Genomic DNA, 57,671 nt, shown 5'->3' with positions numbered 1-57,671 from the left:
CCCAGGACCCCTACGTCCAGCAGGGGTTGATCCTGCGGACCAGGATCCGGGAGCTGGAGAACATCCTGGAGGCGGCCAGGGCGCTGCGCCCCGGACCGGGGCGCGAGGCCGCCGGGCCCCAGCCCGTCACCGAGCCGCTCAGCGCCCATGAGCGGCGCCTGGCCCGGATGATCCTGGATGGTCTGACGAATCGTCAGATCGCCGCGCGGCTGGGCGTCTCGCCGCGTGCCGTCGAGCAGCACATCACGCGGATCTACCGCAAGCTCGCGATCAGCCGGCGGGCCCAGCTGGCGGTGGCCCTGGACCGCTCGGCCGAGCCGGTCGGCACCGGGGCGGCCCGGGCGCCGTACCGGGAGGGTGGCTGAATCCTCCCGGCAGGAGCACCGGGCCTGGGCCCGGGGACCCGGCGGCCGGGTCCGGTCCGGCACGGTCAGACCAGTTCCGGCACGGTCAGACCAGTTCCGGCAGCGCCGCGCCGCTGCGCAGCGCCTGCAGTCGGCTCAGGACCTCGCCCTCGCCGAGGAGTTGCGCCACCCGGTACAGGTCGGGGCTGTTGCGCGAGCCGGTCAGGCAGACCCGCAGCACGTTGGCGACCTCCTTGAGCGAGCCGCGGAAGTCCTGCGGCGCGGCGCGGTAGGAGCGGGAGTCGGTGGCGAAGCCGTAGTCGGTGGCCACCGACCGCAGCCGGTCCAGCCACTGCTCGTCGGGCCCCGCGTGCCGGTACCCGCGCAGTAGCGCGTCGGCGAGGTCGGCGACGCAGCCGGGCTCCAGCGGCGCGAACCGCTCGTCGTCGGCGCGGGTCACCGGGGTGTGCAGCCCCGGGAAGGCGAAGCCGAACTTGGCCCGGAACTCGCTCCAGCACGCCAGGTCCTTGCGTCCGCCGCCCGCCCCGGCCAGCTCCAGCGCGCCCAGCGCGAGGACCCGGTTGGCACTCAACTCCCGGGCCAGCTCGGGGTCGTGCTCGCAGGCCCAGGACTCCAGCAGCTCCAGGGACCGTTCGGAGGGCAGCGAGGCGATGTGGTCGCGGCTGACCGAGCGCAGCTTGGCCAGGTCCACCATGGCGCCGGACAGCCCGGCTTCGTCCAGGGCGAGCGCCTGCTGGGCGGCCTTGTCCACCGGCAGGTCGGCCAGCCGGCTGTTGGCCAGCCCCCGCAGGTAGTGCCGCACCGCCGCCGCCGGGTAGCCCGCGGCCATGTAGTACGCGACGCCGGCCTCCGGGTCCTTGCGCTTGCTGAGCTTGCGGCGGCTGGAGCCCTCCACCTTCATCAGCGGCGCGATGTGCGCGTACCGCGGGGGCTTGAAGCCCAGCGCCTTGTGGAGCTGGTGGTGCAGCGGCAGTGAGGAGATCCACTCCTCGCCGCGCACCACCAGCGTCACCCGCATCAGGTGGTCGTCGACGACGTGCGCGAAGTGGTAGGTCGGCAGACTGCGGCCCTGCTGGGGCGACTTGAGGATGACGACGTCGTTGCCGTTGTCCAGCATCGTCAGCGAGCCGCGCAGCCGGTCCTGGAAGCGCACCCGGCCGGGGATCCCCACCGGGCAGCGGAAGCGCACCGTGAACGGCTCGCCGGCCCGGATCCGCCGGTCCGCCTCCTCGGGGCCCAGCCCGCGGCAGCGCGCCCACTTGCCGTAGTAGCCCAGCGGGGAGCGCGACTGCTGCTGCCCGGCGGCGTTGGCGGCCAGCACCTCGGACGAGCAGAAGCACGGGTACGCCAGGCCCTGGCGCACCAGCTCCCGTACGTAGCTGAGGTACACGTCCTCCCGCTCGGACTGCCGGTACGGCCCCCAGGCCCCGGCCCCCTGCGCCCCGTCCGAGGAGTCCGCCTCGTCGGGCACCAGGTCGAAGTAGCGGAACGCCTCGGCGAAGGCCTGCGCCGCCCCGGCGACCTCACGGCCGGTGTCGGTGTCCTCCACCCGTACCAGGTACGTCCCGAAGGTCTGCCGGGCCAACTCCTTGGACAGCAGGGCCACATAGAGCCCGCCCAGGTGGAGCGAACCGGTCGGGCTGGGGGCGAAGCGGGTCACCTCTGCCCCCGTCGGGAGGCCACGCTCCGGGTAACGTTCCTCCCATTCCTGCACCTCAGGCAGGCCCGAGGGGAACCACGAGTCTGCGAGCGCGCGGTCGAGCATTGCGGGTCCTTCCGTAGCCGAGTGTGTGTCCGCGGTCGGGCGCGGCGTCGACAGCGAGCTCCACTGCCTTCGGTTTCGAAGCTAGGACAGCTTCCGGCGCCGGGAGCCGGCCCGGCCGCCCGGCGGTGCGGGATCCCGAACCGCCGACCCGTCCCGGTGCGGCTGCGCGGGCCCGGCTGGGACAGGCTGATCACCGAAGCCCGGCACCGGTCCGCACGAACCGGCGGCGGCCGGGCGGCACCGAACCAAGGAGGTCGCGTGTTCCGCGCGTTACTACTCGGCCTGGGAGCGCTGTCCATCGGCACGGACGCCTACCTGACGGCCGGCCTGCTGCCCGACATCTCCCACGACCTGCACGGGTCGATGGCGCAGACCGGCCAGCTCGTCACGGCCTTCACCCTCTGCTACGCGCTCCTCGCGCCACTGCTGGGAGCCGCACTGGGCCGCTGGAACGTGCGCACCGTCCTGCTGGCCGCCCTGAGCGTCTTCACCCTCGCCAACGCGGCCAGCGCCCTGGCGCCCTCCCCGCTCGTCCTGCTGGTGCTGCGCGGCGTGGCCGGCGCCGGAGCGGGCGTCTTCATGCCGGTGGCCGCCACCGCCGCCTCAGCCCTGGCCGGCCCCGAACGCCGGGCCCGCGCCCTGGCCATCGTGCTCGGCGGCCTCAGCTCCGGCACCGTCCTGGGCGTGCCCGCCGGACTCCTGCTCGCCGGACACCTCGGCTGGCGCGTCGCGTTCTGGCTGGTCACCGCCCTCGGCGCAGTCGCCTGGGCCGGCACCGCCCGGTGGCTGCCCCCCGTCGACGGCGCCGCCATGCCCGGACTGCGCGCCCGCGCGGAACAACTGCGCGACGCCCGCGTCGGCCTGGCCGTCGCCGCCACCTTCGGACAGACCATCGCCAGCCTGGGCCTGTACACCTACCTGGTGCCCCTGCTGAACGCCCACCACGCCGGCTCGCCCACCCTCGGCCTGTGGCTGTGGGGCCTGGGCGGCGTCGTGGGCAGCTTCGGCATCGGCCCGCTGCTCGACCGCGTCGGGCGCCCCGGCCGGGTGGCCGCGATCCTGCTGGTCGTCCTCGCCCTGACCCTGCTGTGCCTGGCCGCGGCACCCGGCCCCGCCACCCTGCCGCTGCTGTTCCTGTGGGGAGCGGCCGGCTGGGCCTTCGTGGTCCCCCAGCAGCACCGCCTGCTGGGCTTCGGGCCCAGCGCCGGGGCCGGCGCCCTGGCCCTCAACAGCTCCGCCACCTACCTCGGCGGCGCCGTGGGCGCGGCCGCCGGCGGAGCCGTCCTGGCCGCCGGCACCGACGTCCGCCTGCTCCCGGTCCTGGCAGCCGCCGGCGCACTGGGCTCCCTGCTCCTCCACACGGCCGCGCTACGGCTGCGCCCCGCCGGCCCGGAGACGAGCGCGGAGACGATCCACCCCATCCAGTCCATCTCCCGGAGGCCGCGGTGAAGTTCGGCGTCAACGTTCCCAACTACGGTGAATCGGCCACCCCCCAGGGGATGAGCCGCTGGGCGGCCCGGCTGGAGGAGCTCGGCTACCACCAGCTGATGGTCTCCGACCACGTCGCCCTGACCCCCGAGGTCCAGCGGCTGTTCGCCGCCCCCTTCTACGACCCGTTCACCGTGCTGGCCTGGCTGGCCGGCACCACCAGCCGCATCGGCCTGGGCACCACCGTGGCGATCCTGCCCTACCGCCACCCCCTCCTGGTCGCCCGCACCGTCGCCAACATCGACCAGCTCAGCGGCGGCCGCTTCACCCTGGGCGTCGCGGCCGGCTGGGCGCCGGGGGAGTTCGCCGCCCTCGGCGTCCCGTACAACCAGCGCGGCGCCCGCAGCGACGAGTACCTCGCCGCCATCAAGGCCTGTTGGGCGGGCGAGCGGGCCTCCTTCCAGGGCCGCTACGTCTCCTTCACCGACCTGAGCACCGGCCCGCTGCCCGTCCAGCCCGCCGGCCCGCCGGTGTGGGTCGGCGGCCACAGCCGCGGCGCGCTGCGCCGCGCGGTGCGCTACGGCGACGCCTGGCACCCCACCTCCGTCACCGCCGAATGGCTGGTCAACATCGGCCTGCCGGCGCTGCGCGCCACCGCCAAGGAACTCGACCTGCCGGTGCCCGCCCTGGCCCCGCGGATCAAACTGCGCCTCACCGACCGCCCGCTGGGCCGCGAGCGGGTGATGGGCATCGGCACCCCCCAGGAGATCCGCTCCGACCTGAACCTGCTGGCGGACCTCGGCGTCGAGAACGTCGTCCTGGACCCCACCATGCCCGGCGAGGCCCGCACCCGCCGCCGCGAGGAGCAGGACCTCGCCGCCCTGGAGACCCTCGCCCGCGACGTCGTCGACCTCGCCACCGGCACCGTCGCCTGACCCCGCACCCCCGCCGCTGTTCCGTACGGGCAGGCAACCCCCCTCCCCGCACGGAACAGCGGCCCCACCACCGGACGTTGTGCCCTGACATGGAATCAGCCCCCGGACGCCTGCGGCACCCCAGCGAACTGGACCTGCGCAAACTCCAGCTCCTCGCCGAACTCGAACAGCACGGCACGGTCAGCGCCGTCGCCGCCGCCCTGCATCTGACCCCCTCCGCGATCTCCCAGCAACTCGCCGCCCTCAGCAAGGACTTGGGCGTACGACTGACCGAACCGGTGGGCCGAAGGCTGCGCCTGACCGCCCAGGCCCGACTCGTCCTGCAGCACACCACCCGCATCTTCGACACCATCGAGGGCCTCTTCGACGACCTCGCCGCCCAGCGCGACGGCGAGGCCGGCCAGGTCTCGGTGGCCGGATTCGCCACCACCCTGGCCCCGCTGATCCTCCCCGCCGCCGGCCTGCTCAAGCAGACCCACCCCCGGCTGCGCACCGCGCTGGCCGAGGTCGACCCGCCCGACAGCTTCGAGCGCCTCTCCCGCGGCGAGACGGACGTCGCCATCGCCGTGGAGGCCCCCGACGCCCCCGCCCACGACGCCCGCTTCGACAAGGTCCCGCTGATGCGCGAGATCTTCGACGTCGCCCTGCCCACCGGCCACCACCTCATCGACGCCCCCACCCTGGGCCTGCCCGACCTCGCCGACGAGGCCTGGATCTTCGCCACCGTCGGGATGTGCCAGGAGATCCCGCTGGCCGCCTGCGCGGCCGCCGGCTTCGTGCCCCAGGCCACCCACGCCATCGGCGACTGGGAGGCCACCTTCGCCGCCGTGCGCGCGGGCCTGGGCATCAGCCTGGTCCCGCGCCTGGCCCGCCCGGTGGCCCGCGACGGCGTGGTGGTGCGGGAGTTCACCGACGCGCCCAGCCGCCGGGTGTTCGCGGCCGTACGCCGCGGCGAACAGCGCGTCCCGCAGATCGCCGCCGTCCTGGACGCCCTGCGCGAGACCGCCGCCGCCGAGGAGTCGAACGCCCTGCGCGCCGCCGACCAGGACGCTTAAGCTCCCGCTTCAAGATCATCGGTAGCAGAGTTTGATGGACGCCGCAGGGACGCGGATGTGACGCTCTTACTCACAAGGGCCCGCGACCACGTCCCCGCGGAACCCCTCCCAACACGGCAAGTCCGGGAGCAGCCACGGCTGCCCTCCCGCGATCCGCCGTGCCCGGAACGGATCCCCGTCCGGATCCCCACCATGCCGGGGCGTGCGTGAGAAGAGGGAATGTCATGTCGAAGGCCGCATTGATCCGTCTGAGCGTACTCAGCCTCGTCTGGGGATCCGTCTTCCTCTGGATCAAGCTCGCCGGTGACGGCTTCTCGCCCGTGGAGATGGTCTTCGCCCGGCTCGTCCTGGGCGCCGTCGTCGTCCTGGGCATCGGCTTCGCCAAGCGCCAGAGCCTGCCCAAGGGCCGCAGCACCTGGGGCCACATCGTGGTCGCCGCCCTGCTCGGCAACGTCCTGCCCTGGCTGCTCTTCGCCTACGGCGAGCAGACCGGATCCAGCAGCATCGCCGGCATCCTCAGCGGCACCGCACCCGTGTGGACCATGACCGCCGCCGTCGCCCTCGGCTCCGAGAAGCGCCTGGGCCTGGGCCGCATCGGCGGCATCGCCCTCGGCGTGCTCGGCGTCGTCCTGGTCTCCGCCCCCTGGAGCCACGACACCCACGTCACCACCGAGAGCCTCGTCTGCTGCGTCGTCGGCGCCATCAGCTTCGGTTCCAGCTTCGCCTACGTGGGCCGCTTCCTGGCCCCCCGCAAGATGCCGGTGTTCATGCTCGCCGGCAGCCAGCTGTCCACCGCCGCCGTCCTGAGCGCCATCGCCGCCCCGTTCCTGGGCCTGCCCGCCATCCACGCCACCGCCAAGGCCACCATCGCCCTGATCGTCCTCGGCATCGTGTGCACCGGCTTCGCCGTCCTGCTCAACACCATGATCATCACCAAGGACGGCGCCGCCGCCTCCGCCACCGTCGTCTACCTGATGACCGTCGTCTCCGTCATCCTCGGCGGCGTCGTCCTCGGCGAGCCCCTGGGCTGGACCGTCATCGCCGGCACCGCCGCCGTCCTGGGCGCCACCGTCCTGCTGCGCCGCAAGCCCCAGCCGGCCGCCACCCCCGCCGCCCCCGCCGCCACGGCCACGCCCGTCCCCGCCGCCGTCCCGGCCGAATAACCACCCACCCCCACCCGGGCCCGGGGAAGGCCACCACCTTCCCCGGGCCCGACCCATGACCCCGCACCCCGACCCGCCCCGCCAGCACACCCGGAGACCCCGATGCCGTACATCGCCGAACGCACCTTCCGCGACGGAACCAGCAACCACCAGGCCTGGACCCAGCACCGCTCCTTCCTGCAGGGCCTGGAGAACCGCGGCCTGCTCATCGGCGGCGGCACCTGGGAGGGCGACGGCGGCGAACTCCTCGTCCTCAACGTCTCCGACGAGGTCTCCCTGCACCGCCTGCTGCGCACCGACCCGCTGGCCCGCCACAGCCTGGTCGCCCGCTCCCAGGTGCGCCAGTGGCACCTGGCCTTCGGCCACCCCGCCCTGACCGGCCGCCCCGAGACCGAGGACAAGGCCGCCGGCCACGGCCCGCTGACCCCCCACGAGGGCCGCATCGCCCGGCTGATGCTCGACGGGTACACCAACCAGGCCATCGCCGAGCGCCTGGGCGTGGGCTGCCGCGCCGTCGAGCAGCACATCACCCGCATCTACCGCAAGCTGTCCATCCAGCGCCGCGCCCAACTGGCCAACGCCCTGCACGGCGCCACCGTGCACCGCTTGCCGACCCGCCCCGAACTGCTCACCGCCTGAGCGCCCACCGCGGAACCACTCACTGCGTGATTCCGTAGTGCCTCCCCAGCGGAGCGTTCCTAGTGTTGCACCGGCCGCCCAGGAAGGGCGCGGACACCTCCCGCGCCAGGGCCCGAGCCCTACGGACGCATCTCCCACCGCTGAATGAGGTCCCGTCATGTCCCTGCACTCCGCCGCGCGCGTCGGCGTCATCGTCCCCTCCGGCAACGCCGCGGCCGAGCCCGAGATCGCCGAGCTGATGCGCCCCACCGCCAACGTGCACACGGCCCGGTTCCCGCAACTGCCGGGCCAGGGGCTGCGCGAGCGCCTCGACACCTACAACGAGATCCTCCCGCAGGTCCTCAGCACCTTCGGCAAGCTCGCCCTCGACGCCGCCGTGGTGGCCTGCAGCGGATCGCACTACCTGCTCGACCCCCAGGGCGACCGCCGCCTGTGCGACCAGCTCGGCGACAGCGCCGGCTACCCGGTGACCTCCTCCACCCTGGCCACCCTGGACACCTGCGCCGACCTCGGCATCACCGACCTCGTCCTGGTCTCCCCGTACGAGCCGTGGCTGACCGAACTCTCCCGCAGCTACTGGGAGCAGGCCGGCCTCAAGGTCGCCCGGGTGCTGCCGATCCAGGCGGGGGAGCGGTTCTCCCCCTACGACGTCACCACCGAGGACCTGGTCCGCCAGGTCGAGGCCGCGAACATCGCCGACGACGCCGCCCTGCTGTTCACCGGCACCGGCATGTTCACCTTCGACGCCCTGCAGACCCTGGGCACCGGCAACGACCGCGTCCTGCTGACGTCCAACATCTGCTCCGCCCGCTGGGCGTACAAGCACACCGGTGCCCCGGCCGGCGTCACCTCGCAGCCCTGGCAGCTGAACCGCCTCGCGGTCCAGGCCGCCGGCCGCACCGCATGAGCGTCGCCCGCCGGCCCGTCGTCATCGTCGGCGCCGGCCCGGTCGGCCTCACCACCGCCCTCGTCCTGGCCCGCGCCGGCGTCCCGGTCACCGTCCTGGAACAGGGCCCCGCCCTCTCCACCGCCTCCAAGGCCTCCACCTTCCACCCCGCCACCCTCGACCTCCTGGAGGAACTCGGCGTCGCCGACGACCTCATCGCGGCCGGCCGCCGGGTGGAACACATCCAGTGGCGCGCCCTCGACCAGCGGGTCATCCACCAACTGCCCTACGCCCCCCTGGCCGGCCACACCCGCCACCCCTACCGCGTCCACGTCGAGCAGTCCCGCCTCACCCCCCTGCTCCTGGACGCCCTCACCACCCACCCCCACGCCGAGGTCCACTTCGACACCACCGTCCTGGACGTGCGCCCCCACGGCGACACGGTCCGGCTGTGGACCCAGGGCCCCGGCGGCCTGCGCCTGCCCCTGGACGCCGACCACCTGGTCGCCGCCGACGGCAGCCGCAGCCTGGTGCGCACCGCCCTCCACCTGCCCTCCGAGGCCCGCCCCTACCCCTCCTACGCCCTGCGGGTGGTCACCGACACCCCGCTGGACGCCCTCATCCCCGGCCTGGCACCCCTGGCCTACGTCCGCGACCCGGCCCAGTCCTTCAGCATCCTCGGCATGCCCGACCACTGGCGCCTGATCTTCCGGATGCCCCAGGCCACCGACCGCGACCACGCCGCCGACCCCGCCCACGTCCGCGACCTGCTGCGCCGCGCCCTGCCCGGCGTCGCCGACCAGGTCGGCGTCACCGACGCCCACACCTACCGGCTGGCCCGCTTCGTCCTGCCCGACTACCGCGCCGGCCGGGTGCTGTTCGCCGGCGACGCCGCCCACCTGACCTCCACCGCCGGCGGCATGAACATGAACTGCGGCCTGCACGACGCCGTCGCCTTCGGCCGCGCCCTCGCGGGCGTCCACGGCGGCTGGCTGCCCGACACCGCCCTGACCACCACCGCCGCCCAGCGCCGCGCCGCCGTCCTGGACGCCGTCCTGCCCCGCAGCGAGGCCCGCACCGCCGGCCTCGACGACACCAGCGCCCTGCAGCGCGCCCTGGACGACATCGGCCGCACCGCCGCCGACCCCGAGCGCACCACCGAATACCTGATCAAGGCGTCCCTGCTCGACTGCGCCCCCCGTCCGCAGCTGAGCCACTGACCCGCCGGCACCACCCGCCCGCCGTCCCCACCGTCCCCGCCGTCCTTGCGACCCCAGGAGATGAGACACGTGCGCATCTGGTTCCACAAACACACCGTCGAGGGGCGCCTGCCCCTCCTGGACACCTGGTACCGCGAGCACCTCGACGCGATCAAGGGCCCCGACACCGAGATCGACATCAAGACCCTGCCCGCCCAGACCTACCCCTCCAACACCCCCTTCGGCCTGGTCGGCCACCACGCCGCCCAGGTCCTGTTCAGCGAGCACTTCGCCCACAGCGCCGTGGCCGCCGAACGGGCCGGCTACGACGCCTGGGTGGTCGCCGCCGGCCAGGACCCGGGCCTGCGCGACGCCCGCCACCTGGCCGGCATCCCCACCCTCGGCTACGGCGAGACCGCCTTCCACCTCTCCGCCATGGCCGGCTACCGCTTCGGCCTGCTCGGCTTCATGCCGCCGCTCCAGGAGCCGATCCAGGCCAACGTGACCCGCTACGGCCTGGACTCCTCCCTCGCCAGCTACGAGGTGGTCCCCGGCGGCTGGGACGGCGTCCACCGCGCCCTGGAAGGCGACGACGACCTGTTCCTCACCACCTACACCGAGGCCGCCGAACGCGCCGCCAAGGCCGGCGCCGAGGTCATCATCCCGGCCGAGGGCATCCCCAACGAGATCCTCTGGAACCGCGGCATCCGCGAACTGCACGGCCTGCCCGTCATCGACCCGGCCGGCCTGGCCGTCAAGTTCGCCGAACTGTCCGTCACCCTCCAGCGCCTGGGCATCTTCAACCGCTCCACGGCCGGCTACTGGTTCCACCGGCCGGACCCGGAGATCACCCGCCACCTGGAGAAGGTCTTCCTCGGCGCCACCCTCTGAGACCTGCCCGCACCCCGCCCCACCCCGTCCCACCCGGAGCCCGCCCCCCACCGAGGCCCCGCCCGTACCACCCCAGCCCCGTCAAGGAACAGCCCGTCAAGCACGAGCCCCGCTAAGGAGCACCGACCCGTCATGAGCAACCACCAGTCGATCCTCGGCCCCTCCCCGTTCAGCACCCCGGCCGGCGCCCCGCTGCACCGCCCCCGCCGACTGCGCCGCACCCCCCACCTGCGCCGCCTCGCCGCCGAGACCCAGGTCAACGCCAGCAACCTGATCCAGCCGCTGTTCCTGCGCGAGGGCCTCACCGAGCCGCGCGAGATCCCCTCCATGCCGGGCGTCTTCCAGCACACCCGCGACTCCCTGCGCAAGGCCGCCACCGAGGCCGTGCGGGCCGGCGTCGGCGGCGTCATGCTCTTCGGCATCCCCGAGCACAAGGACCCCCAGGGCACCGGCGCCCTCGACCCCGAGGGCATCCTGCAGGTCGCCCTGCGCGACGTCACCGCCGAGGTCGGCGCGGACACCGTCGTCATCGGCGACATCAACCTCGACGAGTACACCACCCACGGCCACACCGGCGTCCTGGGCCCGGACGGCGACGTCGACAACGACGCCAGCGTCCAGCTCTACGCCCAGGCGGCCGTCGTCCAGGCCGAGGCCGGCGCCCAGATCGTCGCCCCCAGCGGCATGATGGACGGCCAGGTCCGCCACATCCGCGCCGCCCTGGACGCCGCCGGCCACGGCAGCGTCGCCATCCTCGGCTACTCCGCCAAGTACGCCTCCGCCTTCTACGGCCCGTTCCGCGACGCCGTCGAGTCCAGCCTGGAAGGCAACCGGCGCAGCTACCAGCAGCACCCCGGCAACATCCGCGAGTCCCTGCGCGAGGTCGCCCTCGACCTCGCCGAGGGCGCCGACATGGTGATGGTCAAGCCCGCCATGGCCTACCTGGACATCGTCCGCATGATCGCCGACCGCGTCGACGTCCCCGTCTCCGCCTACCAGGTCTCCGGCGAGTACTCCATGATCGAGGCCGCCGCCGCCAACGGCTGGCTCGACCGCGACGCGTCCGTCCTGGAGAGCCTGCTGTCCATCCACCGCGCCGGCGCCGACCAGATCATCACCTACTGGGCCACCGAGTTCGCGCCGCGCCTGGGCGCCTGAGGCCCCGCACCGAGACGACACCCGTCGGCCGCGCCCCGGCCGGCCGACGGGCCGTCACCGCCCCCGGCCGGGCCCCGCCCCGGCCGGGCCCCGTCGGACTACTGAGGTGTGAAATACCGTGCAACGACCGACTCCCGAGAGCAGCACCCTCGTCGCGGTGGGGCTCAGCCACGCCACCGCCCCCCTGGAACTGCTCGAACAGCTCTACGAGACCCCCAACCCCCTGGACGACCTCGTCAGCGAGATCAACACCCAGGGCCTGGGCAACGCCGTCGTCCTGTCCACCTGCAACCGGCTCGAGGTCTACCTCGAAGCCGCCCCCGGCGACGACCCCGCCCCCGCCCTCAGCGACCTGATCGCCCGTCACACCGGCGTCGACGCCGACGACATCGCCCCCTACCAGTACGTGCGCACCGCCGACGACGCGCTGCGCCACCTCTTCCAGGTCGCCTCCGGCCTCGACTCCGTCGTCCTGGGCGAGGACCAGATCCTCGGCCAGATCAAGGAGGCCCTCGACCGCTCCCAGCGCGCCGGCGCCACCAGCGCCAGCCTCAACAAGGCCGTCCAGGCCGCCCTGCGCACCGGCAAGCGCGCCCGCAACGAGACCGGCCTCAACGAGGCCGGCCGCTCCCTGGCCACCGCCGGCCTGGCCTTCTTCGAACGCACCGTCGGCTCCCTCGACGGCAAGACCGCCCTGGTCATCGGCGCCGGCTCGTTCGGCGGCGTCGTCCTGGCCGCCCTGCGCCGCTCCGGCCTGACCACCATCCACATGGCCAACCGCACCCCGGAGAAGGCCCAGCGCCTGGCCGAGACCGCCGACGGCCAGGGCTACCCGCTCGAGGAGATCCCCCGGCTGCTCGCCGACGTCGACGTCGTCGTCAGCTGCACCGCCGCCACCGAACCCCTGGTCACCCACGACCAGGTCGCCCACGCGATGACCCAGCGCGCCGGACGCGAGCTCTACCTGCTCGACCTCGCCCTGCCGCGCAACATCGACCCCCGGGCCGGCGAGGTGCCCGGCACCGTCCTGGTCGACCTCCAGCGCATCGCCCGCGACGGCGGAGACGACGAACTGTCCGTCTCCAGCGTCCAGGAGGCCCACCGCATCGTCGACGCCGAGGTCGACACCTTCAAGGCCGCCCAGCGCGCCGCCCGCGCCACCCCGATCCTCGCCGCCCTGCGCACCAGCGCCGCCGAGGCCACCACCGCCGAACTCGACCGGCTGGCCCGCCGCCTGGACGCCCTGGACGAAGAGGCCCGAGAGGCCGTCGCCCAGAGCATCCGCCGCATCGTCGACAAGATGCTCCACCAGCCCACCGTCCGCGCCCGCGAACTGGCCGCCGCCCCCGACGGCGACGTCTACGTCCAGGCCCTGCACGCCCTGTTCACCCCCGAAACCCGCGCCCCCGCAGGCGCCCAGGAGGCTTTGGTATGAGCGCGATATCAGCGCTGTGGAACGCCGACTCGATCGCCGTCATCGGCGCCACCGAACGCAAGGGCGCCCTGGGCCGCAAGCCCATGGACTACCTCCTGCGCTACGGCTACCAGGGCCGCATCCTGCCCATCAACCCCCGCGGCGGCGAGATCCTCGGCGTGCCCGCCTACCCGAGCCTGCGTGAGGTGCCCGGCACCGTCGACCTGGCCCTGATCATGGTCTCCGCCGACCGCGTCGCCGGCGCCGTCGACGACTGCGTGGCCGCCGGCGTCCCGCTGGCCGTCATCGCCTCCTCCGGCTTCGCCGAGACCGGCCCCGAGGGCGCCGCCCTCCAGGAGCGGATCGTCGCCACCGCCCGGGCCGGCGGACTGCGCCTGATCGGCCCCAACTGCATCGGCGCCGTCAGCTACAACACCCGTGTCCTGGCCACCTTCAGCCCCCTGTTCGGCGCCGACGACGTCCCCTTCGAGCCCGGCACCCTCGGCTTCGTCAGCCAGAGCGGCGCCCTGGGCTTCGGCGCCGCCAGCCTCGCCCTCCAGCGCGGACTGCGCCCCGGCTGGGTGGTCAGCACCGGCAACGACGCCGACGTCACCGCCCTGGAGGTGCTGCGCGAACTCGCCGACGAGCCCGCGTGCACCGGCCTGGTCGGCTACCTCGAGGACATCCCCGACATCGCCACCCTGAAGGCCCTCAGCGCCTCCGGCAAGCCCGTCGCCCTCCTCAAGTCCGGCCGCACCGAGGCCGGCAGCCGCGCTGCCGCCTCCCACACCGGCGCCCTGTCCACCGACGACCGCGTCCTGGACGCCGCGCTCAAGCAGCTCGGCATCGCCCGCGTCGACGACATCGACGAACTCCTCGACACCGCCCAGGCGTTCGAGTTCCCGCTGCGCCCCAAGGGCCCGAAGGTCGCGGTGGTCACCACCTCCGGCGGCTCGGGCATCCTGGCCGCCGACGCCATCGACGCCGGCCTGGAGCTCAGCCGCCTCTCCCCGGAGAGCACCGCCGCGCTGGCCGAGATCGTCCCGGCGTTCGGCTCGGTCGACAACCCGGTCGACATCACCGCCACCGTGCTCAGCGACCCGACGCTGTTCGACCGCTCGCTGGACGTGCTGATCGCCGACGACGAGGTCGACATCATCCTGGCCTGCTTCTGCGTCATGGCCGGCCCCGACGTCGAGAAGGCCGTCACCGCGCTGTCCAAGGCCGCCCGCAAGGGCGGCAAGCCGGTGTTCGTGGCCCGCACCGCCGCCGACTTCCTGGCCCCCGACGCGGCGCAGCAGATGCGCGCCGCCCAGCTGCCCGACTTCCCCACCCCGGCCCGGGCGCTGCGCGCGGCCGCCAACCTGTGGCAGGTCAGCCGCCCGCGGGCCGAGGCCCAGGCCCCGGCCGCGGCCACCGCGGCCCCCGCCGAGGGCGCGAGCGAGCCGCAGCTCAAGCAGCTGCTCGCCCAGGCCGGCATCGCGGTGCCGCGCGGACGCACCGTCACCACCGCCGAGGAGGCCGTCGAGGCGGTGCGCGAGGTCGGCGGCCGGGCCGTGGCCAAGGCCGTCGTCCCGGGCCTGCTGCACAAGAGCGAGGCCGGCGGCGTGAAGGTCGGCGTCACCACCGAGCAGGCCGCGCAGGCCTTCCAGGACCTCGCCGCGCTGGGCGGGGACGTGCTGGTCGAGGAACTCGTCGCCGAGGGCGTGGAGTTGCTGGTCGGCGCGCGCAGCACCCCGCTGGGCACCGTGCTGACCGTGGGCCTGGGCGGCATCTTCGCCGAGATCCTCGACGACGTCAGCCACCGCCTGCTGCCGCTCGCCCCGGGCGAGGCGGCGCGGATGCTGGCCGAACTGCGCGGCGCCCCGCTGCTGGACGGCGCCCGCGGCACCGAGCCGGCCGACAAGGACGCCATGGCCGAGCTGCTGCAGAGCGTCGCCGACCTGGTCGCCGCCTGGCCGGACGGCTTCGAGCTGGACCTCAACCCGGTGCGCGTCCTGCCCAAGGGCGCCGTCGTCCTGGACGCCGCCTACACCGTCACCGCGCCCGCCCAGGACTGACCCCCTCCCCGGCGCGGTGGGGCCGCCGCCCCCAGGCCCCACCGCGCCCCCCTTCCCGACCCACCCATCACCCCTTCCGAAAGGCACCACGATGACCACGACGTCCCGGACCATCGGCCCGGCCGGCGCCACCCAGCACTCCCAGACCCTGTTCGACCGTGCCAACACGGTGACCCCCGGCGGCGTCAACTCCCCGGTGCGGGCCTTCGGATCGGTGGGCGGCAACCCGGTGTTCATGGCCTCCGCCGACGGCCCCTACCTCACCGACGTCGACGGCAACGAGTACGTCGACCTGATCTGCTCCTGGGGCCCGATGATCCTGGGCCACCGCCACCCCGCCGTCCTGGAGGCCGTCCAGGAGGCCCTGGCCCACGGCACCTCCTTCGGCACCGCCACCGAGGGCGAGATCGCCCTCGCCGAGGAGATCACCCGCCGGGTCGCGCCGGTCCAGAGCGTGCGCCTGGTCACCTCCGGCACCGAGGCGACCATGTCCGCCATCCGGCTGGCCCGCGGCTTCACCGGCCGCTCCAAGATCGTCAAGTTCGCCGGCTGCTACCACGGCCACGTCGACGCCCTGCTGGTGGCCGCCGGCTCCGGCCTGGCCACCCTCGGCCTGCCCGACACCCCCGGCGTCACCGGCGCCCAGGCCGGCGACACCATCGTCCTGCCCTACAACGACCTGGCCGCCGTCGAGAAGCTCTTCGCCGAGCGGGGCCAGGAGATCGCCTGCGTCATCACCGAGGCAGCCCCCGGCAACATGGGCGCCGTGCCGCCGCTGCCCGGCTTCAACGCCGGCCTGAAGGACCTGTGCCACCGCCACGGCGCCCTCTACATCTCCGACGAGGTGATGACCGGCTTCCGCGCCAGCCGGGCCGGCTGGTACGGCCGCGACAACGTCGCCCCGGACCTGCTGACCTTCGGCAAGGTCATGGGCGGCGGCTTCCCGGCCGCGGCCTTCGGCGGCCGCGCCGACGTGATGGCCCAACTCGCCCCCCAGGGCCCGGTCTACCAGGCCGGCACGCTGGCCGGGAACCCGGTCGCCACCGCCGCGGGCCTGGCGACCCTGCGCAACTGCACCGACGAGGTCTACGCCCGGCTGAACCACGTCTCCGAGACCATCGGCGCCGCGGTCTCCGCCGCCCTGGACACCGAGGGCGTGGCCCACCGGCTCCAGTACTCCGGCACCATGTTCTCGGTCTTCTTCGCCGACCAGCCGGTCACCGACTACGACCAGGTCAAGGCCAGCCAGGCGTACCGCTACCGGGCCTTCTTCCACGAGATGCTGCGCCGGGGCGTCTACCTGCCGCCGTCGCCGTTCGAGGCCTGGTTCGTCTCCGCCTCGCACGACGACCGGGCGATCGAGCGGGTGGTCGAGGCGCTGCCCTACGCGGCCCGGGCCGCGGCGGCCGCCACGGCCTGAGCCACGGCCTGAGGTTCGCCTGAGCCGCCGCCCGGGCCTTCGCCGACTGAGCCGGCGCAGGCCGGGCCGGCGGCCGGGCGAGGGTCCTCGGACTCCCGCCCGGCGCGCCTCAGGCCCCGGGGGCCAGGGCGATCTCCACCCGCACGTTCCCGCTGATCGCCCGCGAGTACGGGCACCGGGCGTGGGCCTGGTCCAGCAACCGCCGGGCGGCGTCCGGCTCCACGCCGGGCAGCGCCACCCGCAGCTGGACGCCGATCCGGTACCCCGACTCGTCCCGCTCCAGGTCCACCAGGGCGGTCACCGTGTCACCGTCCAGCCGCACCCGGGCCTCGCGCGCGGCCATCCGCATGGCGCTGTGGAAGCACGCCGAGTAGCCGGCCGCGAACAGCTGCTCCGGGTTGGTGGCGGTCCCCGGACCGCCGACCTCCTTCGGCGCGGCGAGCGCGAGGTCCACGATCCCGTCCGACGAGCGGACGGTGCCGTTGCGACCGTCTCCGGACGACGTCACCTCGGCGGTGTAAATGACAGCCATCACCCAACTCCCTTTCAAATCGGCGTAAATCTCCGGCGGAAAGCCTCGATGACCATAGGCCCGCCGGAAAAGCACCAGGAATACGGAAACCCGAATACGGGCGCCGAAATACCGGCGCCGGACAGGGGCCTCGAAGTGGGGCGCCGACATACCAAGGTCCGTGACGACCGCCCGCAGCCGTACCAGAAGGAGAAAACCACCGTGGGACCCTTGGCCGGAATCCGCGTCATCGAACTCGCCAGCACCGCCCCGTGCGCCTTCGCCGCCACCCTGCTCGCCGACCTGGGCGCGGACGTCGTGCGCATCGAGCGCCCGGCCCGCCCCGGCGCCGCACCCGCGCCCGACAGCGACCCGCTGGGCCGCAGCCGCCGCTCCCTGACCGCCGACCTCAAGGACCCGGCCGACCTCGCCACCGTGCGCGCCCTGGCCGCCGGCGCCGACGTCCTGCTGGAGGGCTTCCGCCCCGGCGTCTGCGAACGCCTGGGCCTGGACCCGCAGGGCCTGCTCGCCGACAACCCCCGCCTGGTCATCGGCCGGATCTCCGGCTGGGGGCAGATCGGCCCCTGGGCGCAGCGCCCCGCCCACGACATCGCGCTGCTGGCCGCCTCCGGCGCCCTGGACGCCGACCGCGCCGAGGGGGCGGCGCCCGCCCCGCCGTCCACCTACCTGTCCAGCTTCGCCGGCGGGGGCATGCTCCAGGCCCTGGGCGTGCTGGCGGCGCTGCACGAGCGGGCCGGTTCCGGGCGCGGCCAGGTCGTCGACGCGGCCATGCTGGACGGTGCCGCCGTGCTGGACGTGATGATCCGCCAGTGGCGCCAGGTGCCCGGCCACGTGACCGTCACCGACGCCCCGCACTACACCACCTACCGCTGCCAGGACGGCCAGTACCTGGCGGTCGGCGCCATCGAGGACCGCTACTACGCCGTCCTGCTGGAGCAGCTCGGCCTGGAGGACACCCTGGACCGCCAGGACCAGGCCAACTGGCCGGCCCTGCGCGAGCGCATCGGCGAGCGCTTCGCCACCCGCCCGCGCCACTGGTGGACCAAGGTCTTCGAGGAGCACGAGGCCTGCGTGGTGCCCGTGCTCACCCCCCAGGAGGCCGCCGAACAGCCGGCCCTGCGCGAGCGCGGCACCTACGCGTCCGTCGGCACGGGCCACCAGCCCGCCCCCGCACCGCGGTTCAGCCGCACCCCCGCCCCCGCCCCCCGGCCGGCGCCGCAGCCCGGCGAGCACACCGCCGCCGTCCTGCGCGACTGGGCCCCCACCCCGAGCGCCTGACGCCCGCACCCCCTGACGCCCGCACCCCCCTGACCTCGCCGCCCGCGGCCCCCACGGAGGACCCCATGCTGAACACCGCCCCCGCCTTCCACCGCCCCGACCCCGCGATCGGGGCCCACCTCACCGAGCAGCTGCTCACCGCGCAGTCCGTCCGCGAGCTCAACGACACCTTCCCCGCCGACGACCGGTTCCAGAAGGTCGTCGTCGCCACCGAGGTCAAGCGCTTCCAGCTCGGCTCGCTCTGGCTGCACCGCGACGGCGCCCACCTGCCCGCCCTCAAGGAACTGGACCCGGCCTGGACCCGCCTGCTCGACCAGCTCGCCGGCCCGGCGTTCCTGGCCCGGCTGAGCACCGAGGTCGACATGGACCTCGCCGCCCTGCCGCGCGACATCGGCCTGTTCACCCACGCCGAGGGCGAGTTCATCTCCCCGCACCACGACGAGCCGGAGAAGGCCCTCACCGTGGTGCTCTACTTCAACGAGGACTGGCCCGCCGACGGCGGCGGCCACTTCGAGGTCCGCGCCTCCCACCACGGCGGCCGCCCGCCGGTGCGCTCGCTGCCGCCCACGGCCGGCTCCCTGATCGCCTTCGACTCCTCGGTGTGGCACGCCACCTCCACCGTCACCGCCCCGCGCACGCTGCGGGCGGCCGTCCTGGAGTTCTGGCGGGTGCGCCCCCGCCGCGCCGAGTGACCCTCCCCTCCCGCCCCCTCCACCCCGCAGAAGAATCGAGAACCCCCGTGCCCCTGGTCGACATCACCGCCCCCGCCGGCTCCATCGCCCCGGACCGCCTGGAAGGCCTCCAGCAGCAGGTCGCCGACACGGTGCTCCAGTGGATGGAACTGCCGCTGACGGACTTCTTCCGCTCCGCCACCTGGGTCTACGTCCACGAGGCGCCCGAGAAGACCTCGGCCACCGGCGCCGCCGCGACCGCCCCGGGCTTCATCGTCAAGGTCACCGCCCTGGAGGACTTCCTGACCCCCGAGCGCACCGAGCAGCTCTCCGTCGAACTCACCCGCCTCATCCAGTCGACGGCCACCCCGGCCACCGAGGCCGAGTCCACGGTCTGGGTGATCGTCCACGAGATCCCCGAGGGCAACTGGAGCGTCAACGGCAACCTCACCCGCCGCGCCAAGATCGACGAACTCATCGCCCAGAGCGCCCCCGCGGCCTCCTGACCCGCCTCCTGACCCACCCCCGCGACACCGCCCCCGCCGGCCCCCGGGCGGGGGCGGTGCCGTGCGCGCCGCCGGTGCGCGGCATCGGCCCCGACGGATTGTCAGTGCCCGCCCCTAGAGTGGAAACCACGCTGCAGGGAACGCCGAAAGGCCCCGCGGAATACACCGCGAAAGCAGCGTGGAACCACCGCGAAAAGACGCCGGATAAAGGGGAGAGCCATGTCCACGAACAGGATCAAGCACAAGGTCAACCACGTCTCTCTCGTGGTCGACAAGTCCGGCTCGATGCGCCAGCACCAGACCCAACTCATCCGCGTCGTCGACGAATTCGTCAAGGGCCTGCAGGAGGAATCCGACCGCCTCGGCCACGAGACCCGCATCAGCCTCTACGCCTTCGACCACGAGGTGCAGAACCTGGTCTGGGACATGGACGTCAAGCACCTGCCCTCCCTGCGCGGCCTCTACCAGGTCGACAACGGCGCCACCGCCCTGATCGAGGCCGGCGTGAAGTCCCTCGACGATCTCAAGAACATCTGGGAGGGCTACGGCGAGCACTCCTTCCTCCAGGTCGTCGTCACCGACGGCGAGGAGAACGCCTCCGGCTGCTCCCAGAGCGGCCAGATGCACACCCGCATGGGCGCCGGAAAGGGCACCACCGTCCTGCGCACCTGGATCGAGCGCATCCAGGGCGCCATGGACAACCTCCCCGACCACTGGACCTCGGCGATCCTGGTCCCCAACTCCCTGGCCAAGCGCACCGCCCAGGAGTACGGCTTCCCGGCCGGCAACATCGCGATCTGGGACGCCGACTCCAGCCAGGGCGTCGAGGAGGCCATCGGCACCGTCAAGTCCGCCGCCACCAGCTTCCTGCGCGGACGCGAACACGGCGTACGCGGCACCAAGAACCTCTTCGCCATGGGCCAGGACCTCAACACCGCCGACGTCAAGGCCGAGCTCGACGCCCTGGACGCCGGCAAGTACATCCTGATCCCGGTCGACGAGCAGAGCCCCATCCGCGACTTCGTCACCAGCGCCGGCCACCCCTACAAGACCGGCTGCGCCTTCTACGAGCTCTCCAAGCGCGAGAAGATCCAGGGCAACAAGCAACTCGCCGTCGCCGAGAAGGACCCGGCCACCGGCCGGATGACCGGCCGCGTCTTCTCCGGCCCCGCCGCCCGCCGCCTCCTCGGCCTGCCCGCCGCCGAGGCCGCCGTCAAGCCCGGAGAGAACCCCTCTTACACCGTCTTCGTCCAGTCCACCTCCGTCAACCGCAAGCTCGTCCCGGGCACCAAGCTCCTCGTCCTCCTCTGACCCGCCGCCGCGCCGCCGCCCCGCCGGCCGGGCCCGGACACCCGAACTCCCGCGAGCCGCGCGACTGTTACAGGACAGTGACGTTCCGCACACAACCGGTGCCGCCGGGTGAATCGTCCTCATGAAAGACAGCACCCGAACCGCACCGACCGTGCCAACGGGCGAAACGACCACCTCCCCCCTGAAAGGGGTGCACCCGTGATCGTCTCCAAGCGGAACTCCCTGCGCCTGGCCGCCGTCGCCACCCTCAGCGCGCTGCTCATCGGAACGGCCGGCACCGCCATGGCCGCCGCCCCCGCCACCCCGGCCGCCGCCCCGGTGGCCGCCGCCACCACCACCGCCGCCTCCATCGCCGCCAAGCCCTCGGCCACCTCCGTCCCGGCCTGGCAGCTGTTCCGCGTCACCGGCACCACCACCGGTCTCACCGCCGGCACCACGGTGACCCTCCAGCAGAAGCAGCACGGCACGTGGGTCACCCTGCCCGCCTCCGTGCACACCACCCGCACCGGCTCCTACTCCCTCGGCGTCAAGCTCGGGATCAAGGGCCTCAACGAACTGCGCATCATCGGCGGCGGCGCCGCGTCGCCCGTCTTCACCGTGACCGTGCACTGACCCACGGCCCCACCCCGGCAGCCCGTCCCGTCCCCACGGCGACGGGCTGTCGCACGCCCAGCCCCGCCCACCGCTGAACCCCCGCCACCCGTCGGGCCGCTGACGCCCTGAACCCTCCGGAGAAGGGTGCGGGCGGATCGTCACCGTACGTAGCGCCCGGTGGTCACCGGACGGCTGCCCGGACGCCGGTCGGATCTTCAGACGTATCGGCTAGCCTGCCCCCCGGCACCGCGAGGCGCGGTGGGGGAGGGGGAGTTGATGTCCGGTATTCGTTCGGGGGCGACGCGTCGTTCCGCCGCCGCACCCGCGGTCGCCGTGCTCCCGTCGGCGCTGCTGCCGGCGCCGGCGGACGGGGCCGCCACCAGCCCGCAGACCATCCGGCACTGACGGCGCCCGGCCCGCGCCGCGCCACCACATTCACGCGCTCCACGAGGGGGAAACCGATGACCCGCACCACCACCCGCACCACCACCGGCCGCACCGCCGCGATGCTCACCGCCGCCGCGGCGGCCCTGCTCGCCCTGACCGGCACCGCCGCCGCGGCCGACACCCCGCTGTCCGGCAACGAGGCGACCGTCACGGTCGGCGCCCGCAACGCCGCGCCCGTGGTCAGCCCCGACGGTGCCAAGGCCTACGTCGCGGTGACCGAGGCCGACAACACCTCCACGGTGAAGGCGGTCGACACCCAGTCCGGCGCCGTCACCGCACGGCTGGCCCTCGGCACCCTCCAGTGGAGCGCCCACCCGGCGCTCAGCGCGGACGGCTCCCGCCTGTACGTGCTCGACGGCCAGCGCCTCAGCGTGGTGGACACCGCCACGCTGACCCTGCTCGCCACCGTCACCCTGCCCGACCAGCCCCGCCCGGCCGGCTGGGCCGCGGGCTCGACCTCCGGACTGGCCTTCAGCCCCGACGGATCCACCCTCTACGTCTCCCAGAGCGGGCCCACCGCCTACCGGCAGAACGGCCAGAGCCGGATCCTGGCCTTCGCCACCGCACAGCAGGCGTTCACCACCACGGTCCAGATCCCCGCCCCCTACGTCGGCGCCCCCGCGGCCCGCCCGGGCACCGGCGACGTCTACGTCGGCACCAGCCAGGGCGTGGTGCACGTGAGCGCGGCCGCCACCACGCCCACCGTGGCCGCCACCGTCCAGGGCACCGCCACCAACCTGGACTACGACCTGGCGTTCACCCCCGACGGCAAGCGCCTGTTCGGCCTCGCCGAACTCGGCACCGGCGCGAGCACCCTCATCGACCCGGCCACCGACGCCGTGACCACCACCTTCCACCCCGCCGGCAGCGGCGACGCACTGGAGAACCCGCAGGTCAGCGCGGACGGCACCCGGCTCTACCTCACCGACAGCAACTACGGCACGAGCACCGCCTCGGTGCTCGCCCTCGACACCGCCACCGGCGCCCCCGTCCCCGCCGAGAGCGCCGGCGACCTCGACGAGGACAGCCTCACCGGCCTGGCCCTGGGCCCCGACGGCCACACCTTCTACGTGGGCGGCACCGTCGGACGGAACGCCAACCTGCAGATCATCGCCCACTGACCGGCCACGAACCGGCCCCCGCCCGCCCACGCGGGCGGGGGCCGGCCCGTCACGCCGCCCAGGGCCGCGCCGCAACGCTGGACAGCCACACCGGAGTCGGTCACTCTTCTCCACCATGGACCTCCCGCCGCCCCGGCCCGCCGCCGCACGCACCGCACTCCTCCAAGCGGTGACCGCGGTCGGCGACGAGGCCCCCGCCCTGCTCGCCGGCTGCCACGGCGAGACCCCCGTCCCCGGATCCGAGTGGACCGTCGCCGAAGCCGCCGCCCACCTCGCGATGGCCAACGAGCTGATGGCCGCCCTGGCCGCCGGCGAGCAACGCCCGTACGGGGACGGCACCCCCGCCTCGCTGGCCGCCGCGAACGCCGCCGCACTGGCCCGGCGCCCCGAACGGGACCCGGCCGTCCTCGCCGAGCAGATCGCCCGGTGGGCGAGGGAGTTCACGGCCGCCGCCGCCCCGCGCAGCGGCACCGAACCGGTGCGGACCCCGCTCGGCCCGATGGACCTGGACACCCTCGGCTCCTACCTGCTGACCCACATGCTGGCCCACCTCTACGACGTCGCCCGCGCCCTCGGCCGGCCGCACCCGCTCGACCGGCCGCGCGTCGCGCTGACGATGCCGTTCCTGCGCACGGCCATGCCGTGGGTGGTCGACGCACGCGCCGCGGCCGGCCACCACGCCTGCTACCGGCTGCGGGTGCGCGGCCTGGAGGGATTCGCGGTGACCTTCACGGACGGCGCCGCCGAGGTGAGCCAGGAGCCGCCGCGCCGCCCCGACTGCACGATCCTCACCGAGCCGGTGGCGTTCTTCCTCATCGCGCTGGGCCGCTCCAGCGCCACCGACGCGCTCCTGCGGGGCAAGGTGCTCGCCTGGGGCCGCCGGCCCTGGCTGGCCCCGGCCTTCCCCCGGCTGTTCACCGCCCCCTGACGCGGACCCGCCCGGCCCCGGTGGTGCCGTAGCATCCGGACGGCACAGCGCACACCTGTTCACGGGGGAGTACCACAGTTGTCCAAGAGAGCGACGGCCGTGCCGTCCGGGGCTGCCGCACGGGTGGCCCGCGCGTCCGTGCTGATGGTGGCGGGCGCCCTGGTGCTCGGCTCCTGCTCGCTGGTGGGGTCGGCGGGCGGGGGACCGGGAAAGGTGGACGAGCCCACACAGGTCGAGTCCCGGGCGGAGGCGCTGACCCGGGCGGAACGGGTCCAGGACCACGTGCGTGCGCTGACGGGCCTCGAGCGGGATCCGTGGATCAAGCTCGTCGGCTACTACAGGTGCCCGGGCCGGGGGACGGGAATAGCCGATGAGCGCGAGGCGTACCAACTCAGCTCGGCGATTCAGCTGAAGACCACGGACGACCAGCGCCCCGAGGTGCTCCGGGCACTGCGGGAGAAGCTCGCGGGCGAGGGCTTCACGATCACCTCGAACGGTCCGGCCGGCCCGGCTGACTCGCCGACCGGGGACTTCGACGCCGTCCACGAGCCCGACCGCTACACCGTCTCCCTGGCCGGCGGCACGAAGCCCGGCCAGGGCGTGGGCGTCATCGTCACCCTGCCCTGTCAGGCCCCGCCCACCGGCGCGGCCTCTCCCGCTCCGACGGCCACCACCTGAGGCTTCGGCGAGCGGCACGGCGGCCGGAAGACCCGTGACCATGGTGGTCCCTCGTCCCGCCGCAGGTCACATCGGGCGGCGGTCGCCGCACCGGTGGGCCGGCCGCTCGGCGCATGACGACCGCCGGGTTCCCCCGAGGTTGCCCCCGACACTGTCCCTCGGGTCCTTGCGCGCGCCACGGAACCTGCCATAGACCGGCATGGACAGACAGAGACTGCGGCTTGAACCGCCTGTCCAGGAGGTGGATGTGCACGCGCATGACCAGAAGACGCGGAGCGAGTCCGGGCGCCGTGACCGCAGCCGGCCGACCGCGCAGAGGCAGTCCGCACCGCCGGATCCCCGCTCGATCAGCGCGCTGCAGCGCACCATAGGCAACGCGGCCGTCGCCCAACTGATCAGGCAGCAGCGGGAGTCGGAAGAAGCGCCGGTACAGCGTTCGACGGTCCCCCAGGTGCTGCGGTCCCCGGGCCGTCCGCTGGCCGACAGCGTGCGGACGGAGATGGAGGCCCGGCTGGGCGCCGACTTCAGCAGCGTGCGGGTCCACGACGACCCCGTCGCGGCCCGCTCGGCGGCCGAGATCAGCGCCCGCGCCTACACCTCCGGCGAGCACGTCGTGCTCGGCCAGGGCGGCACCGACAAGCACACGCTGGCCCACGAGCTGACCCATGTCATCCAGCAGCGATCGGGCCCGGTGGCCGGCACCGACCACGGGAACGGACTGTCCGTCAGCGACCCCGGCGACCGTTTCGAACGCGCCGCCGAGGCGAACGCCGTCCGGGCGCTGAGCGGGCCCGTGCCCGAGGCCGTCCAACGGGTCGCCGAGCCGGCCCCGTCCGCGGACCAGGAGCTGGCGGTGCAGCGGGCGTTCACCGGCAGCCCGTACGTCACCTACGGCGGGGTGAACGGAAACGGCGTCGGCACCACGATGCACGCCGAACTCTGGCCCGGGCAGCTCGGCAAGGGCTCCGCACCCAAGGAACAGCCGTCCTGGTGGCCCAAGACCGGCGCGACCGGCCTCTGGTTCCAGAACTTCATGGTGCAGGGGCACCTGCTCAACCACAACGTCGGCGGCCCCGGCGTCATGAAGAACATGACGCCGATCACCGGGTCGGCGAACTCCTCGCACCACTCCAAGGTCGAGAAGACCGTCAAGGACGAGGTGCTGACGAAGGGCAACGTGGTCGAGTACTACGTGGAGGCCGACTACAGCACCCACCCCGACGCGCAGGACTTCCAGACGGGCGACGCCAACCTGGACGCCGACATCGACGCCAACTACGCCGCCAAACTCGCCGGCAAGCTCCACGCCGAGTACACGGTCTACGACACCGCCGGCAACGAACTGAAGGGCGACGCGTGGGAGATCGAGAACAACCGGCTGTAGCACCGACCGCACCCGCTGGCGCCGCCGAAGGCGCCGAAGGAGACGTACGTACGTGATCAACCCCCGTGCCCGGCTGACCGCGATGATCGCCGACCTGGAGCGCAACCCCCGCGTGCAGCTCGAGGAGGCCACCGTCGCGCCACCGACCCCAGCCGCCGACCTCGAACTCGCCACCCGCCTGGCCGACGGCCGTCTCCCGGACGGTGTCGAGGCCTTCTACCGCGAGGTCGGCGCGGTCCGCCTGACGTGGCGGCACACCGTTCCCGAACTCCTGAACAACGACCTCTCGGACCAGGGCCTCATCAACCTGCTGCCGCTGCGCGACGTCTTCGGCGACTGGAAGGGCGTCACCTGGCACTCGGCGGAGGACCAGGAGTTCCGCGCCGTCAAACCCTTCGACAGGTTCGTCCCCGAAGCCTGCGCGGCGTTCGTTCCCCCCCTCGACTCCGTCCACTACCACTACCTCGGCGAGGAGTCGCACGACACCGGCTACTCCTTCGACGCCTACCTGGAACGGCTGATCGCCTCCCGCGGCTTCTGGTACTGGCCGCAGACGCTCTGCCGGGGCCTGGAGGACAGCACGGAGGTCACCGCGTTCCGCCGCGCGATGCCGGTCATCTTCCCGGACTACGACGACACGCTGTTCCACCCGGCGCAGCACTGAGCCCGTGCACCGCCGGAAACCGGCGCCGCGGAGGGGCCGCCCTTCCGCCGCGCCGGTTCCGCGGCCGCGGGCAACACCATCCGCCCGGGGCTCCTGGTCGGTGGGGGAGGGTCAGCCGAGGGCGCTGACGACGGCCTTGGTCGCCTCCGCGATCAGGGCGTCGTCGGAGGTGGCGCCCGCCTTGCCGCGGTCGGACAGGACGACGATCACGACCGGGCTGCGCCCGCCCGACGGCCACGCCACGGCGACGTCGTTGCGGGTCCCGTAGCCCGCGTTGCCGGTCTTGTCGCCGATCTTCCAGTCGGCGGGCACCCCCGCGCGGATGTACGGGCCGCCGGTCGTGTTGCCGAGCAGCCAGTCCGTCAGCAGTCCGCGCCGGCCCTCCGGGAGGACGTCGCCGAGCACGTAGCGGCGCAGGTTGGCGGCGAAGACGCGCGGGGTGCTGGTGTCGCGGGTGTCGCCCGGGGTCGCCTCGTTGAGGGTGGGTTCGGTGCGGTCGACGCTGGTGGTCGAGTCGCCCAGGTCACGCAGGGACTGCTGGACGGCCGCCGGGCCGCCGAGCTCGGCGGTGACCAGGTTGGCCGCGGTGTTGTCGCTGTACTGGATGGAGGCGGCGGCCAGGTCACGCAGCGTCATGCCGGTGGCCACGTGCTTCGAGGTGATCGGCGCCCACTCCAGCACGTCCTCCTGCCGGTAGGGGACGACCTTGTCCAGGTCCGCGTCGGACGCCTTCCGCAGCAGGGCCCCGGCGGCGAGCGACTTGATCGTGGACGCGAACGCGAACCGCTCGTCGGCCCGGTGGGCGACCTCCCGGCCGCTGCCGGTGTCCACCGCGAACACGCCGAGCCGGGCGCCGAACCGCTGCTCGAGCGCCGCGAAGGAGGCGTCCGCCGAGGCGTCAGCCGAGGCGGCCGCGGGCCCGCTCGCCACCGTCGTGCCGGAAGCCGTCGCACCGGAAGCGGTGCCGCCGGCCGTCGACGCCGTCGAGGCGCTGCCCGCCCCGCCGCACCCGCCGATCAGCGCGGCCACGAGCAGGGCCACGGCGGGCAGCGTGGTACGGGGGCGGAGGAGGAGGGGCGTCATCGAAGGGTCTCCCGGATCGTTCGTGCCGTCACCGCCGCGATCGCGCCGGCCCGCTCAGCTAAACAGGCCGCCGACTCCCCAGTCCAAGACCGCAATCATGAAGTGGACGATAAGAAAACACCTATGATGGCTGCCCATGGACCTGCTGGGGCACCTCCGCCACTTCCGCGCCGTCGCCGAGGAACGGCACTTCGGCCGCGCCGCCGAGCGCCTGCGGATCGCCCAGCCCTCGCTCTCCCAGCGGATCCAGCGCCTCGAACGCGAACTCGGCGTGACCCTGTTCGACCGCGGCCCGCGCGGCGTCGACCTCACCCCGGCGGGCCGGCTGCTGCTCGCCGAGGCCGAGGAGACGCTGGACAGCGCCGCCCGCCTCCTCGCCACCGCCGCCGACCTGCGCAGCGGACGGGCCGGCACCCTGCGCGCGGCCGTCCCGCCCGAACTCGGGCCGGCCACCCTCGCCGCGCTGCTCACCGGCTTCGAGAGCGCCTCCCCGGGCACCCGGCTCGAACTGCGGGAACTGCCCGTCGCGGCCGTGGTGCGCGAACTCGCCCAGCACACCGTCGACGTCGCCGTCGTCCGCCACCCCTGCCCCGCCGACGGACTGGCCTTCGGCCCCGTCCTGCACCAGCCGCTCGGCGTCCTGCTCGCCGCGCGCAGCCCGTACGCCGACCGCGCGGAACTCGCGGTGGCCGAACTGACCGGCCTGCGCCTGGTCCTCTTCCCGCGCGCCACCGCCCCGGCCCTGTACGACGAGGTGCTCACCACGCTGACCAGGCACGGCTGCACCCCCGAGGCCGTCGTCGACCCGCCGGGACCGGACGTCGCCGGCGCGCTCGTGCTCACCGGCAGCGCCATCGCCCTGGTGCCGCGCACCGCGCCACCACCGGGTACAGTCTGGCGTCCGCTCACCGGCACCCCGCTGGCCTGGCGGACCTCCACGGCCTGGCCGGCCGGGCGGGGCGGGCCCGCCGTCCGGCTGTTCGCCCAGGCCGCCCACGAGGCGCTGACCGGACCGGGGGGCCTGCTGCCCCAGCCGCCCCACCGCCCGCTCTACCCCCGGCCCGCAATGGAGTTCCCGCTTTGACCAGCGACCGCACCAGAGCCGACCACCCGGCTGCCGACCGGCCCCCGCGCAGCCGGGCCGCGCAGGACCGGCCCCCGCACGACCGGGCCGCGCGCACCCGCATCGCCGCGGCCTTCGCCGACGCGGGCGTCACCGGCCGACTGCACGCGCGCGACCTCGACACCGGCGCCGAGATCGGCCTCGGCGCCGACACCGCCGTCAGCACCGCCAGCGTCCACAAGCTCTGCCTGCTCGTGACGCTGTACCGCGAGGCCGCCGCCGGACGGATCGACCTGACCCGGCAGGTCGACGTCCCCGCCACCGGCCGCACCCCCGGAGGGACCGGCCTCGCCGCCATGCTCGACCCCGCCCGCCTCTCCCTGCGCGACCTCGCCTACCTCACCGCCGCCGTCAGCGACAACACCGCCGCCGACACCCTGTGGGACGAGATCGGCCTCGACACCGTCAACCGCACCATGGCCGACCTCGGCCTGAACCGCACCGTCGCCGTCCACAAGCTCCGCGACCTCATCGCGGCCCTCGCCGAGGACACCGGCCCGGACTCCCCGGTCGACCCCGCCGTCGTCGCCCGCCTCAGAGTCCTCGACCCCGCCTTCACCAACCACAGCACCCCCCGCGACATGACCACCCTGCTCACCGCCCTCTGGCACGGAGACGCCTGCCCCGGCGACCACGGCGCCGCCCTGCGACGCCTCCTCGGCCTCCAGGTCTGGCCACACCGCCTGGCCTCCGGCTTCCCCTTCGACGACGTCCGCGTCCACGGCAAGACCGGCACCCTCCCCACCCTGCGCCACGAGGTCGGCGTCGTCGAATACCCCGACGGCGGCCGCTACGCCCTCGCCGTCTTCACCCGCGCCGCCGCCACCACCATCACCCTGCCCGCCGCCGACGCCGCGATCGGAACCGCCGCCCGCCTCGCCGTCGACGCCCTCCGGGCACCAGCGCCCACCACCGCGCCGCACTGACCGGGACCGCCCGCCAAGGCTCCGCCGCGCACCTCTGCTCGATCAGCGCGGCTACGGCGGTTCGCATCCGCCCCCGCCCACCGACCGCCGCGCACCGTCGGCGGGCCGCCCGGTGCCGAGGCCGTCGGCTCCTCGGGCGGGCAGCGGGGGAGGGGTGGGCCGATCGGTGCGCCGTAGGTATAGATCTGACCAAACCGGGGCGCCTCCCGGGGCATCTCTCACGGACGCGTCCGAGAGTGCCGACCATGGCCATCAATGTCCTCACCGCGCCCGGGCAGACCCCGGCCGCCCGGCCGCGCGGCCGCCGGGCCCCGTGGACGTCACCCGACGGACAGCCGGGCTACGCACGGCCCGTGCTGCTCGGGATCGCGACCGTCGCCGCCGTGCTCTACACGTGGAACATCAACCACAGCCAGTACCACACCTTCTACGCCGACGCCGTGCGCAGCATGACGGAGAGCTGGAAGGCGTTCGTGTTCGGGTCGTTCGATCCGGCGGGCACCATCACGCTGGACAAACTGCCCGGGTTCCTGTGGCCGCAGGCGTTGTCGGCGCGCGTCCTCGGGTTCCATCCGTGGGCGCTGACCCTGCCGCAGGTGGTCGAGGGCGTGCTGTCCGTCCTGGTGATGTACCGGGTGGTGCGGCGGTGGGCGGGGGCCGACGCGGGGCTGCTCGCGGCCGCGGCCTTCACGCTGACGCCGGTGGCCGCGGGCCTGTTCCGCACCGCGGTCGAGGACGCCGCCTTCACGCTGCTGCTCCTGCTCGCGGCGGACGCCGCGCAGCGGGCCGCCCACGCGGCGCGGCTGCGTCCGTTGCTGCTGGCCGGGGTGTGGGTGGGGCTGGCGTTCCAGACCAAGATGCTGGAGGCGTGGGCGGTGCTGCCCGCGCTCGCGGCGGTGTACCTGCTCGCGGCGCCGGCCGGTCTGCGGCGGCGGGCCGGGCACGTCGCGCTGGCCGGGCTGGTGACGGTGGTGGTGTCGGCCTCGTGGATGCTGGCGGTCACGGTGACCCCGGCGCAGGACCGTCCGTACGTGGACGGCACGACGGACAACTCGGCGTTCAGCATGGTGGTCGGCTACAACTTCCTGAACCGGTTCTCCTCGCTGGGGATGAGCGCGGCGCAGACGGGCAGCGTGCAGGCGGTCCGGGTCGGCGGGGCCAAGGGTCCGTACACGAGCCAGCCTACGAACCCGTACCAGGTAACCGACACTCCTCGGAGTCCGTTGGCACCGGCCCCGTCCCAGAGTCAGGGCGGCGGCGCGAACGACGGCGGCTGGACGAAGATGTTCGGCTCGCGGTTCGCCCCGCAGACCGGCTGGCTCTACCCGCTCGCCGCCGTCGCGCTGGCGTGCGGGCCGGCCTGGCGGCGGCGCGAGCCGCGCACCGACGTGCTGCGGGCCGGCTACGTCCTGTGGGGCGCCTGGCTGGGGGTGTTCTTCCTGGTCTTCAGTGCGGGCAGCGTCGGCGGACACAGCTACTACATGGGTGTGATCGCCGCCCCGCTCGCGGCTCTGGGCGGCGCGGGGACGGTCCTGCTGTGGCAGGGCTTCCGCGCGGGCGGTGCCCGGGCGTGGGCGCTGCCCGCCGCGATCGCCGGGACGGTCGCCTGGTCGGCCCGCCTCGCCCGGGAGTTCCCGGCCTTCCTGCCCTGGCTGGCGCCGACCGTGATCGGCCTGGGTGCCGTGGCGCTGGCCCTGCTCGCGGCGGTCGCGCTCAAGCGCGTCACCGGGCGGGGGTTCGCGCCGGCGGGGCTGCTGGCCGGCGTCGCGGCGATGCTGGTCGCGCCGGGTGCCTGGGCGTCGTCGGTGCTGAGCCCGGCGTACGGCAACTCGGGCATGGGCACCGTCGGCCCCTCCGGGGGTGCGCGGCACCCGATGGGTTCCACCGCCGCCGTGGCCGCGCCGCGCGCGCAGCACGGCGGGGGCGGGTTCGCCGGCTCCTCGGGGCACCTGACGGCGCCCGCACAGGCCCTGTTCGACTACCTGCGGGCCCACCGGGACGGCGCCCGCTACCTGTTCGCCGCCTCCGACTGGAGCGCCGCCGCACCGTTCATCCTGGCAACGGGCGAGGAGGTCCTGCCGATGGGCGGCTTCAGCGGATCGGCGCCCTCGCCCACCCTGGCGGAGTTCCGACAACTGATCAGGAAGGGCGAGTTGCGCTACGTCCTGCTCGGCACCGACCACCGTGGCGGTGACGATTCGGCGGGTGCGACGACCACGGCGCAGGTCCAGTCCTGGGTACGGAGCGCCTGCACCCAGGTGCCGGCCACCGACGTGCCCGGCCCGGCGCCGACGGCCGACGGCCGGCAGCTCTATCGCTGCCCGCGCGCGGACTGAGCGGCGCCCCGGGACGCACCGGCACTGCTCGCCCACCGCGCCGCGCGACACCGCTACCGGGTGGACCTCAGCGCAGCACGGACTCCAGGAAGTCGCTGCCGATCCGGGCCACGACGGAGATGTCGAGCTGGTGCAGGACGTAGCGCCCCCGGCGCCGGGTGACCAGGAGCCCGGCCTTCCGCAGGACGGCGAGGTGGCGGGAGATCTCGGGGGCGGTGAGGCCGTACGCGTCGGCCAGCTCGTTCGTCGAGTACGCGGCGCGCGCCAGGCTGCGGCACAGGTTCATCCGCATCGGGTGGGTCAGCGCGTCCAGGCGCAGCTTGACCGTCTCCACGGGCTCGGCGCCGCCGATCTCGTGGGCCGCGGCCGGGTACTGGATCACGGGCTGCCAGCCCGGCCCGTACAGGGTGAACAGGTGCGGCCAGCCGAAGACGCTGGGCAGCAGGGTGACGGCGGTGCCGCGGGCGTCGGTGCGGCCGTGCACGAGCTTGTCGACGACGATGCGGCTGCCGTGCTCGTCCTCCTCCAGGCTCAGCGCCGGTGACGCCGCCGTGAGCGCCTCCGCCAGGCCCTTGCGGCGCAGCAGTTCGCTCTTGTCCTGGGCGTCGGCGGTGAGCTGGACGCGGACCCGGCGCCAGGTGTCGGCGAAGAACGCCCGGTCGCAGTCCTCCAGGAGCCGGCGGATCCACGCCCGGGTGGCGGTGGGGTCGGTGAGCATCCGTTCGACGAACGCCGCCTGGTGCGGACCGCGGGCCGCCGCGAGGTCGAGCGCACGGCGTCGCGACCACGCGTCGACCAGGGGCGAGGGCAGGCCCCTGGGGTAGTGGTTGGTGCTGCAGGAGATCTCCAGGGCCGCGCCGACGAACCTCTCGTCCTCCATCCGGTCGAGGTCGTCCAGTTCCTCGGCGAGGGTCCGCCGGGGCTGGGCGGGCATCAGGAAGTCGGAGCGCGTCGAGCGCCACATGAAGTCGGCCTCCAGCATCCGGCCGGCCAGTTCCGGTTCGAGCGTGCCGGAGGTCGCCGTCGTCCACGCCTGCAACCGGGGGTGGTGGGCCGGCTCGGCGAGCGCGTGCAGCGCGTTGCCGAGCTCGGCCAGCGGCGAAGGGTGGAAGACGATCCGCTCGTGCGGCAGCCCGGTGATGTCGATGGTCACGCTCACCTCCCTATGGTGCCGGGCCGGGTGACCACGTCATTTGACGGGGGTCGTCAATCGGCGGGACCGGCGGGCCGGCGGTGGTGCACGGTGAGCGCATGAACGCACTGCACCAGCACCTCCTGGACAGCTACCGTGCCGCCCAGCACGCCGAACCGGCCCCGCCCGCCCCCGGCACCCACGACCTCGCGGTGCTCCGGGCCGCCCGCGACCGCCGCCGCTTCGAAGCGGTCCTCACCGGCCGCCCGGCCCCCGGCCGCCTGAGCTTCGCGGTCCGCCGCTGGCTGAGCGCCCAGGGCTGACAACGGCGGGTCGCACCCACCCGCTCGCGGCCCACCCGCTCGCGGCCCACCCGCTCGCACATCCGTGCCGGGCCGAATCAGGTGGCGCCCAGCGTCCGTCGGCCTCGTCCTGCGCCCAGGACGCCAGGAAGTCGGCATCCTGAACGACCTCCGAGGCGCGGTCGGCCGGTGTGAGGAGGTGTCGGTGCCACAGGACCGAGGCGAGGAAACGACGGTGCGTGGGATCGGGATGGTGCCGCAGAGCGGTGAGATCCGGCACGTGACGGCCGGTCCGACGGCCCCGGTCCGGCGGCGCAGTTCCTCGACCACGCCGGTCTCGTAAGGGCGACCACGGCTCGCCGGGCGGCCGGCGCCTCGGCCCGCGCCCGGTGAACGTGCCGCCGGCCGTGGGCCGGGGCCCGTCCGACCGGTCAGGGTGCTCCGGACAGGACTTCCACGACGCCCGTGTCCAGGGAGTAGTAGGCGCCGACGACGGCCAGGGTGCCCTTGGCCACGAGGGGGGCCAGGTCGGGGTTGGAGCGCAGGTCGGCTGCCGTCAGGGTGACCTGGGCGCGGGACATCGTCTCGACCGGGTCGGCGCCGCCCTCCCGGACCGCCTGGTCGTACGCCGGCCGCAGGGCCTTGGCGATCGCGTCCAGGTTGCCGGGCAGCGGCTTGCCGTCCCGGATGGACTCGTACGCCGCCTTGACCGCGCCGCAGCGCTGGTGCCCGAGGACCACGATGAGGGGGGTGCCGCTCGTCATGGGCCCGTACTCGACGGACCCGGTGACCACCGGGCTGACCGCCTCACCGCCCGTGCGCATGACGTACAGGTCGCCGAGGCCGGTGTCGAAGAGGAGCTCGGGCGGGACCCGCGAGTCGATGCACGAGAGGATCGACCCGAACGGCTCCTGCTCCTGGGCGACCAGCTGACGCCGGTTCGGGTCCCGGTCGGGGTGTTGCAGGTCTCCGCTGACCCAGCGCCTGTTGCCGTCCATCAGCCTCGTGAACGCCGCGGCGGGTGTGGTGGGCTGTGCTTGCGGTGTCGACGACGGCGCGGCACTGCCCGTGGGCGAGGCCGGCGAGGCGAGGGGGGCGGGGGAGTCCGCCCTGGTCGTCGTGCATCCCGCGAGCGCGAACGCGGTGCTCACCAGCCCGCCGGCGAGCAGCGCTCGACGACTCGGGCGACCGGCTTCGTCCATCGGTTCGTTCCCCTCACTGCCACTCGGAATGGTCCCTGTGTCCCGACCAGGCCGATTGTTCGGCCTGGGGGAGGGGCCGTGGCGGCAGGCGCAAGCGGGCGCGGGCCACATTGCTGCGGACGGCCCACAGGCGTCGGGATCAGCGGCGCGGGCCGCAGGCCCCGTAGCGGAGCAGCGCCCCGCACGGGTGCTGCGCGAGGGGCGCGTGCGGGGCGCTGCTGCCGTAGGAGACGGCGGGGCACAGCCGGTTGTTGCCGTTGACGAAGCGCATGCCGCCCGGCCGCTCCTCGATGCGCCGGGACTGCCCGGCGTCGTTCGTGCACGCGGTCCGGATCACCCGGGCGTTGGCCTCGGTGCTGGAGTCCTGGACCGCGAGGGCCGAGGGTTCGATCGACAGCGAGCCGAGGCCGGCTGCCGTCCTGGGGCTGTTTCGGCGGGCGGCCCGTTCGGTCGTCGTGGCGCTCAGCGCTCCCGCCGGGCGGACTCGTTCTCCTGGGCCAGCCGTCGCAGGGCGAGCAGGGCCGGTTCCAGGAGGACGGTCCGCAGCAGGGCCCGTTCGGCCTGCTCCAGCGGGTCGGCCGCCGGGTCGAGCTGGTCGAGGTCCAGGACGGCGGTCCGCTCGGCCAGTTCGGCGTAGCCCCGCAGAGCCGCCGGGTCGAGTTCGGCGCCGAGCGTGCGCAGGGTCTCCAGGGTCTCGCCGAGTACCGCCCGGGCGGGGGCGTGCTCGGAGACCTCCCAGCCGAGTTCGCCGATCAGCGCGTCCACCTCCGCCGTTCCCGGCTTCGGCTCCCCGTGCGCCTGCTCCGCTTCCTCGTCCACCGGGCGGGCCCCGAGCACCAGGCCGAGCACCTGGTGGCGCTGCCCCGCGTGTTCCGCCACCGCGCCGAGCACCTCGCGGGTGGCGCTCACGCTCAGCCCCCGCACCCCGATCAGCGCCCGCACCAGGCGCAGCCGGCGCAGGTGGCTCTCGTCGTACTCGGCCTGGGTGGCGGCGGTGGCCCGGCCGGGCGGCAGCAGGCCCTCCCGCAGGTAGTACTTGATGGTCGCGGTCGGCACCGCGCTGCGGCGGCTGAGTTCGGAGATCCGCACCGGCGGCACTCGTCCTTTCCCCTGGCATCTGGATACCAGCACTGTCTAACATAGATAGTGCCACTACCCAATGTGGCGTCCTCCGCCGATGGGGAGAGTCAGCCATGCCCACCCTGCCCTGGATCACCCCGAACCCCGCCGTCCCCGGCACCCGGGCGGTCGTCATGGCCTCCCGCTTCGAGGTCCGCTCGCTCGCCGACGTCCCGCGCTTCTTCGTCCGGTCGCTCGCCATCTGGCGCCAACTGCGCAGCGCGCCAGGCGCGTTGGGTGCCTCGCTGATCGCCCGGCCGCTCCGGCGGACCTTCTGGACGCTGTCCGCCTGGGAGAGCCGCGAGGCCCTGGACGCCTTCGCCGCCGCCGAACCCCACCGCAGCACCATGACCGGCCTGCGCGCCACCATGCGGGAGTCCACCTTCACCTTCTGGGACACCCCGGTCGAACGGCTCCCGATCCGGTGGCCGGACGCCCATGCCCGCATCGACGCCCAGCGTGCCGGGGCCGCCGGCCGCTGACCGCCTCGACCTGGATTCCGGCCGGGTGCGGCCCGCTGTCAGGATGCCGAGCTCCGTCGCCCGCCCGCCCGCCCGCCCGGCCGCACCCGGCCGCCCGCCCGAGGGCGGGGCGTTGGGGTGTCGTGCCCTGTCGAGTCCTTGGCCGTTCCAGATTTGCGTGCGTAAAACACGCTTTCCCTGTACAGTGGCAAGCGTGCCCTAAGCACGCATCTCGGATTGATGCGCGACGGGCCGACTCCCGCATCCGAGCGAAGGAATCCCCGTGAACCGCACCCACGCCCGCGCCGCCCTGACCGACCTGCTCCTCACCCCGGGCCTGGCCCTCGAGGAGGCCGCCGACCGGCACTTCGCCCCCGACTACCGCCAGCGCACCGACGGAAGCTGGGCGAACCGCACCGAGTTCCTCGCCCACATCGCCCACCTGCGCACGGTCGTGGCCGGCGGCTCGGTCGAGGTCCACGACGAACTCTCCGACGGCGACCGCTACGCCGACCGCCACACCATGACGATCACCAAGACCGACGGCTCCACCGTCCGCATGGAGGTCTACCTCTTCGCCGAGTTCGCCCCCGACGGCCGCTTCCGCCGCATCGAGGAGACCACCCTCCTGCTGGAGGGCGCCGACGCCGACCGGGACCTCGGCAGCGCCCGCTGACCACCCCGCCCACCCGGCGCCACGAGGCTGCCCGGTCCCGGCGCATCGTCCCAGAGTGAGAGGAAGTGGTTGTCATGCTCGACGTGCTCATCGCCGGGGCCGGCCCGGTAGGGCTCTGGCTCGCCGCGGAGTTGCGCCTGCACGGGGTGGAGGTGGCCGTCGTGGAACGCCGGGCGGCACCGGACGGGCGGTCGCGCGCGGTCGGCCTGCAGGCCGGCACGCTGGACACCTTCGCCACCCGCGGCCTCGCGCAGCGGTTCATCGAACGCGGCACCCCGGTGCCGACCGGCCACTTCGGCGCGGCGACCACCCGGCTGGACTTCTCCGCGGTCGGGGCGGTCCACCCCTTCATGCTGGCGCTCGGTCAGTCCGTCACCGAGCAGCTCCTGGAGGAGCACGCGGTCGCCGTGGGCGCCCGGGTGCTGCGCGGGCAGGAGGTCGTCTCGCTCACCCAGGGGCCGGACGCCGTCGAGGTGGTGATCCGGGCCGGCGGCACCCACCGGACCGTGCGGGCCCGCTGGGTGGTGGGCTGCGACGGCACGCGCAGCGCGGTGCGCCAGGCGGCGGGCATCGACTTCCCCGGTCAGGACACCACCATGACCGGGTGGCTCGCCGACGTCGAACTCGACGATCCGCCCACCGGGCCGCTCGCCGCCACCGGGCCGGGCGGCTCGTTCCTGGCGGCCCCGATCGGCGACGGCGTCCACCGGCTGGCGGGCCTGTCCACGGCCACCATGCACCGCGGCACCGGCGAACCGCTGACCCTGGCGGAGGTGCGCGAGCAGACCCGCGCACTGCTGGGACGGGACCTGGGCCTGCGCAACCCCCGGTGGCTCTCGCGCTACGGCAACGCCACCCGCCAGGCCGCCCGGTACCGGGCCGGACGGGTGCTGGTGGCCGGGGACGCGGCGCACATGTTCTTCCCGGCCGGCGGGCAGGGCATGAACCTCGGCATCCAGGACGCCACCAACCTGGGCTGGAAGCTGGCCGCCACCCTCCAGGGCCGGGCGCCCGACGGACTGCTCGACAGCTACGACACCGAACGCCGCCCGGCGGCCCGCGCCGTCATCGACAACACCCGCGCGCAGCTCGCCCTGTTCGCGGCGGCGAACCCGGAGCAGATCGCCCTGCGCGAGGTCTGGTCCGCCGCACTCGCCGAACCACGGACCAACCGCCAGTGGGCCCGCCGGATCGCCGGCTTCGACGACCCGCTCCCCGCCGGCACCGAGCCCGGCGGGCACCCGCTGAACGGCACCCGGCTGGCCGGCCTCGCCCTGAACACCCCGGCCGGCGCACCCACCGCCCACCCGCTGATGCACCACGGCCGACCACTGCTGCTGGACCTCGGCGGGACGACGACGCCGTGCCCGACGGACGGCCTGGAGCGGCGCGCCGCAACCGTCGACACCGAGACGGCGCACGCGCTCTGGCGGGACGTCACCGCCGTGCTCATCCGCCCGGACGCCCGGATCGCCTGGGCCGGCACCGACACCGACCCGCAGCGCCGGGCCGCGGACTGCCTCCCCACCCTGCGCACCCTGTGCCGCTGAACACCGCCCGGTGCGCCCACCCGCCCCCCGCCCGGCGGCCCGTCCTCACGGATCAGGCCGGTGCACCGCCAGGCGGCTCATGGTGCCGAGCCGGACGAGGGGCTGTACAGGTCGACCATCGTGCGCACGGGGAGCGGCAGCCAGTCTCCGGCCGACAGGTCGTCCTGGGAAAGCAGTTCGAGCACCTCGGCGGCCGTCGGGCGGTGCCGGGGGTCGTGGTCGAGGCACCGGTTGACGGTGCCGGCGAGCCGGGAGGGCAGCAGGCTGACGGCGGACGCCAGGGATTCACCGGCCGCCAGTGGCGCCGCTCCGGCGGCATGGCACAGCACCATGCCGAAGGCGTAGAGATCCGCGGCAGCAGTGACCGCCCCACCGGTGAGCCGTTCCGGGGCGACGAACCCCTCGGTGCCGATCACGTAGTTGGTGCTGGTGAGCCCGGTGCTGTCGAGAGCCCGGGCGATGCCGAAGTCGATGATGCGAGGGCCTGAGTCGGAGATGATGATGTTGGCGGGCTTGAGGTCGCGGTGGACGATGCCGCAGGCGTGGATGCGCTCCAGTGCTTCGGCGACGCCGACCGCCAGGGTGTGCAGGGTCCTCGGGGGCATGGCGCCCTGCTGCTTGAGAACCTCCTGCAGTGACGGGCCGGGGATGTACTCAGTGGCAAGCCACGGCGGGTCACCGTGGGGGTCGGCGTCCACCACGGACGCGGTGTGGAATCCGCCGACGAGGCCCGCGGCGCTGATCTCGATGGCGAACCGCCTCCGGAAGGTCGGGTCCTCGGCGAGTTCCGACCGGATGACCTTGACCGCGACCAGGCGCCGGCCGGGCGACTGGCCGAGATAGACCGTGCCCATCCCCCCTTGCCCCAGCACCGCCGTCAGGCTGTAGCGGCCGATCCGGCGAGGATCGCCCTGCCCCAGCGGACGGTGCCCGGGGACACGGCTGGTCCGTGCGAGCGGCTGCGGTGGATTCCGCGGCCCCGCGCTGCCGCCGTTCGGAGCGAAGGGACTCGTGTACGGGTCAGCGTGAACCTCCATCGCCGGTGAGCCCGTGACCGGGCCGGACGCGGCGGCCACCCGGCAATCGACGCGGCGGATCGCGACGCCCCAGCGCACTGCGTCCCGGTCGAGGGCACTCCGCAGGACCGTGCTGATCACCTCGCGGGACGTCAGAGCCGGTTCCAGGTCCATGCCGTCGACGGTGCCACGCACCGTAGCGACAGCGAGCTGCTCGATCGCCTGGGTGAAGGAGTCCACGCCGTAGACAGCGGCCCTCGCATCCGCCACCTGGTACCCGACGGTCACGTCGATGTCGACGCGCCGGTGGTCCCGCGTGGTCACCTCCTGCGGTGCAATCGCCATGCTCTGTTCGCGCAGGTCGACCCGACTGCGAATGGTGTTGATCAACGGGGTCACGAAGTGCGGACCGGCGTCGAGCGTGCGGCTGTAGCGCCCGAACCGCTCCACGACGACGGCGCTGGCATTCGGGACGATCTGGATCGCTTTGACAAGGAAACAGAAGACCAGCACCACGAGAATGATCAGAAGGATCAAGACCGGTTCCACAGTGGCCCCCCACCCCGCAGGCTTCCCTGCCCTGACGCCGCATCATGCGGCAGCAGTCTTCCAGAAGCATCCCCTGCGGGGCCCGTGTTCACGGAACCGCCCGGCTCGAAGCAGCGTCGGGCCAGGGCCGCGGCGAAGAGGCGGTCATCGGGCAATCGTGGCAAGAGATCCCTGCCGTGCTGGACCATCTCCGCCAGGGCTTGGAGGTAGCCGGCACCCGGCCTGCCCGGCAACCCGTCGATCAGCTGACCGAGTAGCGGTCCGCCGGGGAGGTGGTGCCACCGGGCGGTGGCACCACCTCCCGTGCCGTGCAGTGGAAACAGAGCCTTGGAGCGTTTGGACGGCCGGTGGTCCCGGGGGAGTGTCAGGCCAGGAAGCCCCGCAGCAGTGAGGCCGTCGCGGCGAGGTGTTCCTCGGTGGCGCGTCGGGCGCCGTCGCCGTCGCCGTCGAGGATCGCCCGGACCATCGCCCGGTGCTGCTCGGCGGCGTGCTCGATGTTGCGCTCCAGTATGGGGATCGCGTTCAGCAGGTCGTTGAGGCGCATCCTGGCCTCGGCGATGGCCGCGGCGAGGGCGGGTGAGCCGGTGAGTTCACCGATGGCGAGGTGGAAGCGCGAGTCCAGCTGGCGGTACTGCTCCGCCGGGGCTGCGTCCAGCTCGGTCAGCCGGTCCTCCAGGTGGGCGCGCTGCTCGGGGGAGAGGGGGCGCCGGGCGGCGGCCTCGGCGGCCCCGACCTCCAGGACCTGCCGGTAGGTCAGCGCGTCCTCCAGCGCGCCGCCGAGGTCGCGGGCGGCGCGGCGCAGGTCGGCGACGTCCGGTTCGGGCATCCGATAGGTGACGAAGGTTCCGCCGTAGCGGCCGCGGCGGGGTGCGACGCAGTCGGCCTGCTGGAGGGTGCGGAGCGCCTCGCGCAGGGTCTCGCGGCTGACGCCGAGCCGGGCGGCGAGGTCGCGTTCGGCGGGCAGCCGGTCGCCGGGGCCGAAGACGCCGAGCTTGATCGCCTGGAGCAGCCGTTCGACGGTCTCCTCGAAGGCGTTGCCGGTCCGGATCGGGCGGAAGATCGCCCCGGCCTCCCAGTCGAGCCGTGCCTGCTCACGCGTCACGTCCACGTCCACGCCGGAATCGTACCTGCGCACGGATATCCCGCACTCATTCCCATCCTGCCCTTGACGTGGCCACCGTCCAGCCGGAACGATGCTGCTCACCCACCCAATGGTCTGACTTTAGACCATTGAAGAGCCGTCCGACCGTCGAAGCCGCCGGGGCGGGTGCGCCCACGCCGTCGTGGCCGCGCGCACCCCGGCACACCCTCAACCCCCAGGGGTGCCCATGACCGACGCACGCTCACCCGACCACCCTGGCCCCGCCGTGTTCCCGGTGGATTCCTCCCCTGTTTCCGCCGACGAACAACGCCTCCGCGAGCTGGGCTACACCCAGGAGCTGGCCCGCTCGATGACGGGCTTCTCCAACTTCGCCGTCTCCTTCTCCATCGTCTCGATCCTGTCCGGCTGCCTGACCCTCTACGGGACGGGGATGAAGACCGGCGGCCCGGCCCTGATCATCTGGGGCTGGCCGGTGGTCGGCCTGCTGACGCTCTGCGTCGGCCTCGCGATGGCCGAGATCTGCTCCAGCTACCCGACGGCCGGCGGCCTCTACTACTGGTCCGCCAAGCTGACCCGCAGCCGCGGCCCGGCCTGGAGCTGGTTCACCGGCTGGTTCAACTTCCTCGGCCAGGTCGCGGTGACCGCCAGCGTCGACTACGGCGCCGCCTTCTTCACCAACGCCTTCCTCGACCTGCGCTACGGCGTCGCGGCCACCCCCGCGCACACCATGGAGATCTTCGCGGTCATCCTGCTGGCGCACGGCCTGCTCAACACCTTCGGGGTGCGCCTGGTCGCCGTCCTCAACAGCGTCTCCGTCTGGTGGCACCTGGCCGGCGTCGCGATCATCGTCGGCGCGCTCGCGCTGTTCCCCGAGCGGCACGCCTCCGCCTCCTCCGTCTTCACCGACTTCGTCAACCGGACCGGCTTCCACAGCCAGTTCTACGTCGCGATGCTCGGCCTGCTGATGGCCCAGTACACCCTCACCGGCTACGACGCCTCCGCCCACATGACCGAGGAGACCCAGGACGCCGCCCGCTCCGGCCCCCGCGGCATCGTCAACGCCATCACCGTCTCCCTGGTCGCGGGCTGGATCCTGCTGCTCGGCATCACCTTCGCGATCCGCGACTACGACGGCGCGCTCAACAGCGACACCCAGGTCCCGCCCGCGCAGATCTTCATCGACGCGATCGGCTCCGGCGGTGCCCAGTTCCTGCTGCTCATCGTCATCGGCGCCCAGTTCTTCTGCGGCATGGCCTCCGTCACCGCCAACTCGCGCATGATCTACGCCTTCTCCCGCGACGGCGCGCTGCCCGGCTCCCGCCTCTGGCACCGCATCTCCCCGCGCACCCAGACCCCGACCAACGCGGTCTGGCTGGCCACCGGCGGCGCCCTGCTGCTGGGACTGCCCGCGCTCTGGAACAACACCGCCTACACGGCCGTGACCTCGATCTCCGTCATCGGCCTCTACATCTCCTACGTCATCCCGGTGTACCTGCGGCTGCGCCAGGGCGAGGACTTCCCGCGCGGCCCCTGGCACCTGGGCCGCTGGAGCCGGCCGATCGGCGTCGTCGCCGTCGTCTGGACGGCGGTGATCAGCGTCCTGTTCATGCTGCCCACCGCCAGCCCGATCACCGCCGAGAGCTTCAACTACACCCCGGTCGCCGTGGCCGTCGTGGGCGGCTTCGCCGGCGTGTGGTGGCTGGCCTCCGCCCGGCACTGGTTCACCGGGCCGCACATCAGCGCCGCGCCGTCCGCGCCGTCCAAGCCCTACGCGCCCGACGCCCCGGCCCCCGGACCGGAGCCCCGATGACCAGCCCGCAGCCGCCCACCCCCGACACCGATCCGGAGACCCGATGACCACCCCCCGGCTCACCCTCGACGAACTGCGCACCCGCGTCGCCGACGGGTCCGTCGACACCGTCGTGCTCGCCATGACCGACATGCAGGGGCGCCTCCAGGGCAAACGCGTCGCCGCCGAGTACTTCCTGGACGACGTCGTGACCGGCGCCGCGGAGGGCTGCGGCTACCTGCTGGCCGTCGACGTCGACATGAACACCGTCGACGGGTACGAGGTCTCCTCCTGGGAGAACGGCTACGGCGACCTGACGCTGCGCCCCGACCTCGCCACCCTGCGCTCCGTCCCCTGGCACCCCGCCACCGTCATGGTCCAGTGCGACGTCGTCCACCACGACGGCACCCCGGTCGCCGTCTCCCCGCGCCAGGTCCTCCAGCGCCAGCTCGACCGCCTGGCCGGCCACGGCTGGCAGGCCCAGGCCGCCACCGAACTGGAGTTCATCGTCTTCCGGGACAGCTACGAACAGGCCTGGGACAAGGACTACACCCGGCTCACCCCGGCCAACCAGTACAACGTCGACTACTCCATCCTCGGCACCGGGCGCATCGAACCCCTGCTGCGCCGCCTGCGCAACGGCATGGCCGGCGCCGGCCTCACCGTCGAGTCCGCCAAGGGCGAGTGCAACCTCGGCCAGCACGAGATCGCCTTCAAGTACGCCGACGCCCTCACCACCTGCGACAACCACACCGTCTACAAGACCGGTGCCAAGGAGATCGCCGCCCAGGAGGGCTGCAGCCTCACGTTCATGGCCAAGTACGACGAACGCGAGGGCAACTCCTGCCACATCCACCTGAGCCTGCGCGACGAGCAGGGCACCCCGGTGTTCGCCGGAGACCGCCCGCACGGCTTCTCCCGCACCATGGAGCACTTCCTCGCCGGCCAGCTCGCCTGCCTCGCCGACTTCGCCCTGCTGTTCGCCCCCACCGTCAACTCCTACAAGCGCTACGTCCCCGGCAGCTTCGCGCCCACCGCCATCGCCTGGGGCCGCGACAACCGCACCTGCGCCCTGCGCGTCGTCGGCCACGGCCCGTCGCTGCGCTTCGAGAACCGCGTCCCCGGCGGCGACGTCAACCCCTACCTCGCGGTCGCCGCCTTGATCGCCGCGGGACTGCACGGCGTCGAGCAACAGCTGGAACTCCAGCCGGAGTTCACCGGAAACGCCTACACCTCCGACGCGCCCCGGGTGCCCGCCACCCTGCGCGACGCGGTCGACGCCTTCGAGCGCAGCACCGTCGCCACCGAGGCCTTCGGCAAGGACGTCGTGCGGCACTACACCCACGCCGGACGCACCGAACTCGCCTCCTACCAGCGGGCGGTGACCGACTGGGAGCGGCGCCGCGGATTCGAGCGACTGTGACCGCCACCGACGTGACCGCCACCGACACGACACCCCCCGACACGACCGGCCCCGACACGACCGGCCCCGACACGACACCCCCCGACGACCGCCGACGACCGCTCATCGGCATCAGCACCTACCAGGACGCCGCCGCCTGGTCCGTCTGGAACCAGCGCGCCGCCCTCGTACCCCAGACGTACGTCGACGCCATCGCCCGCGCGGGCGGCACCCCGGTCCTGCTGCCGCCCCAGCCCGGCGCGGCCGGCCACCTCCTCGACGCCCTCGACGGACTCGTCCTCACCGGCGGACCGGACGTCGACCCGGCCCGCTACGCGGCCGCCCCCCACCCCCGCACCGGCCCGCCCCACCACGCCCGCGACGACTGGGAGAGCCGGCTGCTGCGCGCCGCCCTCGCCCGGGACCTGCCGGTCCTCGGCGTCTGCCGAGGCATGCAACTGCTCAACGTCGAACTCGGCGGCACCCTCCTCCAGCACCTGCCCGACGACAGCCACCAGATCGCCCCCGCCCGCTTCGTCCGCCACCGGGTCACCCCGGCGCACGGCAGCCGGATCGCCGCCGTCCTGGGGCCCGTCACCGAGGTCTCCTGCTACCACCACCAGGCCGTCGACCGGATCGGCACCGGCCTGCGGGCCACCGCCCACAGCGCCGACGGCACCGTCGAGGCACTCGAACTCATCGGCCACCGCTTCGCCCTGGGCGTCCAGTGGCACCCGGAGACCGACCCCGACGACCCGCGCCTGTTCCACGCGTTCATCACCGCCAGCCAGAGGGAGACCGCCCGATGACCGAACCGGACCTCTTCGAGGTCGTCAACCCCGCCACCGAGGAGGTGATCACCACCGTCGAACTCGCCGGCCCCGCCGAGACCGACGCCGCCGTCGCCCGCGCCCGCGCCGCCTTCGACACCTGGCGCCGGGTGGCCCCCGCCGACCGCGCCCGGCTGCTGCGCGCCTTCGCCGCCGCCGTCGACGCCGACCGCGAGCACCTCGCCGCCCTGGAGGTCGCCAACGCCGGGCACACCATCGGCAACGCCCGCTGGGAGGCGGGCAACGCGCGGGACGTCATCGAGTACTACGCCGCCGCCCCCGAGCGGCTGTTCGGCCGGCAGATCCCCGTCGCCGGCGGCCTCGACGTCACCTTCCAGGAACCGATCGGCGTCGTCGGGGTCATCGTGCCCTGGAACTTCCCCATGCCGATCGCCGCCTGGGCCCTCGCCCCGGCGCTCGCCGCCGGCAACACCGTCATCGTCAAACCGGCCGAACTCACCCCGCTCACCGCGCTGCGCCTGGCCGAACTCGCCCTGGCGGCCGGGATCCCCGAGGGCGTGCTCCAGGTCCTGCCCGGCCGCGGCCCGGTCGTCGGACAGCGCTTCGTCACCCACCCCGACGTGCGCAAGGTCGTCTTCACCGGCTCGACCCGGGTCGGCAAGGAGATCATGGCGGGCTGCGCCGCCCAGGTGAAGCCCGTCACCCTCGAACTCGGCGGCAAGAGCGCCAACATCGTCTTCGCCGACGCCGACCTCGCCAAGGCCGCCGCGACCGCGCCCTACGCCGTCTTCGACAACGCCGGCCAGGACTGCTGCGCCCGCTCCCGGATCCTCGTCGAGGCGTCCGTGTTCGACGACTTCATGGCGCTGCTGGAGCCGGCCGTGCGCGGCGTGCGGGTCGGCGACCCGAGCGACGAGAAGACCGAGATGGGCCCGCTGATCTCGGCCGCCCACCGCGAGCGGGTCTCCTCCTACGTCCCGGACACCTCGGCCGTCGCCTTCCGCGGCAGCGCCCCCGACGGGCCCGGCTTCTGGTACCCGCCGACCGTCCTCGCGCCCGTGCGGCACGACGACCGCGCCTTCACCGAGGAGATCTTCGGCCCGGTCGTCGCCGTCGTCCCGTTCCGCGACGAACAGGACGCCCTGCGCATCGCCAACGCCACCGAGTACGGCCTGTCCGGCTCCATCTGGACCAGGGACCTCGGCCGCGCCCTGCGGGTCTCGCGCGGCGTCGAGGCCGGCAACCTCTCCGTCAACTCGCACTCCTCGGTGCGCTACACCACGCCGTTCGGCGGCTTCAAGCAGTCCGGACTCGGCCGTGAACTCGGCCCGGACGCCCTCGACGCCTTCACCCAGACCAAGAACGTCTTCATCTCCACGGAGGAATGATCAGCATGACCCAGCGACTCGACGGCCGCGTGGCCGTCATCACCGGCGCCGGCAGCGGCATCGGCCTGGCGACCGCCCGCCGCTTCGCCGCCGAGGGCGCGAAGGTGGTCTGCGTCGACCTCGACCCCGAGACCGGCGCCAAGGCCGCGAACGAGGTCGGCGGCCTGTTCATCCAGGCCGACGTCACCGACGAGGCCGCGGTGCGCGACCTCTTCCAGCGGGCCGTCGACGAGTACGGACGCCTCGACATCACCTTCAACAACGCGGGCATCTCCCCGCCGGACGACGACTCCATCCTCACCACCGGCCTGGAGGCCTGGAAGCGCGTCCAGGAGGTCAACCTCACCAGCGTCTACCTGTGCTGCAAGTACGCGATCCCGCACATGCAGCGCCAGGGCAAGGGCTCGATCATCAACACCGCGTCGTTCGTCGCCGTGATGGGCGCGGCCACCTCCCAGATCTCCTACAGCGCCTCCAAGGGCGGCGTGCTGGCCATGTCCCGCGAGCTGGGCGTGCAGTTCGCCCGCGAGGGCATCCGCGTCAACGCCCTGTGCCCCGGCCCGGTGAACACCCCGCTGCTGCGGGAACTCTTCGCCAAGGACCCGGAGCGGGCCGCCCGCCGCCTGGTCCACATCCCGCTGGGCCGCTTCGCCGAGCCCGAGGAGATCGCCGCCGCGGTGGCCTTCCTCGCCTCCGACGACTCCTCCTTCATGACCGCCAACACCTTCCTCGTCGACGGCGGCATCTCCGGCGCCTACGTGACCCCGCAGTAGCGGGGCCCGCCCCCGGCAGGACGCCCCGCCTCACCCGCCTCACCCTGCCTCACCCCGCCTCACCCAGGGCCCGCCCCCCACCATCGGGGGCGGGCCCTTCCGCAGGTCCGGGGCGCCGGAGAAGCCGAGCCCGGACGGGCCCTGCCGGTGTCAGCGGGTGATCGGTGGGCAGGCCGCGGCCCGGTCCACGATCCCCTCGACGATCCGCATCAGGCGCTCCCCGGTCCGGTCGACGCTGCTGTTCTGCGTGCTGACCTGCGCGCCTTCGAGGGCGAAGGTGATCTCGGCCGCCGTCTGCTCGGGGTCGGGCAGCCCGGCCTGCGCGCACATGCCGACGAGCCGGCGGGTCTGGCGCTCCTTGTGCCGTTCGATCACCTGCCGCGCGGGGTGGGAGCGGTCGGGCAGCTCGGCGATGGAGTTGATGAAGGGGCAGCCCCGGTGCGAGACGGCCGGCAGTCCCTCGGCGATGAAGCGGGCCAGGCCGAGGATCTGTTCCCTGGGCCGGCCGGGGTGCTCGGCCTCGACCCGGTCGAACGCCGCCTGGTAGTCGGCGGCGACGATCCGCAGCCACTCCGCGACCAGGGCGTCCTTGGTCTCGAAGTGACGGTAGATCGCCATCTTGGTCGTCTCGGCCTTCTCGGCGATCGCCTGGACGCCCACCCGCCGGATCCCCTCGCTCTGGAAGAGCTCCTCCGCGGCGTCGAGGATGCGCTCGCGCGGCGGCAGTTTCGCCACCCGGCTCGGTCGTCTGGCGGGCGATGTCATGGCTGTTCCTGGCCTCCGGCCGCTTGCTGGTCTTCCGCTCCCTGCACTTCCTGTTACGGTACCAGTCCGTTCCGCACGATACCGATCGGTATCGTCAAAGACTGAGCGGTACCGTTCTCGATTCCAGGAGTGACCCAGTTGGACGTCAAGGAGTACGTGAGCTTCGACGCGGTCGGACTCGCCGACCTGATCGCCCGGGGCCAGGTGACCCCCGCAGAAGTGCAAGCGGCCGCCCGGGAGGCCGCGCAGGCCGTCGACCCGCGGCTCAACGCCGTCGTGGAGACCTGGCCGGCCGACGACGAGCCCCGCCCCGGCAGCGCACCGCTGGCGGGAGTCCCCTTCCTGATCAAGGACCTCGGGATCACCATGGCGGGCCGGCGCACGGATCTCGGCAGCCGCCTCGCGGCCGGGACCGTCGCCACCGCCGACTCGACCCTGATGTCCCGCTTCCGCCGTGCCGGCCTCGTCACCTTCGGGCGCACCGCGACCCCGGAGATGGCCTACAGCACCACGACCGAACCCGTGCTGTACGGCCCGACCCGCAACCCCTGGGACCTCACCCGCAGCGCCGGCGGCTCCAGCGGGGGCGCGGGCGCGGCCGTGGCCGCCGGGATCGTGCCGCTCGCACACGCCACCGACGCGGCGGGCTCGATCCGCATCCCCGCCGCCTACAACGGCTTGTTCGGGCTGAAGCCGACCCGCGGCCGGATACCCGTCGGTCCCACCGCCGACGAGATCTTCAACGGCCTGGCCGTGCACGGCAGCGTCAGCCGCACCGTGCGCGACAGTGCGGTCCTGCTCGACCTGGTCAGCGGCCCGGAGCCGGGCGACCCCTACGTCGCCCCGCAACCGGCCCGCCCGTACGCGCAGGAGGTCACCCGGGATCCGGGCTCCCTGCGGATCGGCGTCCTGGCCCAGGCCTGGGGCGGCCACCGCACCGCGCCGCCGGTGGCCGACGCGCTGTCCCGCACGGTGCGCCTGCTGGAGTCCCTCGATCACCGGGTGGAGCAGGCCGAACCCGAACTCGGGGTCGGCTGGGAGGAGTTCGTCCTGGCCAACGCCCGCCAGTGGGCGGCCAACCTCGCGGTGTCGGTCGACGAACTGGCCGCCGCCACCGGCCGGCCGGTCGACTTCTCGACCCTCGAACCGCCGATCCTCGCCAGCTACCACTACGGACGCCGGGTCACCGGGACCGAGCTGGTGACCGCGCTGGCCGTCCGCAACCGGGTCTCCCGCACCCTGGCGCGGTTCTTCGACGCGTACGACGTCCTGCTCACCCCGACCGTGCCGGACCTGCCGGTGCCCCTGGGCACCCACGGCCGCGGCGCGGAGGCGCTGGACGGCCCCGGCTGGCTCCGCCGGCTGTTCGACCTCTCGCCCTTCACCGCGGCGTTCAACGTGGCGGGCACGCCCGCCATGTCGGTGCCGGTGACGGCCGACACCGCAACGGGGCTCCCGGTCGGCATGCAGTTCGCCGCCGGCCACGGGCGCGAGGGCCGCCTCTTCCGCCTCGCGGGACAACTCGAACAGGCCGCCCCGTGGTCGGACCGCACCCCCGCCGTGTGGGCGGGGAACCACCCGAACCGCTGACGGCCGCCCCGCAGCGCCGGCCCACGACCGGCCCGGCACCCGGCAGTGCCGGGCCGGTCGGCCGCATCCGCCTCCGCGGCCGGCGTCGTCACCGCCCAGGAGCCCGCGCCCGACTTCACTACGGGACGAAGTGCCAGGGAAGCGTCCGGCGAGCGTCGTTCTCCGGGCCGCCGGCGCGCCGGCACCCTGGTGTGCGGGCGAACGAGGGAAAGCCGCCCCATCCCGGGACGGCCCACGGGCGGGTGCTCTACCCGACCGGGAGGCCTCCTTGCGGTCGAATCGCCAAATCCCACCGATCCCCCCAGGGGAGCGGTAAGTTGACGGCTGCCGACTACGGGGAGGACCACCGCCGTGACCACCGACCAGGCCGCCCTCGGCAGTGCCGTGAAGGCGGTCGTCGCCGCCGCGGGTGCCGATGATCTGGCCGCGCTGTACCAGGCCGTGATGCCCCCGGCGGGCGGGGACACCCCGCCGGCCGAGGCCGCCCGGTGGTTCGGATCGCTCCTCGTCCACCTGGCGCTGACCGCCGCGTCCGCTTCCGAGTTGGAGCGGGGCTGCCCCCGGGAGGCCGTCTCGGAGTGGATCGGGGAGGTGCTGGGCCCCGTGCCCACCCCGGCGCTGCTGCGCGCCGAGGACCCGGGCCGCATCGACCACGTCGAGGCGGTGAGCGCCGCGGAGGGCTACTCCCGGTGCCAGGAGTACGCCGTCGACCTGATCCGGTTGGGCCTGGCCGATCCGGATGAGGCACCGGACGAGCGGGGCGTCGACGCCCACTGCGCGGTGACGAACGACAAGAAGCTGCGGATCACCGTGATGGCGATGCTCGGCCGCCTCGCTGCCGGTCCCGGCGGGCGGGGGGTGACGGCGGGCGGGGGGTGACGGCGTCGCGCCGATGGCGTCCTCAGGAGGCGTCGCCGGGTGCGGGGTGGAGGTGGAACGCGAGAAATGCGCCACGTCATGACTGGGCGTCAGCTCCGGTGACGGTGGGTGCCAACGCCGGGAGTGACGACGGACGCTCTTAAACTCTTCTTAGAATGCTTCCCCTAGCGTCTCGTTCATGATGATGCAGCGTGGTGCAGTCGGATCTGTCGCCCTCACAGCCCTGGCCTTGACGACCACCGTCGGAGTGGCCGCCGCGGCCCCCGCCCCCGGCAGGCCCGCCGCCTCGGTGTCCCACAGCAAGGTGACGGCCAATCTGTACATGTCGCTCGGCGCCTTCGAGGATGCCACGTCCGGCCAGGACCCGAAGGTCAAGGCCATGATCGACCGTCCGGACATCGGCGGCGTACAGGTCGTGGCACCCTGGAAGGCTCTTGAGGGGAAGAAGGGCGAATACACGTGGTCGCGACTGGACGGTGCCCTGCGGTATCTCCAGGAACGCCACAAGAAGCTGTTCGTCCAGGTGCAGGACCGGTTCTTCGATGTGGCCCTGAAGGACGCCAACGTCCCTCAGTATGTGAAGGACGAGGGCGGACTCGCGCCGACGGTCGATGAGAACCCCGACAACCCCACCACCCACGGGGCCGTGGTCGCGCAGTGGAACCAGCAGGTGCGAGCGGACTTCCAGGCCATGCTGAAGGCGATGGCGGAGAAGTTCGACGGCAAGCTCGCCGGGGTGAACCTTCCGGAGACAGCGGTCGAGGTGGACACCGCGAATGATCAGACCGCGTACACCTCCGGCTCCTACATCGATGCCGAGATCGACAACATGCGCTACGGCAAGAAGGTCTTCGCCAGGACGCAGTTCATCCAGTACGTCAACTTCCTGCCGGATGACGACGACCACAAGCGCATGAGGGAAATGTTCGACCTCGCCAGGGCCGACAAGATCGGCATCGGAGGACCGGACACCCTGCCGGACCGCCCGTACCAGATGGAGAACTCCTACAAGTTCCTCCACGAGTACAAGAACGCCCTCCCCCTCGTCGCGATGGCCGTCCAGGAACCCGACATCAACGCCAAGGACCCCAGGACCGGTCAGCCGTACACCCGCGAACGGTTCACGGACTTCGCCCACGACTACCTCGGTGCGCGCCAGATGTTCTGGACCACCGAGGCGGACTGGCTGCAGAAGCCCCCGGCATGACAATCGCGCGAGTACGGCTTCTCGGACCCGTGTGAGGTCGCGGACGCCTGATGGTCGGCGGTGTCGCCGGGGTGGCTGCGCTGGCCCCCCGGCGCCTGCCGGCCGACCTCCGCCCACACCCGCCCGACGGCCGCACCCGCCCGACGGCCGCACCCCCGAATCGGCACGGCCCCGCCGGGTTGCGCGTGTCCGCCGAACGGGTGACGCTGGACATGGCAGCCCGTGCGGAGCGCGGGCCGGTGCGCCGGACGTGAGAAGGACGCCTCGAGTCGCCGACCGCGTCGCACCCACGGATCCAGAATGCCGAGGAACCGTCATGCCTCTCTTCACCGGCCCCGTCGACGACCCGCTCGCGTTCAACAACAACCCGCCCATGCAGGACGCCCTCGACACCACACGGCAACAGCTCTCGGACGCCGGCACCCCGACGGTCGACGACCTGGCCGTCATCGTCGTCGCACTGACCGGATTCGAGGGCGGGCTCAACCACCCCTGGGCGGCGATCCGGGACCAGGACGAGTGCTACTCGGCCAGCCTGCTCAAGACCTCGGCGATGTACACCGCCTTCGACCTGCGAGCGAGCGCCGACCAACTGGCCACCGACCAGGCACTGACCGCCTGGCCGGACATCGAGGCCGCACTCGAAGCCACCTTCGACCCGGACATCGCCACCCACACACCGTCCCAGATCAACACGTCGACGACGCTGCGCGCCGAGGACAAGAACAGGCGGCCGGACTACTCGGCTGTCCTCCAACTCGGCGCTCCTGGTGGGGACTTCACGGTCGACTTCACCGCGGCGCAGGTGGCCGCCCTCGAAGACATGATGGTGCAGCAGAACGACCCGGGAGCCACCACGACGATCCACGGCCTGGGCTACCCGTACCTCGACGGCAAGCTCGCCGACGGCGGCCTCTTCGACGGCGCCTCCTCCCAGGGGCTGTGGCTGGCGGGCGACTACGCCGGGATCTGGCCGGCCGCGCGCATCCCGTGCGTCAACGACGTCGACACCGCCCAGGGCACCACCGCACGGCAGCTCGCGAGACTGCTGACACTGCTCGCGGACGACAAACTCGTCGGCCCGACGAGCAGCCAGGGCATGAAGGCACTCATGGCCCGCGCCGGCAAACTGTTCCCGTCCACCGCCCCGCCGATCTGGCCCCCCGGCGGACAGTTCACCGCCACCCACGGCAAGGTCGGCATCGGCTCGCTGAAAACCGGCCGGACCGTGCTGTCCGAGGGAATCCTCGTCACCGACACCGTGCGGAGCAGGAGCTTCGCCGTCGTGTACCAGAACGTGATCCAGGACGGCCTGACACAGCGTCAGGCACTCGTGCCGGTGGCAACGCTGGTCGAAGCCGCCCTGAACGCCTTCTGACACCAGGCAGCTCCGCCCGCCCACCCCGGTCCGCATCGCCGTCCCCGACGCGGGGACGAACGAGGCCCGGGGACCCCGCCCCGACCCCCCGCCCCGAACCCCCGCCCGTGGACGGCACCGCCACCAGGTGAGTGCGTGACCGCCGGCACCGCGAAGGCGATCACACCTTGACCACCCAGCCGCCGGGCAGCACCCCGGCCCTGAGGAGGGCCGGGGTGCCGTCGTGCTCACGGGTGTGATGCCAGGGGCAGGGTCACCCCGCGGCGGCTGCCCCGTAGCTGACCGGGCGCCAGGCCGAGAGGTCGACGGCCCGCTGGACCAGTCCGGCCTGCGCCCAACTGCCGTCGGCGTGACGGATCGTGTGGTAGAGCGAGCCGGAGTTGTCACCGGACTCGAAGACCAGCTGCAGCTCACCGCCCACGTTCGCGCCGTCGACACCGCCCATCGTGAAGCCGCGGAAACCGGCCCGATCGAAGTGGACCTGGGAGCCGATGTCCCCCCATCGGTTCCAGGTGCCGTCGGCGTTGCGGATCGTGTGGTAGAAGCCGGCCTGGCTGTTGTCCGTGACCACGACCTGCAGGGCGCCGTCGAAGCTCGCCGCGACGACGTCCGTCGGCGTCCCCCACGGGGAGGGCGTGCCGGTCGCGCCCAGCACACTGCCCCAGGTGCTCCAGGTGCCATCGGCATGGCGGATGGTGTGCAGCACTTCGCCCGCCGACGTGGTGCCGACCAGCTGGAGTTCACCGTTCACCTCCGCCGCGGACAGGCTGGAGAACTGGCCCGAGCCCAGGCCCGAGGACGCGCTCACCGTCCCCCAGGGCTGCCAGGTGCCGTCCGGGCGCTCGATGGTGTGGACGACCCGGCCGGAGCCGTCGACCGCGGCGACCTGAAGCCGGCCCGCCACCCTGGTCGCGGTGATCCGGCCCATCCAGGGGTACTGCGGGTCGTGCGGAAGGTCGGTGAGGCCGGTCATGTCGGAGACCGGGGCCCAGGTGCCGTCGGGGTTCTGGGCAGACTGGACGTAGTGGAACCCCTGCCCGGCCATCTGGGCCCCGAACATCCGGAGCCGGCCACCGTCGACCGCCAGGCTCCAGTACCAGAGGCCGGCGAACTGGGGGACCTCCCGGACCTGGTCCCAGGACCCGTCCGGCGCCCGCCGGGTCTGGATGATCTTCCAGGGGTCCGCTCGCAGGAGCAGGTTGAGCCCGGACGCCGAATCCGTGCTCTGGGCGGTGGTGGCCGTCGATGATTCGGCCGCGGCCGCCGGTGTGACGGTCAGCGCGGTGGCCAGCACGGCAAGCGCGGCGGACGTGGCCATCGCTGATACGGCGCGGAATGCGCGCTTGTTTCTCTGCACAGGTTCCCCCCTGGTCTCGTGGGGCGTCGATTTGCCCAGGCGAAGTCATACCAGACCGCGCGGACACTGCCGCAGGCGGTTGGCCGACAGCGGATCGGAACCCACCACGGCGAACGGTCGTCGCGGTCGCGGCGGCCATGCGTCACGCGGCACGGAGGGAAGTCATGTGTTCCTCGGCGCGGCCCGGGCAAGGGCTCGACGCCGCCCGCTGGGAGGATCTCCGGCATGACCTCTCCGCTGCGTGTCCTCCGCGTCCTCGGCGATCGCCCGTTCGCCGAGGTCGGTCTGCCCGTCCTCGCCGTGGACGACGAGGAGCGCGGGCTGCTCGCCGTCGCGGGCGGGCCCGGGGAGGGCGGGATGTCGACGGTGGGGGTGTACGGCACGGGAGACCTCGGCTGCCGGGCCGTGCTCCGCACGCGCTTCCGGGTGCACGCGCTGGCTTTCCACCCCACGGCGCCGCTGCTCGCCGTCGGGACCGGGGACTACGACGGCGGCTACTTCTTCGAGGGCGAGCTGCTCCTGCTCGACTGGGAGACGAGCGTTACCACCTCCCTCATCGAGCACGACTTCGGCCGCCAGGTCCTCGGACTGGCCTGGCTCGACGAACGGGACCTGCGCGTGCTGATGGCACCGCCCGATGACTGGCAGGACGACCGGGCACGCGTCGAGGGCCATGTCGCGGTCGTGCGACGGCCTGACTGGCGCGCCGTCGCACCCCGTTCGCTCACCGCCACCGACCTGGCCGGCCCCCGAGTGCCCGCACCGCGTCCCGACGGACGGGACGGGACCCACCGGATGCTCTCCGCGCTCAGCCCGGACCGGGAGCTCCGGCGGCGAGTCCTGGCCGTCGAGGAGCTGTCGGACGGCGCGGTCCTGGCCACCCTCGACCGACGGGAGGAGGACCCGGAGCGACCCGGGCGCACCGCCCTCGCCGACGGCCTGCTGATCCAGCACCGGACCACGTCCCCCACCGACCGGTACCTGCGCCTGCGGATCCGGGGCGGCAGCCGGGAGTACGTCCACCAGGTCCGACGGGGCCGGTACTGGATCTCGGCGCGCTGCGCCGGAGGGACGGGTGCTCAGCCCCTGTTCCCGTTCACCTGGGAGCCCGGGGACATGCAGTTCCCCGGCCCGGGTGCGGAGACCGGTGGCGGCGACCTGGTCCACGCCGGTCAGGCCTACGGCGGAGAGCGGTTGCAGCCCGGCGAGTCCTTCGTCGTCCGCCGGGCGGCCGGCGACGGCGCACCCCGCTGGGCCTTCCGGGCCGACCACGTCGCCACCGACCTCGACACCGAAGCCGACACCGCCTACGTCGCGTACCGCAACGGCGAGATCCTGGCGCTGGACCTCCGCGACGGCACCCTCCGCTGGCGCCACCGGCTGACCGTGGCCGGTGTCTCCGCCGTCCCGACGGCGCTCACCGCCACCCAGCCCGGCCGCCTGCTCGTCGGCACGGCCGACGGCCGGGTCCTGGACTGCGCGACCGCGTAGCCGGGCGGAGGCGTGCTGCGGGCCGTGGCCGAACCGCCGATACGCGACGAAGGTGGTGACCACCGCGTCGCGGTGCAGCACCGCGGCCGTGCCGCCCACGGAGACCAGGCTCCGCCCCTGCGCGCCCGACCACGCCCACCGTCCCGGCCCCCTCGGGCCGGGGAGCACGCAGGCCTGAGGGGGCCGTGGCGATGGCCCCCTGTTTCCCCAGGCGGGGGAGCGTTGCACGGACGGGCTGCGTCAGCTGTGTTCGGGCGGGTGCTTCGGCCGGTGGTCACAGCGGCGTTCATCGGGGTGGCCCGGGCGGGCGGCTCGCGCTCCAGGTAGCCGCTCCGGGGCCGGGCGGGAGTCAGCGGCAGAGGGCCGTGTCGACCGCGTCGGTCAGGCGCTTGCCGGTGGGCGCGTCCGGGATGGTGGTGACGGCGATGCTGACGGCACGGCCGTCCTCCGTGACGCCGCCCCGGGTCCGGTAGCTCACGGAGGTGCCGCCGTGGCCCCAGACGAGGCCGCCGCAGGTCAGTGGCCTGCTCTGGATCCCCAGGCCGTAGCGGACGCCGGGGCCCAGGAGCTCGGCCGGGACGGTGGTGCGCATCTGGGCGAGCTGGGCGGCGGGCAGCAGACGACCCGCCAGGAGCGCGCTGTAGAAGGTGTTGAGGTCGGTGTTGGTGGACACGACCGCCCCCGCGGCCCAGGCCATCGACGAGTCCATCGCGGTGTAGTCGACCAGCGGCGCGTCCGGGCCGGTGCGCAGGTAGCCGTGCGGGTGGGGCTCGCGCAGGGCGGTCTCCCCGGTGGCGGGGACGTAGGTGTGGCGCAGGCCGATCCGGTCGATGACGCGCTTGGTGACCTCCTCGCCGTAGGGGCGGCCGGTGACCTTCTGGATCAGCAGGCCGGCCACCAGGTAGTTGGTGTTGCTGTACGCCCAGTCGGTCCCGGCGGGGAACATCGCCTTCTGGGCCAGTGCCCCGTCGAGGAGTTCGCGCGGCTCGAAGTAGCGGTACTGGATGGTGGTGAAGTCGGTCAGCGCGGGGGCTTCCATGTATTCGGGCAGGCCGCTGGTGTGCTGGAGCAGCTGGCGGACCGTGATGTTCCGGCCGTCGATGCCGTCGCCGCGCAGAAGACCCGGCAGGTAGGTGTCCACGTTCGCGTCGAGGCCGACCTTGCCCTCGGCGACCAGTTGCAGGACGACGACGGCGGTGAACGCCTTGGTGTTGCTGCCGGCCCGGATCTGCCCGTCCACCGGGACCTTGGCCTTGGTGGCGAGGTCGCCGACACCGGCGGTGTAGGTACGGCTGCGGCCGTCGCGCCCCTTGACGGTGGCGAGGGCGGCGGGCATCCCGTCCTCCTGCACCAGCGCGTCGAGGCGCTGCTGCACGACGTCCGGGCGCGGTGCGGCGGAGGCCGTGGTCGGGGCGAAGGCGGTCAGCGCGAGCCCGGCGGCGGCCGTGGCCGTCGTGGCGCGCCGCACCATGCGGATGCGGCGTGCCGTGCGCTGCGGGGTGTGTTCGTTCATCGGGACTCCACTGCCGGGAAGAAGGAAGGGGGAGATGCGGGTGGTGCGGCCGGGTGGCCCGCGCCGAGGACCGGCGCGGGCCACCCGGGGGACGATCAGCGGCAGAGCGCCTCGTCCACGGCCTGGTCCACGTGCTTGTCGGTGTCGGCGTCGCCCGGGATCGTGGTCACGGCGATGTTCACGGAGCGGCCGTCGTCGGTGCTGCCGCCGAAGGTCGCGTAGCCCGGGATCCCCCCGCCGTGGCCCCAGGAGAGCCCGCCGCAGGAGAGCGGGCGGCTC

At 73.5% G+C, this 57,671-nt stretch carries 54 protein-coding genes (2 of these 54 only partly in view); 41 read left to right on the top strand and 13 right to left on the bottom strand.

Annotation, left to right across the window (positions count from 1 at the left end):
- On the top strand, positions 1-365 hold the 3' portion of the coding sequence (locus tag BG452_RS36960) for a helix-turn-helix transcriptional regulator (protein ID WP_223243256.1). The gene continues 319 nt to the left of window position 1, outside the view; the window shows 365 of its 684 coding nt (coding positions 320-684); its start codon lies off the left edge, out of view; its stop codon occupies positions 363-365.
- 85 nt (positions 366-450) lie between these two features.
- On the opposite strand, the gene BG452_RS36955 is transcribed toward BG452_RS36960, so the two are convergent.
- Positions 451-2,025, bottom strand: a complete 1,575-nt coding sequence (locus tag BG452_RS36955; RefSeq protein ID WP_317621405.1) for a glutamate--tRNA ligase — start codon at positions 2,023-2,025, stop codon at positions 451-453.
- Between the two features lie 363 nt (positions 2,026-2,388).
- On the opposite strand from BG452_RS36955, the gene BG452_RS36950 reads away from it, so the two are divergent.
- The 12 genes from BG452_RS36950 to hemL all read left to right on the top strand — a co-directional run bounded on the left by BG452_RS36950 (position 2,389) and on the right by hemL (position 16,378).
- Positions 2,389-3,579 carry an MFS transporter gene (locus tag BG452_RS36950; protein ID WP_188308711.1) on the top strand — a complete coding sequence of 397 codons (1,191 nt, stop codon included), beginning with the start codon at positions 2,389-2,391 and terminating at the stop codon, positions 3,577-3,579.
- A complete protein-coding gene (locus BG452_RS36945; protein ID WP_188308710.1) occupies positions 3,576-4,493 on the top strand; it encodes a TIGR03619 family F420-dependent LLM class oxidoreductase in 918 nt (305 codons plus the stop codon). Before BG452_RS36950 ends, BG452_RS36945 begins: the two co-directional genes overlap by 4 nt.
- 89 nt (positions 4,494-4,582) lie before the next feature.
- Complete coding sequence (locus BG452_RS36940; RefSeq protein WP_223243255.1) at positions 4,583-5,548, top strand: LysR family transcriptional regulator; 966 nt, start codon at positions 4,583-4,585, stop codon at positions 5,546-5,548.
- Between the two features lie 224 nt (positions 5,549-5,772).
- The gene (locus BG452_RS36935) at positions 5,773-6,711 is read left to right on the top strand and encodes a DMT family transporter (RefSeq protein WP_188308709.1); all 939 of its coding nucleotides are present in this window, start codon (positions 5,773-5,775) and stop codon (positions 6,709-6,711) included.
- 102 nt (positions 6,712-6,813) lie between these two features.
- Positions 6,814-7,350 (top strand): helix-turn-helix transcriptional regulator, encoded by a 537-nt coding sequence (locus BG452_RS47400; RefSeq protein ID WP_262986100.1) that lies wholly within the window; start codon positions 6,814-6,816, stop codon positions 7,348-7,350.
- Between the two features lie 157 nt (positions 7,351-7,507).
- Positions 7,508-8,257 carry an arylmalonate decarboxylase gene (locus tag BG452_RS36925; RefSeq protein WP_188308708.1) on the top strand — a complete coding sequence of 250 codons (750 nt, stop codon included), beginning with the start codon at positions 7,508-7,510 and terminating at the stop codon, positions 8,255-8,257.
- Complete coding sequence (locus tag BG452_RS36920; RefSeq protein ID WP_188308707.1) at positions 8,254-9,456, top strand: FAD-dependent oxidoreductase; 1,203 nt, start codon at positions 8,254-8,256, stop codon at positions 9,454-9,456. Before BG452_RS36925 ends, BG452_RS36920 begins: the two co-directional genes overlap by 4 nt.
- A 69-nt stretch (positions 9,457-9,525) precedes the next feature.
- A complete protein-coding gene (locus tag BG452_RS36915) occupies positions 9,526-10,326 on the top strand; it encodes an aspartate/glutamate racemase family protein (RefSeq protein WP_188308706.1) in 801 nt (266 codons plus the stop codon).
- A 132-nt stretch (positions 10,327-10,458) separates the two neighbouring features.
- Entirely contained in the window at positions 10,459-11,484 is a 1,026-nt protein-coding gene (gene hemB / locus BG452_RS36910) for a porphobilinogen synthase (RefSeq protein ID WP_188308705.1), read from the top strand.
- Positions 11,485-11,602: 118 nt separating this feature from the next.
- The gene (hemA, locus tag BG452_RS36905) at positions 11,603-12,919 is read left to right on the top strand and encodes a glutamyl-tRNA reductase (protein WP_188308704.1); all 1,317 of its coding nucleotides are present in this window, start codon (positions 11,603-11,605) and stop codon (positions 12,917-12,919) included.
- Positions 12,916-14,958 (top strand): acetate--CoA ligase family protein, encoded by a 2,043-nt coding sequence (locus tag BG452_RS36900; protein WP_188308703.1) that lies wholly within the window; start codon positions 12,916-12,918, stop codon positions 14,956-14,958. Before hemA ends, BG452_RS36900 begins: the two co-directional genes overlap by 4 nt.
- 91 nt (positions 14,959-15,049) lie before the next feature.
- A complete protein-coding gene (gene hemL, locus BG452_RS36895; RefSeq protein ID WP_188308702.1) occupies positions 15,050-16,378 on the top strand; it encodes a glutamate-1-semialdehyde 2,1-aminomutase in 1,329 nt (442 codons plus the stop codon).
- Positions 16,379-16,487: 109 nt separating this feature from the next.
- On the opposite strand, the gene BG452_RS36890 is transcribed toward hemL, so the two are convergent.
- On the bottom strand, positions 16,488-16,910 hold the full coding sequence (locus BG452_RS36890) for an organic hydroperoxide resistance protein (protein ID WP_188308701.1): 423 nt from the start codon (positions 16,908-16,910) through the stop codon (positions 16,488-16,490).
- A gap of 201 nt (positions 16,911-17,111) precedes the next feature.
- Between BG452_RS36890 and BG452_RS36885 the strand changes: the two genes are divergently transcribed.
- The 11 genes from BG452_RS36885 to BG452_RS36840 all read left to right on the top strand — a co-directional run bounded on the left by BG452_RS36885 (position 17,112) and on the right by BG452_RS36840 (position 26,492).
- On the top strand, positions 17,112-18,188 hold the full coding sequence (locus BG452_RS36885) for a CaiB/BaiF CoA-transferase family protein (protein ID WP_317621404.1): 1,077 nt from the start codon (positions 17,112-17,114) through the stop codon (positions 18,186-18,188).
- A 65-nt stretch (positions 18,189-18,253) separates the two neighbouring features.
- The gene (locus BG452_RS36880) at positions 18,254-18,880 is read left to right on the top strand and encodes a 2OG-Fe(II) oxygenase (protein ID WP_188308699.1); all 627 of its coding nucleotides are present in this window, start codon (positions 18,254-18,256) and stop codon (positions 18,878-18,880) included.
- A gap of 47 nt (positions 18,881-18,927) precedes the next feature.
- Positions 18,928-19,365: a tautomerase family protein gene (locus tag BG452_RS36875; protein ID WP_188308698.1), complete on the top strand. Its 438-nt coding sequence runs from the start codon at positions 18,928-18,930 to the stop codon at positions 19,363-19,365.
- Between the two features lie 219 nt (positions 19,366-19,584).
- Positions 19,585-20,676, top strand: coding sequence for a vWA domain-containing protein (locus BG452_RS36870; RefSeq protein ID WP_188308697.1), 1,092 nt, complete (start codon positions 19,585-19,587; stop codon positions 20,674-20,676).
- A 198-nt stretch (positions 20,677-20,874) separates the two neighbouring features.
- Positions 20,875-21,288 carry a hypothetical protein gene (locus BG452_RS36865; RefSeq protein WP_188308696.1) on the top strand — a complete coding sequence of 138 codons (414 nt, stop codon included), beginning with the start codon at positions 20,875-20,877 and terminating at the stop codon, positions 21,286-21,288.
- Between the two features lie 258 nt (positions 21,289-21,546).
- Entirely contained in the window at positions 21,547-21,675 is a 129-nt protein-coding gene (locus BG452_RS47395; RefSeq protein WP_262986099.1) for a hypothetical protein, read from the top strand.
- A 56-nt stretch (positions 21,676-21,731) separates the two neighbouring features.
- Positions 21,732-22,838 (top strand): YncE family protein, encoded by a 1,107-nt coding sequence (locus BG452_RS36860; RefSeq protein ID WP_188308695.1) that lies wholly within the window; start codon positions 21,732-21,734, stop codon positions 22,836-22,838.
- Positions 22,839-22,953: 115 nt separating this feature from the next.
- Positions 22,954-23,766, top strand: coding sequence for a maleylpyruvate isomerase family mycothiol-dependent enzyme (locus BG452_RS36855; RefSeq protein WP_188308694.1), 813 nt, complete (start codon positions 22,954-22,956; stop codon positions 23,764-23,766).
- A 78-nt stretch (positions 23,767-23,844) separates the two neighbouring features.
- A complete protein-coding gene (locus tag BG452_RS36850) occupies positions 23,845-24,444 on the top strand; it encodes a hypothetical protein (protein ID WP_188308693.1) in 600 nt (199 codons plus the stop codon).
- Between the two features lie 451 nt (positions 24,445-24,895).
- Positions 24,896-25,828: a DUF4157 domain-containing protein gene (locus tag BG452_RS36845; RefSeq protein WP_317621403.1), complete on the top strand. Its 933-nt coding sequence runs from the start codon at positions 24,896-24,898 to the stop codon at positions 25,826-25,828.
- Positions 25,829-25,880: 52 nt separating this feature from the next.
- Positions 25,881-26,492 carry a hypothetical protein gene (locus BG452_RS36840; RefSeq protein WP_188308691.1) on the top strand — a complete coding sequence of 204 codons (612 nt, stop codon included), beginning with the start codon at positions 25,881-25,883 and terminating at the stop codon, positions 26,490-26,492.
- Between the two features lie 111 nt (positions 26,493-26,603).
- On the opposite strand, the gene bla is transcribed toward BG452_RS36840, so the two are convergent.
- Positions 26,604-27,575, bottom strand: a complete 972-nt coding sequence (gene bla / locus BG452_RS36835) for a class A beta-lactamase (RefSeq protein WP_188308690.1) — start codon at positions 27,573-27,575, stop codon at positions 26,604-26,606.
- Positions 27,576-27,711: 136 nt separating this feature from the next.
- Here bla and BG452_RS36830 point away from each other — a divergent pair, with 136 nt between their 5' ends.
- The 3 genes from BG452_RS36830 (at position 27,712) to BG452_RS36820 (ending at position 31,960) form a co-directional block, all read left to right on the top strand.
- A complete protein-coding gene (locus BG452_RS36830) occupies positions 27,712-28,659 on the top strand; it encodes a LysR family transcriptional regulator (RefSeq protein ID WP_188308689.1) in 948 nt (315 codons plus the stop codon).
- A 101-nt stretch (positions 28,660-28,760) separates the two neighbouring features.
- A complete protein-coding gene (locus BG452_RS36825) occupies positions 28,761-29,624 on the top strand; it encodes a serine hydrolase (RefSeq protein WP_317621407.1) in 864 nt (287 codons plus the stop codon).
- A 245-nt stretch (positions 29,625-29,869) separates the two neighbouring features.
- Entirely contained in the window at positions 29,870-31,960 is a 2,091-nt protein-coding gene (locus BG452_RS36820; RefSeq protein ID WP_188308687.1) for a glycosyltransferase family 39 protein, read from the top strand.
- Positions 31,961-32,027: 67 nt separating this feature from the next.
- Here BG452_RS36820 and BG452_RS36815 read toward each other — a convergent pair whose 3' ends face one another.
- Complete coding sequence (locus BG452_RS36815; RefSeq protein WP_188308686.1) at positions 32,028-33,119, bottom strand: DUF5937 family protein; 1,092 nt, start codon at positions 33,117-33,119, stop codon at positions 32,028-32,030.
- Between the two features lie 92 nt (positions 33,120-33,211).
- Between BG452_RS36815 and BG452_RS36810 the strand changes: the two genes are divergently transcribed.
- Positions 33,212-33,415 (top strand): hypothetical protein, encoded by a 204-nt coding sequence (locus tag BG452_RS36810; protein ID WP_188308685.1) that lies wholly within the window; start codon positions 33,212-33,214, stop codon positions 33,413-33,415.
- Positions 33,416-33,825: 410 nt separating this feature from the next.
- Here the strand turns inward: BG452_RS36810 and BG452_RS36805 are convergent, their stop codons facing one another.
- The 3 genes from BG452_RS36805 to BG452_RS36795 form a co-directional block, all read right to left on the bottom strand.
- Positions 33,826-34,596, bottom strand: coding sequence for a carbonic anhydrase (locus tag BG452_RS36805; protein ID WP_188308684.1), 771 nt, complete (start codon positions 34,594-34,596; stop codon positions 33,826-33,828).
- 139 nt (positions 34,597-34,735) lie between these two features.
- A complete protein-coding gene (locus BG452_RS36800) occupies positions 34,736-34,933 on the bottom strand; it encodes an RICIN domain-containing protein (protein WP_188308683.1) in 198 nt (65 codons plus the stop codon).
- 125 nt (positions 34,934-35,058) lie between these two features.
- On the bottom strand, positions 35,059-35,685 hold the full coding sequence (locus tag BG452_RS36795) for a MerR family transcriptional regulator (protein WP_188308682.1): 627 nt from the start codon (positions 35,683-35,685) through the stop codon (positions 35,059-35,061).
- 104 nt (positions 35,686-35,789) lie between these two features.
- Here BG452_RS36795 and BG452_RS36790 point away from each other — a divergent pair, with 104 nt between their 5' ends.
- The 3 genes from BG452_RS36790 (at position 35,790) to BG452_RS36780 (ending at position 38,402) form a co-directional block, all read left to right on the top strand.
- A complete protein-coding gene (locus BG452_RS36790; RefSeq protein WP_188308681.1) occupies positions 35,790-36,197 on the top strand; it encodes a DUF3291 domain-containing protein in 408 nt (135 codons plus the stop codon).
- Between the two features lie 262 nt (positions 36,198-36,459).
- Positions 36,460-36,852 carry a nuclear transport factor 2 family protein gene (locus BG452_RS36785; protein WP_188308680.1) on the top strand — a complete coding sequence of 131 codons (393 nt, stop codon included), beginning with the start codon at positions 36,460-36,462 and terminating at the stop codon, positions 36,850-36,852.
- Positions 36,853-36,926: 74 nt separating this feature from the next.
- The gene (locus BG452_RS36780) at positions 36,927-38,402 is read left to right on the top strand and encodes an FAD-dependent monooxygenase (RefSeq protein ID WP_188308679.1); all 1,476 of its coding nucleotides are present in this window, start codon (positions 36,927-36,929) and stop codon (positions 38,400-38,402) included.
- Between the two features lie 77 nt (positions 38,403-38,479).
- Here the strand turns inward: BG452_RS36780 and BG452_RS36775 are convergent, their stop codons facing one another.
- Positions 38,480-39,955, bottom strand: coding sequence for a protein kinase domain-containing protein (locus BG452_RS36775; RefSeq protein ID WP_223243253.1), 1,476 nt, complete (start codon positions 39,953-39,955; stop codon positions 38,480-38,482).
- A gap of 376 nt (positions 39,956-40,331) precedes the next feature.
- On the bottom strand, positions 40,332-41,081 hold the full coding sequence (locus BG452_RS36770; RefSeq protein ID WP_317621402.1) for a FadR/GntR family transcriptional regulator: 750 nt from the start codon (positions 41,079-41,081) through the stop codon (positions 40,332-40,334).
- Positions 41,082-41,295: 214 nt separating this feature from the next.
- On the opposite strand from BG452_RS36770, the gene BG452_RS36765 reads away from it, so the two are divergent.
- From BG452_RS36765 to BG452_RS36745, 5 genes are read left to right on the top strand one after another with little or no spacing between them, the layout of a single operon-like run.
- Complete coding sequence (locus BG452_RS36765; RefSeq protein ID WP_223243252.1) at positions 41,296-42,879, top strand: amino acid permease; 1,584 nt, start codon at positions 41,296-41,298, stop codon at positions 42,877-42,879.
- 43 nt (positions 42,880-42,922) lie between these two features.
- Positions 42,923-44,281, top strand: a complete 1,359-nt coding sequence (locus BG452_RS36760) for a glutamine synthetase family protein (protein WP_188308677.1) — start codon at positions 42,923-42,925, stop codon at positions 44,279-44,281.
- Positions 44,278-45,069: a gamma-glutamyl-gamma-aminobutyrate hydrolase family protein gene (locus BG452_RS36755; protein ID WP_317621401.1), complete on the top strand. Its 792-nt coding sequence runs from the start codon at positions 44,278-44,280 to the stop codon at positions 45,067-45,069. Before BG452_RS36760 ends, BG452_RS36755 begins: the two co-directional genes overlap by 4 nt.
- Positions 45,066-46,439 carry an aldehyde dehydrogenase family protein gene (locus BG452_RS36750; protein WP_188308676.1) on the top strand — a complete coding sequence of 458 codons (1,374 nt, stop codon included), beginning with the start codon at positions 45,066-45,068 and terminating at the stop codon, positions 46,437-46,439. Before BG452_RS36755 ends, BG452_RS36750 begins: the two co-directional genes overlap by 4 nt.
- Positions 46,440-46,444: 5 nt before the next feature.
- Positions 46,445-47,212, top strand: coding sequence for a 3-oxoacyl-ACP reductase (locus tag BG452_RS36745; protein ID WP_188308675.1), 768 nt, complete (start codon positions 46,445-46,447; stop codon positions 47,210-47,212).
- Between the two features lie 150 nt (positions 47,213-47,362).
- Here the strand turns inward: BG452_RS36745 and BG452_RS36740 are convergent, their stop codons facing one another.
- A complete protein-coding gene (locus BG452_RS36740) occupies positions 47,363-47,977 on the bottom strand; it encodes a TetR/AcrR family transcriptional regulator (protein ID WP_188308674.1) in 615 nt (204 codons plus the stop codon).
- 138 nt (positions 47,978-48,115) lie between these two features.
- On the opposite strand from BG452_RS36740, the gene BG452_RS36735 reads away from it, so the two are divergent.
- The 4 genes from BG452_RS36735 to BG452_RS36720 all read left to right on the top strand — a co-directional run bounded on the left by BG452_RS36735 (position 48,116) and on the right by BG452_RS36720 (position 53,031).
- Entirely contained in the window at positions 48,116-49,567 is a 1,452-nt protein-coding gene (locus BG452_RS36735; protein WP_188308725.1) for an amidase, read from the top strand.
- A gap of 351 nt (positions 49,568-49,918) precedes the next feature.
- On the top strand, positions 49,919-50,446 hold the full coding sequence (locus BG452_RS36730; RefSeq protein WP_188308673.1) for a hypothetical protein: 528 nt from the start codon (positions 49,919-49,921) through the stop codon (positions 50,444-50,446).
- A gap of 229 nt (positions 50,447-50,675) precedes the next feature.
- Entirely contained in the window at positions 50,676-51,653 is a 978-nt protein-coding gene (locus BG452_RS36725) for a hypothetical protein (protein ID WP_223243250.1), read from the top strand.
- Between the two features lie 316 nt (positions 51,654-51,969).
- On the top strand, positions 51,970-53,031 hold the full coding sequence (locus BG452_RS36720) for a hypothetical protein (protein ID WP_188308672.1): 1,062 nt from the start codon (positions 51,970-51,972) through the stop codon (positions 53,029-53,031).
- Positions 53,032-53,284: 253 nt separating this feature from the next.
- Here BG452_RS36720 and BG452_RS36715 read toward each other — a convergent pair whose 3' ends face one another.
- Positions 53,285-54,349 (bottom strand): hypothetical protein, encoded by a 1,065-nt coding sequence (locus BG452_RS36715; protein ID WP_188308671.1) that lies wholly within the window; start codon positions 54,347-54,349, stop codon positions 53,285-53,287.
- A 264-nt stretch (positions 54,350-54,613) separates the two neighbouring features.
- On the opposite strand from BG452_RS36715, the gene BG452_RS36710 reads away from it, so the two are divergent.
- Positions 54,614-55,879: a PQQ-binding-like beta-propeller repeat protein gene (locus BG452_RS36710; protein ID WP_188308670.1), complete on the top strand. Its 1,266-nt coding sequence runs from the start codon at positions 54,614-54,616 to the stop codon at positions 55,877-55,879.
- Between the two features lie 349 nt (positions 55,880-56,228).
- Here the strand turns inward: BG452_RS36710 and BG452_RS36705 are convergent, their stop codons facing one another.
- Together BG452_RS36705 and BG452_RS36700 are read right to left on the bottom strand one after the other, a co-directional pair.
- A complete protein-coding gene (locus tag BG452_RS36705; RefSeq protein ID WP_188308669.1) occupies positions 56,229-57,392 on the bottom strand; it encodes a serine hydrolase domain-containing protein in 1,164 nt (387 codons plus the stop codon).
- 95 nt (positions 57,393-57,487) lie between these two features.
- A protein-coding gene (locus tag BG452_RS36700; RefSeq protein WP_188308723.1) for a serine hydrolase domain-containing protein crosses the window boundary here: on the bottom strand, positions 57,488-57,671 show its end. The gene runs 923 nt beyond the window's last position; only the last 184 of its 1,107 coding nucleotides appear in the window; its start codon lies off the right edge, out of view; it ends in the stop codon at positions 57,488-57,490.

The organism is Streptomyces sp. CBMA123 (assembly GCF_014596465.1).
Taxonomy (GTDB): Bacteria; Actinomycetota; Actinomycetes; order Streptomycetales; family Streptomycetaceae; genus Kitasatospora.
This window is presented reverse-complemented; position numbering and strand designations above follow the sequence as displayed.

Coding starts and splice junctions, on each gene's coding strand:
- BG452_RS36940 (WP_223243255.1), top strand. CDS start 4,583: ATGGAATCAGCCCCCGGACGCCTGCGGCACCCCAGCGAACTGGACCTG.
- BG452_RS36935 (WP_188308709.1), top strand. CDS start 5,773: ATGTCGAAGGCCGCATTGATCCGTCTGAGCGTACTCAGCCTCGTCTGG.
- BG452_RS47400 (WP_262986100.1), top strand. CDS start 6,814: ATGCCGTACATCGCCGAACGCACCTTCCGCGACGGAACCAGCAACCAC.
- BG452_RS36925 (WP_188308708.1), top strand. CDS start 7,508: ATGTCCCTGCACTCCGCCGCGCGCGTCGGCGTCATCGTCCCCTCCGGC.
- BG452_RS36920 (WP_188308707.1), top strand. CDS start 8,254: ATGAGCGTCGCCCGCCGGCCCGTCGTCATCGTCGGCGCCGGCCCGGTC.
- hemB (WP_188308705.1), top strand. CDS start 10,459: ATGAGCAACCACCAGTCGATCCTCGGCCCCTCCCCGTTCAGCACCCCG.
- BG452_RS36900 (WP_188308703.1), top strand. CDS start 12,916: ATGAGCGCGATATCAGCGCTGTGGAACGCCGACTCGATCGCCGTCATC.
- hemL (WP_188308702.1), top strand. CDS start 15,050: ATGACCACGACGTCCCGGACCATCGGCCCGGCCGGCGCCACCCAGCAC.
- BG452_RS36890 (WP_188308701.1), bottom strand. CDS start 16,910: ATGGCTGTCATTTACACCGCCGAGGTGACGTCGTCCGGAGACGGTCGC.
- BG452_RS36880 (WP_188308699.1), top strand. CDS start 18,254: ATGCTGAACACCGCCCCCGCCTTCCACCGCCCCGACCCCGCGATCGGG.
- BG452_RS36870 (WP_188308697.1), top strand. CDS start 19,585: ATGTCCACGAACAGGATCAAGCACAAGGTCAACCACGTCTCTCTCGTG.
- BG452_RS47395 (WP_262986099.1), top strand. CDS start 21,547: ATGTCCGGTATTCGTTCGGGGGCGACGCGTCGTTCCGCCGCCGCACCC.
- BG452_RS36860 (WP_188308695.1), top strand. CDS start 21,732: ATGACCCGCACCACCACCCGCACCACCACCGGCCGCACCGCCGCGATG.
- BG452_RS36855 (WP_188308694.1), top strand. CDS start 22,954: ATGGACCTCCCGCCGCCCCGGCCCGCCGCCGCACGCACCGCACTCCTC.
- bla (WP_188308690.1), bottom strand. CDS start 27,575: ATGACGCCCCTCCTCCTCCGCCCCCGTACCACGCTGCCCGCCGTGGCC.
- BG452_RS36830 (WP_188308689.1), top strand. CDS start 27,712: ATGGACCTGCTGGGGCACCTCCGCCACTTCCGCGCCGTCGCCGAGGAA.
- BG452_RS36820 (WP_188308687.1), top strand. CDS start 29,870: ATGGCCATCAATGTCCTCACCGCGCCCGGGCAGACCCCGGCCGCCCGG.
- BG452_RS36810 (WP_188308685.1), top strand. CDS start 33,212: ATGAACGCACTGCACCAGCACCTCCTGGACAGCTACCGTGCCGCCCAG.
- BG452_RS36805 (WP_188308684.1), bottom strand. CDS start 34,596: ATGGACGAAGCCGGTCGCCCGAGTCGTCGAGCGCTGCTCGCCGGCGGG.
- BG452_RS36790 (WP_188308681.1), top strand. CDS start 35,790: ATGCCCACCCTGCCCTGGATCACCCCGAACCCCGCCGTCCCCGGCACC.
- BG452_RS36780 (WP_188308679.1), top strand. CDS start 36,927: ATGCTCGACGTGCTCATCGCCGGGGCCGGCCCGGTAGGGCTCTGGCTC.
- BG452_RS36765 (WP_223243252.1), top strand. CDS start 41,296: ATGACCGACGCACGCTCACCCGACCACCCTGGCCCCGCCGTGTTCCCG.
- BG452_RS36760 (WP_188308677.1), top strand. CDS start 42,923: ATGACCACCCCCCGGCTCACCCTCGACGAACTGCGCACCCGCGTCGCC.
- BG452_RS36750 (WP_188308676.1), top strand. CDS start 45,066: ATGACCGAACCGGACCTCTTCGAGGTCGTCAACCCCGCCACCGAGGAG.
- BG452_RS36745 (WP_188308675.1), top strand. CDS start 46,445: ATGACCCAGCGACTCGACGGCCGCGTGGCCGTCATCACCGGCGCCGGC.
- BG452_RS36740 (WP_188308674.1), bottom strand. CDS start 47,977: ATGACATCGCCCGCCAGACGACCGAGCCGGGTGGCGAAACTGCCGCCG.
- BG452_RS36720 (WP_188308672.1), top strand. CDS start 51,970: ATGCCTCTCTTCACCGGCCCCGTCGACGACCCGCTCGCGTTCAACAAC.
- BG452_RS36715 (WP_188308671.1), bottom strand. CDS start 54,349: ATGGCCACGTCCGCCGCGCTTGCCGTGCTGGCCACCGCGCTGACCGTC.
- BG452_RS36710 (WP_188308670.1), top strand. CDS start 54,614: ATGACCTCTCCGCTGCGTGTCCTCCGCGTCCTCGGCGATCGCCCGTTC.
- BG452_RS36705 (WP_188308669.1), bottom strand. CDS start 57,392: ATGAACGAACACACCCCGCAGCGCACGGCACGCCGCATCCGCATGGTG.